Below are 57,341 nucleotides of genomic sequence, written 5' to 3' on the forward strand. Positions count from 1 at the left end.
CTAATTATCTGTTTTTTAGTCAAATGGTTATCAAATATTGCAAACTACATTTACTATGCTAACCAGTCATGCTGTTTAATAAAAATACATGATTTTAAAAACAATAAATTATGAAAACTCTAGTCAAATTATTAATAATAGCATTAATGCCTATTTTGAGTTCATGTGGAGTTAAAAGAGTTTATACAACTGCATCCTATGAATCATTGAAATCTTACACAGAAAAAGCTCATTATAATAATGAAAAATCGTCTTCATTTTATGTTGCTGGAGATATAAACTTTGGGAAACATGAACAAGAAAGTGAAAATTTTAATGATAAAACAACTTTAGCTACTTTTAGTATATACCAAAGTATTACAGATAAGCACTATAATTTTTATTATGGACTAGGATCTGGTTTTGGCACATATAGATTTACAAAAGGATTCGAAAACCTTATTGAGGACAAAGAGAAAAAGAACTTTTACAACCTGAATTTTAAAACAGGAATTAACTATACTATGCCTAGACGGGTTATTGATTACAGATTTATTGGTTTGGAAATAGCCTATCACAATGAGTTTGGGCCATATCAAAATAAATTGTCCGACCTGCTAAAATCCAATAATTCTGAATTGTTGATTGTGAATGATAAATCCTTGCTTTCCTTTAATTTATACTCAGAATATGTATTTAAATTCTCTGAAAAGGATGCTTTTACCATAGGTTTTTATTTTGGAGATTTAATCAATCATAAAAAAGTAGAAGCTTATGATTATTCTACAGGCTTTAGTGGGATTACAACTAGCCTAAGGCTAAATAAATATAGCATTAGTTTTGTGACCGAATCTGTTCAAGGAAAAACAAGATCTTCTAAAATTGGACTAACCTATAAGCTTTAATAAAATTAATTACAATAACTAATCAATTAAATATTATGAAAGTACTAAAAAAACAAATCAGATTAATGTCTTTGGCCATAGCTTTGATATTTAGCATTGCTACTAATGCCCAAAATGAAGAAAAAAAGCATGATATATACCTTAGGGTTTATAATTTGATAGGCAAGAAAATAAACAAGGGATCACTTATTTTTATTAATGACTCACTTCTTGGATTAAAAGACGGTAGTAAACAGGCGAATATAAGTTTGCGAGAAATTGGTTTTATAAAAACAAAACGATCAGTGGGTAATAATATGCTTATTAGTGCTGCATCTGGAGCTGCTTTAGGAGCTATCATAGGGGTGTCAACAGCTGATCCAGATTCCTTTCTTGGATATTCTGCAGGTGAGGGCGCATTAGGATTTGGTGCAATAGGGGCTCTAGGTGGCGCAGCTATAGGAGGAATATCTATAGCCTTTAAAAATTCTGAAACATATATAATTGAAGGAGATTTAGTGAAATGGAAAATATTTAAAGAAATGATAGAAAAGACTAGACTCCATTAATATTTAATTAAAATGTAAATTATGCAATCTAATTAAAGTCAATACTTTATTACAACAAAAAAACCGCTTCAAATTTTGAAGCGGTTAAATATTTTAGAAAAAGAAATTAATCTTCTTTCTTGTCTTCTCTAGGTCTTCTGTCATCACGACGGTCATCTCTGCGATTATCACGCCCACGATTATCTCTACCTCTGTTGTTATCACGTCCACCACGATCATTGTTTTCTCTAGGTGGTCTGGCAACATAACCTTCTGGTTTTTCTAACAATGCTTTACGAGATACTTTTTCTTTGCGAGTTTTTGGGTCAACTCCAAAATACTTAACATTAAAAACATCACCCATATTAACCACATCAGAAACATTTTCAGTACGTTCCCATGCTAATTCGCTTACGTGTAATAAAACCTCATTTCCTGGTGCTTGAGTATATTCAACTACAGCTCCAAAATCTAACATTTTAATTACTTTAACTTCATATGTTCCACCAACTTCTGGTTTAAACATTAATGAATCAATTTTAGCTAATACAGCATCAATACCAGCTTGATCTGTTCCTAAAATTTCAACAATGCCCTCTTCGGTAATTGGATCTTCATTAATTACAATAGTTGTTTTTGTGGCTTTTTGTAATTCTTGAATTACTTTTCCACCTGGACCAATTAAAGCTCCAATAAACGCATTAGGAATTACACGTGTTATCATTTTTGGCGCATGTGGTTTAACACTTGCATTTGGTTGAGCTATTGTGTCGGTTAATTTCTTTAAAATATGTAAACGACCTTCACGAGCTTGTTTTAGTGCATTTACTAAAATTTCATAAGAAAGGCCTTTTATTTTAATATCCATTTGGCAAGCAGTAATTCCATCTGCTGTTCCAGTTACTTTAAAGTCCATATCACCTAAATGATCTTCATCACCAAGGATATCACTTAAAACAGCATAACGTTCACCATCAGAAATTAATCCCATGGCAATACCAGAAACAGGTTTTTTAATAGTTACACCAGCATCCATTAAAGCCATAGTACCAGCACAAACTGTTGCCATTGAAGATGAACCATTACTTTCTAATACTTCAGAAACAACACGAACGGTATATGGCCAATCTTTTGGAACCATATTTTTTAAAGCGCGTTGTGCTAAATTTCCATGACCAACTTCACGACGAGAAGTTCCTCTTAAAGGACGAGCTTCACCAGTTGAAAAAGGAGGGAAGTTATAGTGTAAATAAAATGTTTCTTCACCTTGGTAAGTTGGTAAATCTATTTGGTTAGCTTCACGAGAAGTACCTAATGTTACTGTTGCCAAAGCTTGAGTTTCTCCTCTTGTAAAGATTGAAGAACCATGGGTTGAAGGCAAATAATCTACTTCACACCAAATTGGTCTAATCTCTGTTGTTTTACGTCCGTCTAAGCGCAAACCTTCATTTAAAGTTAAATCTCTAACAGCTTTTTTTTCTGCTTTATAGAAATATTTTGATATTAAACTACCAAAATCAGCTAATTCTTCTTCTGAAAAAGTAGCTTTTACTTCTTCTTTTATGGCTTCAAAAGCAGCTCCACGTTCATGTTTTGCTGATGCTTTTTTTGCCACCGCATATACTTTGTCGTAAGCTAAAGCATGTACTTTTTTCTCTAATTCTTCATCTTTTGGTTCAGGCTCATAAGCACGAGTTTCTTTTTTGCCAAAAGCTTCTGCCAAACGAATTTGAGCATCACATTGAATTTTAATGGCTTCATGAGCAAACTTAATAGCATCTGCCATTTCTTCTTCACTACACTCAAGCATTTCACCTTCAACCATCATTACAGAGTCTGCTGAAGCACCAACCATAATATCAATATCAGCTTCTAAAAGAGCAGATCTACTTGGATTGATAACAAACTCTCCATTAATACGTGCTACACGTACTTCTGAAATAGGAGTTTCAAATGGAATATCACTTAATTGAATAGCAGTAGATGCAGCTAAACCAGTTAAAGCATCAGGCATAACTTCTTCATCATGAGACATTAATTGAATCATAACTTGAGTTTCTGCATGATAATCTTTTGGGAAAAGCGGACGTAAAACCCTATCCACTAAACGCATGGTTAAAACTTCATCATCACTTGGTCTTGCTTCTCTTTTAAAGAAACCACCAGGGTAACGACCTGCAGCAGCAAATTTTTCTCTGTAATCTACTGTAAGAGGTAAAAAGTCAATACCAGGACTTGCGTCATAATTTGAAACAACTGTACAAAGTAACATTGCGTTACCCATTTGTACTACAACCGATCCATGAGCTTGTTTTGCTAATTTTCCGGTTTCAATGGAGATTTCTCTTCCATCACTGAGAGTAATTACCTCCCTAAAAACTTTTGGAATCATAATTTTTTAATTCTAATTAAACAATGGTCGTTGTGTTGTTGCAGTAGTTGTTGTTGTGAGACCAATGAAAAACTATAATAAGCTTCTTATTTCGTGTTATTTATCCTCGAACACAAAGAGTATATTTTAAACAAAAAAGAGGCGTGAAGCCTCTTTTTATTATTTTCTTAATCCTAATTCTTTCACTATGGCACGATATCTTAAGATATCTTTTTTAGTTAAGTAATCAAGCAACGATCTGCGTTTACCAACTAATTTTACTAATGAACGCTCAGTATTATAATCTTTACGATTATTTTTTAAGTGCTCAGTTAAGTGATTGATTCTGTGCGTAAATAACGCAATTTGACCTTCAGCTGTACCAGTATCGTTTGAACTTTTACCGTGTTTTGCGAAGATTTCTTCTTTAACTTCTTTTGTTAAATACATGCTAATATTATTATAAATGATTTTTATGTATACGAAAGATTTTCTTTCGAGCGGCAAATATAGTAATAATTAATGATTTACGAATACCTCATTAAAAATAAATACATATAAATTATGCTCGCAATGGTTGATTGGTGATTAAATCAATATATTGATTTAATTTATTTTTTAAATGTTTTCTTTCTGTTATAAAATCCAAGAACCCGTGTTCTAATAAAAATTCAGATGTTTGAAATCCTTCTGGTAAGTCTTGACCAGTAGTATCTTTTACAACTCTTGGACCAGCAAAACCGATTAATGCTCCAGGTTCTGCAATATTAATATCTCCTAACATGGCAAAAGATGCTGTGGTTCCACCAGTTGTAGGATCTGTACATAATGAAATATATGGGATTCCTGCTTCTGCTAATTGCGCTAACTTCACTGAAGTTTTTGCTAATTGCATTAATGATAAAGCGGCTTCCATCATACGTGCTCCTCCAGATTTTGAGATAATCATGAAAGGAATTTTATGTTTCAATGAATAATCTGCAGCTCTAACAATTTTTTCACCAACAACGCTTCCCATGGAGCCACCAATAAAAGCAAAGTCCATACAAGCAATTACTATATCTTTTCCTTTTGATTTACCTACGGCAGCACGAATGGCGTCTTTAAGATGTGTTTTTTCTTGAGCAGATTTTAAACGATCTGGATATTTTTTTGTGTCTTCAAATTTTAAAGGGTCTTTCGATTCTAAATTAGCATCTAACTCTTTAAATTCGTTATTGTCAAAAAGGATTTCAAAATATTCTTTACTTCCAATACGTACGTGATATCCATCTTCTGGACTTACATAGAAATTTTTTTCCAGTTCGTCAGCATCAACAATTTTACCTGTTGGAGATTTATACCATAATCCTTTGGGAGTGTCTTTTTTATCCTGTGTTGTAGTAGTTATTCCTTTTGTTTTTCTTTTAAACCAAGACATAGTAATTCCAGATTTTAGATTTCCGATTGTAGCTATTATCAATCGTTTACATTAAGAATTTTTGCAATACCCATAAAAAGCTGTTAAAAATCAACAGCTTTTTATGGGTAAATGTGCAAAAGCCCGACTACAAAATTAAACCTTTTTTTAATTTTAGTAGTCAAAGCAAAGAAAATATTATAGAGTATCTACATTATTTAAATCGTGGAAGGCTTGTTTTAATCTTTCAACAAAAGTAACTTCACCTGCACGCAACCAAACGCGTGGATCATAATATTTTTTGTTTGGAGAGTCTTCACCTTCAGGATTTCCTATTTGAGATTGTAAGTAAGCTTCATTTTTCTTCATGTAATCACGAATACCACTCATAAACGCATATTGCATGTCTGTATCTATATTCATTTTTACAACACCATAGCTAATACCTTCACGAATTTCTTCAACAGAAGAACCAGAACCACCATGGAAAACAAAATCAATATGATTGTGACCAACTCCGTATTTTTTAGAGATGAAGTCTTGAGAATTTTTTAAGATTTTTGGTGTTAATTTAACATTGCCTGGTTTGTAAACGCCATGAACATTTCCAAAAGCAGCAGCAATTGTGAATTGGTCACTTACTTTACTTAATTCTTCATAAGCATAAGCAACTTCTTCTGGTTGTGTATATAATTTTGAATCGTCAACATCACTATTATCAACACCATCTTCTTCGCCACCAGTAACACCCAATTCAATTTCTAGTGTCATGCCCATTTTGCTCATACGAGCTAAATATTTCTTACATATTTCGATGTTTTCTTCAAGAGGTTCTTCAGAAAGATCAATCATGTGAGAACTGTAAAGAGGCTTACCTGTTTCAGCAAAATGTTTTTCACTGGCATCAAGTAACCCATCGATCCAAGGTAATAGTTTTTTAGCGCAATGGTCTGTATGTAAAATAACTGGAACACCATAAGCTTCAGATAAAGTGTGAACATGTTTAGCTCCTGCAATAGCTCCTGCGATACATGCCTTTTGGTTATCATTACTTAAACCTTTTCCAGCATTAAACTGAGCTCCACCATTTGAAAATTGAATAATTACCGGAGCATTTAAAGCTTTAGCTGTTTCTAAAACACCATTAATAGTGTCTGAACCAATTACGTTTACAGCTGGTAAAGCAAACCCTTTTTCTTTAGCTAATTTGAAAATAGCTTGAACCTCTTTACCTGTAGCAACTCCAGGTTTTATATTATGTCCCATTTTTATTGAATTAGTTTATAAATATTTTTAAAGTCCAAAAGTAATGAAATTTTAATTATATCAATGTGAATTAGAGGACTGAAACATTTAAAATACCACTAAAACGTTATAGTTTAAGTTGGTGTAAAACAAATTAAAAAGGGTAGTTAATACCTATGTTATACACGGCATTTCCAAAATTATAATCATTAAACCATCTGTTCTGATCTTGATAAAAAGGGTCGTAAGTTTTAAATCCTATATCAAAACGAAATATAAAAAAACTAAAGTCGTAACGCAATCCAAAACCTGATCCTACAGCAATATCCTTTAAGGAGTTAAATCCTGAAAAAATAGCCTTTTCATCACTTACTTCGTCCAGTACATTCCAAATATTTCCAGCATCAATAAAAATAGCACCATTAAGGTTTCCAAATAAATTAAAACGCTGTTCTGCACTAAAGGCTAATTTAAAGTTGGCCTCATTAAATTCATTGGAAGTTTCTGAACTTCCTGGACCTAAACTATAGGCAGTCCAAGCACGATTGTCGTTTGCACCTCCAGCAAAGAAACTTTTTGAGAAAGGAATACTGGTCGAATTACCGTAAGGAATGGCGATACCGGCATAGCTTCTAATTGCGAAAACATTTTTTTTGCCTAAATCCCAATGTTTAATGTAATCTAATTCTGTTTTAGCATATTGTGAATAAGCCACATTAAATAATATGTAGCGGTTGTTGCTGTCTTTATTTAAGCCTAAAAGCTTAGAGGCACTAGAAAGTATGTTTCCTGCTAATTCCAGTTTGACTCTAAAAATTGAAAAATTTTCGTCATATAGATTTTGACGTGTGTCTTGAACCAAACTAAAACTTGATGAAAAAATTAAGTTGTTTTCGGTTAGCCTGTTTTTACGTTCGTTTATACTTTTAACTTCTTTATAAGTATCAGGGCTACTTGTTTTGAAACTATTATCAGCTAACACCAATTTTATAAACTCATCAGACTTTGATTTAATTAAAATTGGATTGCCATTATCATCTAAACCAATAAATTCTTGAGGAGTATTGTAAGTATTAAGCGCTATATTTTCTAAATTTCGAAACGAAGTATCATATATATTAAAATAGTTTCCAATATTTAAATTTCTAACATATTGCACATTAAACACGTCCAATCTATTTGTGATGTATTTTGAAGGGCTCCATTTATAATTAAATGTACCACTAAATGTTTGTTTATCTAAACCAACATTAGTTTGACTGGTTGTTGATAAACTAATTCTTGTGCTAGGTGACATATACTTTGGAACAATTCTTTCAGTATTAAAAGGGGAAAATAATCGTGGGATTGTTAATTTTAAATCGGCACCTATTTCATTAATATCAAAAAATCGATTACTGTTTTTTGAGGCATCTTTTGAAGCACCTATCGAACCTATTGCAGATATTTCCAGGGTTTCAGCGCCTCTAAAAATATTCCTAATAGATAAACTAGGGTTTACAGACAATCCTATTGATTGTATGTTGCTTTGAGATACTTCGGTACTAAATCCTAAATTAAACTTTTTAAGTGGTGTTAAAAAAATATCTGCAGATAATGTGGAATCGTCATTTTCAGTGTATTTAATATCTGGATATTTGAAAGTTCGTAATTCACTTAAATATCTGTAAGTGCGTGTTCTGTCAATATCTTTAAAAAGTGTATTTGGTGTTATAAAAACAGCATCTGTTAAAGCTTTTGGCCTAAACCTCATTTTGCCAATACTATACAGTTTATAGTTATTATATTTTATAGAGTCTGTTCTTGTTTCATATCTGTTTTCATAGGTGCCATCTGTAAAAATATTGATATCTTTTACATAATATATTTTAAATGGCTCTCTTAAAATAGTGTCTTGATTTCTTATAGCTCTATCCTGAATTTGAACTTCAACATTTACTTTCTTGTTGGTGTTAACCGTATCCAGTTCAAAAGTTACGTAGTCCTGATTAAAATGATATACACCCTTATTTCTTAATTCTGATGATATACGTTCACGTTCAAGTTGAAAATTTGTTGTTTTATATTGCTCATTTTGTTTTATAAACGAATTTTTTTTAATCAATTCATATAAAGAATCAACCATTGTAGATCGTTTCTTTTTTGTGATGGAATCTATAATGTAAGGCTCGCCTGTCTCTATATGGTAATCAATTTCGGCTAATTGATTGTCTTTCTTGTTGATTGAATACTTAGATTCAACATTAAACCAGCCATTGTTAATATAATAATCGTTAAGTTTTTTAATTGATTTTTTTGTTCTATCCTCATTTACAATAACTGGAGCTTCTCCTGTATTTTTCAGCCAATTATTAAAATGTTTTCTTGAACTTATGTATTTGTTTAATTGTTTTTTAGAAAGGAATGATTCTAGATTACTTCTTTTTTTAGGTCTTCTATCAAGATTAGCATTTATAATAGAGTCAATATTTGGTCTGGCCAAATTATAAATATGTAAGCGTAATGCTGTTTTTAAAATTTTATTATTGGGTTTTTGGTACAATAAGTTATTTAAAGTTTCCGAATTATCTTTTTTCTCATTAACATACACTGTATTTTTTGTAAGTAAGTAGTCGTTTTCAGGAACTCTTTTTACGGCATCACAAGAAATAATTAAACCTGAGGTTATAATTAAAATGAGTATATTTTTAAGTTTAAGTTTCAAGTAATGTTAAAAATTTATAAGTAATGAGGTTTTGTTAATTCTAAATTTAAAAAAATCATGATTACCTTTTAATTGGTATTCAAAAATACATTATTTCATGTGTTTATTTTAATTTTTTTTAAAGGTTACATGCAACATCATATGTTTATCATTCTACTATTGATTATTCTTTTATTCATTGATGTTTCCGCAGAAAAAATATTTAAATAAATAAGGAAGAGTTTATTAAAACAATATTTTTTCATTTTCTTTATATAATAAAAATTAGAATCAGCAATTTAAGAATGCTCTCAAAAAATCAAATAAAATTAATAACGAGTTTAAAGCAAAAAAAATACAGATTACAACATGGGCTTTTTGTTGTTGAAGGTGTTAAAACAATAAATGAGCTTTTGCAATCAGATTTTGAACTTGACATATTATATACGACTGAACCATTCAATATTGATGCCAAAAAAGAAGAATTAATTTCTGAGGATGATTTAAAGCGAATCAGTTTTTTAACCACGCCTAATAAAGCTTTAGCAATTTTTAAAATTCCACAATCAAAACCAATAGATTTTAGTGAATTGATAGTAGCACTTGACGATGTACGAGATCCTGGAAATTTAGGAACCATTATTAGATTGTGTGATTGGTTTGGGGTGAAAAGTTTAGTTTGCAGCCAAGAAACGGTAGATTGTTTTAATCCAAAAGTTATTCAGGCAACTATGGGTTCAATAACAAGGGTTAACGTTTCTTATTTAGATTTGATAGAGTTTTTAAAGGAAACAGATGTGTTAAGTTATGGTACTTTTATGGAAGGAAAATCTGTATATTCAACTAAACTATCGAATAAAGGAATTTTAGTACTAGGAAATGAAGCCAACGGTATTTCAAAAGAAATAGAATCTTTAATCTCTGAAAAGTTAAGTATTCCAAGATTTGGAAATTTACAAGCAACAGAAAGTCTTAATGTAGCAACTGCTACCGCAATTTTTTTAAGCGAATTTAAACGAAGATAGGTTTATTGAAACGTAAAGTTTATAAACATACCTCTTGTTTTCATACTATTTATATTACTTGTCCAAGGGCTGTTTGGGTCTTTATCTCTTACAAGTTCGTCATTAATGCCAAACACTCCTCTAACCGAAGGCGTAAATTTAAAGTTATGCAAATATAAATCAATACCAAAACCTAGTTCGTAAAACAAGGAGTTTTTAGTTGTCCTAAATTGTCCATTACTATTGTCGTCAGGATTGTTTTCATTACTTGAAAGATTTAAAGATGTAGAAAATCCGCCAACAACAAAAGGTTTGAAATTATTAATCCTTTTTGTTGAGAATTTAACCAATAATGGAATATGAATGTAAGTAGATTTAACTTCTCTTATCAAATCATTGTTGTTATATTGAACACCTTGGAAATATTCTGTACTATAATATAATTCTCGGGTTGTAATTAATAGTCCAGGCTCTAAACGTAAATCAATAAAGTTGTTAACTCGTAAATTTCCTATTAAACCAACATTAAAACCTACACTTTTTTTTACATAAATATCCCTTAAATCTTGATTATAATCAAAATTGAAATCATAACTACTAAAACCTAAAAAATAACCCCAACGCAGTAAATTATTATCTGTTGAACCTCTTCCTTGATTGGCATCATAAGTTACTTTTTCTTTAGTAAAAAGTTGAGCATTACTGGTTTGGAATAGTAATAGAAATGAAATTAGGAAAAAAGCTTTTTTCATATTATTGCTTTGTAGATGTATAGATTGTGGCAACTCCAAAAGTTTGCGGAAAATCTTTAACATTAATAAACCCAATTTTTCTTAAAATATTGTTTAAGGCTTCACCATAAGGAAATGCAGATGCAGATTCGCTTAAATAGCCGTAAGCACTTTGATCTTTCGAGAAGATTTTCCCAATAATAGGTAAAATATATTTTGTGTAAAATTTATACCCTTGCTTATATGGCGTTTTTGTGGGAACAGAAGTTTCTAAAATAACAAATATGCCATTTGGTTTTAAAACCCTTAAAATTTCTGAAAGCCCTTTTTCTAAGGTTTCAAAATTCCTTACTCCAAAAGCAACCGTTATTGCATCGAAAGTATCATCCTCAAAAGGTATATTTTCAGAATCAGCCAAAACCATTTCTATGGTTTTTTCTAAACCTTTTTTTGAGATTTTTTGTTTTCCAATCTCAAGCATGCCACTGCTTAAATCTAAGCCAATAATTTTATCGGCTTTTGTTTTGGTTAAGGCAATGGCTAAATCGCCTGTTCCAGTTGCAATATCAAGAATGGTTTTAGGGTTTGTTTTTTCAACAAGTTCTACAACTTTTTTTCTCCATTTAATATCAATACCAAAGGAGATAACTCTGTTTAACCCATCATAATCTTCAGAAATGGTGTCAAACATTTTTGTGACTTGTTCCTTTTTTCCTAAATCACTATTTTTATAAGGCTTTATTTTCGACAAATCTATTTTTTTGGCAAACCTACATATTTATTTTGAATTTAAAATATTAACTTAAATTCAAAATTGTTAGTACTAGAAATTTTTTAAATATATTAAATAACAATAAGCAGCTTAATAACAATTAATTAAATGGACAGTAATTAATTTGTCCGTGTTTATTTTGTTTTATATTTGCTGCTTTTTAAGATTAATAAATGAAACTTAATTTAAAACTATTTTACGCTGTAGCTTTTTTAATAAGTCTATTTGGTGTTTTAGTTTTTCTTGCCGATTTTGGATTTGTTCAAACCGAGCGATCTCAATATTTATTAAACGGATTTTATTTTATTGTATTAATTGTTGGTATTGTTGCTACAGTTTTAAGATACTTAGAGAATAAAAATCAATACAAAAACAAACAGAAGGTTCTAGTATTTGATATTGTTACCGTTGTTTTAAGTTTTGTAATTATACTTATTCATTTTCTGGAAGTTGATAGTGAAAAAAACGCATCGCTGTTCTATAATGACCTTTGGATAAAATTTGCCATCATTTTAACTTTTATAAGGGAGTTTGCAGAGTTAAGATTTAATTTTAAACGCACTGTATTAAATCCTGCACAGCTTTTTATATTAAGTTTTTTGTTTATTATTTTCTTGGGAACATTGCTGTTAATGTTGCCAAAAGCCACTTATAATGGAATTTCATTTATAAATGCTTTGTTTACTTCAACCAGTGCTGTTTGTGTTACAGGACTTATTGTTGAAGATACTGGCACCTATTTTACTTTATTTGGACAGTCTATTATTTTGGTGCTTATTCAGTTGGGTGGTTTGGGTATTTTAACCTTCACAAGTTATTTTAGTTATTTTTTCAAAGGAGGTTCTACCTACGAAAACCAGCTTGCTTTAAGCGACATGAACAGTTCTCAAAAACTTGGAGAGGTGTTTTCTACTTTAAAATATGTATTACTTATTACGTTTTACATTGAAACGTTTTCGGCTATATCTATTTATTTGAGTTTAAATGATTCTTTGTTTAAATCACACGGAGAACAAATTTATTTTTCTGTTTTTCACTCAATATCTGCTTTTTGTAATGCAGGATTTTCTACACTAACAAATAGTTTGTTTGAAACAGGTTTTAAGTATAATTACTATTTGCAATTAGTAATCATTATAACTTTTGTTTTAGGTGGTTTGGGGTTCCCAATAGTTGTAAATATTTTAAACTATTTAAAATATAAAATCTCATTATTAATTAATTTTTCAAAATTAAAGCAAACATATAAGCCTTGGGTATTAAATCTTAATAGTAGAATAACTCTTATCACAACACTAACTTTATCTCTAGTGGGATTTATAGTTTTTTATATTCTTGAATATAATAATACGCTTGCAGAACACAGTGGTTTTGGTAAAATAGTAACAGCATTGTTTGGAGCTACAACACCAAGAACAGCAGGTTTTAATACTGTTGAAATGACCACATTGGCATTTCCAACGTTGATGATGATTCTTTTATTAATGTGGGTAGGAGCCTCACCATCATCAACAGGTGGTGGTATTAAAACAAGTACTTTTGCTATTGCAACATTAAACATATTAAGTTTAGCAAAAGGAAAATCCAGAATTGAGGTTTACAGAAGAGAAATAGCAGATATTTCGGTAAGAAGAGCATTCGCAATTATATCGCTCTCTTTAATTGTTATAGGCATGGGAATTATGCTAATCTCTGTTTTTGATAATGAAAAAGGACTTATGAATATAGCCTTTGAGTGCTTTTCGGCGTATAGTACGGTTGGTTTAAGTTTAGGTATAACTGGAAGTTTATCGATGGTTAGTAAGTTTATCCTAATAGGCATTATGATTGTTGGTAGAGTAGGAATGTTGTCAATTGTTATTGCTATATTTAATAAAGTAAAACATAAAAACTATCGTTATCCAACAGAAGAGATTACAATAAATTAATATCAAATAAAATCCATAAAATGATTAATAAGGTTGTTACTAATAATCATTTATTAAAAATATAAACACATGAAATATATTATAGTTGGGTTAGGAAATTTCGGTGCATCATTAGCTGAAAAATTAACTTCACAAGGAAATGAGGTTATTGGGATAGATACAAGTATGACTAAAGTAGATTTGTATAAAGAAAAGATTTCCCATACAATTTGTATGGATACTACCGATGAATTTACTGTTTCAGGGCTTCCTTTAAAAGACACAGATATTGTTATTATTGCAATTGGGGAAGATCAAGGATCTAATGTAATGTCAACGGCTCTTTTTAAAAACTTTGAGGTAAAAAGATTAATCAGTAGAGCAATTAATCCGTTACATGAAAAAGTATTACAAGCTATTGGTGTTGATGAAATTGTTCATCCGGAAGAAGAAACAGCAGAGCGTTGGGCAAAAAAACTATGTTTAAAAAATGTTGTAGATTCTTTCGAATTGAGTGATGATTTTAGCATTATTGAAGCTAATGTTACAGCAAAATACGTTGGGAAAACCATTAAAGAAGTTGGATTTAGAAATAATTTCAACCTGTTGGTTTTAACAACAATTAAAAAATCGGAGGTAAAGAGCAGTGTAGGGAAAACCACAACAGAATCAAAAGTTCAAGGTGTTGTAACACCAGATTATGTGCTTCAGGAATCTGATATTTTAGTGCTTTATGGTTCTAATAAAGATTTGCAAACTTTTTTAAATCAAAAGAACAATTAATTTAAATTGCATTTTATATTTATAAAGAAAGCCACTAACATGTTAGTGGCTTTTCTTTATAATAAAATAAACTTTTCTAGATTAAATCTCTGGACAACATTAAAATTTCATTAAAGTTTTGTAATAATCTTAAAAAATTATGTAATAATAAACTATACAGGCAAACTTACCTTTGTTTAAAAAGGAGTATGGTACCCTTGTATAATTAATAATTTATTAGAAAGATTATGAATAAGACTATAAAATCTATTCTGTTGGTAATTGGTTTTGGCTTGTTGGTTTATGGGGTTTATACAATGTTTGCTCCTGAATCTTCATTAAGCATTGGCTCATTAGATATAACAACTCAAGATAACACCAATTCATATATAACTATTGGATTAGGATTAGCATCTATTTTTATAAGTTTTATTGGAGGTAAATCTTTAAACTAATTTGAAAAGGAAATGTTAAACTGCCTAAAGTAAATACAGTTCATGAATTATTGGTTGGTTAGTGAACAATGTATGAAATATTCTTTAGGCAGTTTTTTTATGATTAAATGAAATATGAATTCAAAAAACCAAATCACTCACAGTGCTTTTAGTCTGCTTTCGCTCATTGCAGTGGTTTTTATATTATTTATATTAAAGCCATTGATCATGCCCATATTATATGCGTCAATATTGGCCATCATGATATTCCCTGTTCAAATGTTTCTTGAAAAAAAATTGAGATGCAATCGCTTATTTGCGTCTTTGTTCTCAATAACAATAATATTCTGTGTAACTGCCTTATTAGGTATAATGGTCTATTTTCAGCTTAATTCTCTAATCAATAACAGTGAAATCTATATTGCAAAATTAACAACGTTGTACTATAACTTTATAGAATTTACGTATAACACTTTAGGAATTAATAAAGGAAGCTCATTGTTCACAAAAGATTTACGAATTGAAAGTCTGTTAAAAGGGCGCTTCGATAAAATTGGAGAATTCATCTATCAGTCTGGATCTTTGTTCAGTTACTTTGTTTTAATCCCAATTTATCTGTTTTTCTTTTTGTACTACAGACGATTTTTCAGACTCTTTTATTATAAACTATTTAGGAGTAAGCCAAAAGCATTTTTAAACAGAATGATTAGAAAAGTATATAAAATTCAACAAAATTACTTATTGGGATTAATTAAGGTTATTATCATTGTTGGGTGTTTAAATAGCATTGGATTACTTTTATTAGGTATTGGTAACCCATTCTTTTTTGGTTTTTTTGCAGCCTTTTTATTGCTAATACCTTATGTAGGGATTTTTATTGGATCGATATTGCCTGCAATTATTGCGCTGGCAACTAAAGATTCTGCTTGGTATGCTTTTGGTGTTATTGCTATATTTGGTTTTATACAGTTTTTAGAAGGTAATTTCATAACACCTAAAATTACGGGTTCAAAGGTGAGCATTAATCCTTTTATAGCCATCCTGTCTCTTATAGTTTTTTCAATGCTTTGGGGTATTGCTGGTATGATCGTTGCATTGCCGATTACCGCTACATTAAAAATTATTTTTGACAATACACCAGAATACCACGCCTATGGTTTTTTAATAGGAGAATCATTAGATGAGTATTTACAAAGTAAAGCCACAATTCGTTTGAAAAAATGGAAAAAGATTAGAAAAAGTAAGCATGAATAATTTACTTATGTCTTATTTTATATACTTATTGATAACAAGTTAAATATCAAATAAACAGCAATTTATACAAAATCCTTCACTATCTTTACTTATTAGCCTATTAATGAAGGTTAAAATGTTCTATGAAACTATTCTTGAAATTTGATTTTAATACAATCAGCAAAAAAATATTGGAATCTAAATTCAATGAACTCAACTTGGATCACAAAATTTTAGGTTTTGGTGAAGTTGAACTTCTAAAAAAATTAACACCAGCTCAATATTTAGCGCTAAACGAGTCATTAAATGACTATGGAATAGAAATCATAGAAAGTCAGAAAGGTATTTTGGTTCAAAAAATCAAAGACGTTATAATTGATATGGTTTTTAATGAAGATATCCTTGTAAATGTGAAAAGCTCGGTATATTTATCAAAAGAACTAGGACACAGTTATGGTTATCTTTCCAACTTATTTTCTGAAGTTACGTATTCGTCCATAGAAAACTTTATTATCATTCAAAAAATAGAATATTCAAAACAACTCCTTTTAAATACCGAATTAAATTTAACGGAAATTGCATTTAAACTCAATTATTCCAGCGTTGCGCATTTAAGCACTCAATTTAAAAATACTACTGGTATTACGCCTTCTACTTTTCAGCGCATTATTTTTAAAAGAAGAGATATTGCCCAACAAAAAATCAACGAGTTAAATAAATAGTTTATGCAAACCGATTACATCCATATAATTCTGGCTGATGATGACGAAGATGACATCCTTTTTTTTACTGACGCTTTTGATGAATTAAAAATCAACACAAAAGTCAATACCTTTAAAGATGGTGTGGAGCTTATGAATTATTTAAATCATGTAGATGCGCTAATGCCAAATGTCCTTTTTCTGGATTTAAACATGCCAAAAAAATCGGGGATTGAATGTTTGGCTGAAATTAAAGCTAGCCATAAAATGGCCGGAATTGCCATAGCTATTTATTCCACGTCAGCCTCAGAGGAAGATATAGAAAAAACCTTTGTGTTGGGGGCTAATATCTATATAAAAAAACCAGGTGACTTTAAAAAACTTAAAAAAATCCTTTCAGAAGTTGTATCCATTAATTGGCAATATCATACTAACGGATTAAATAAAGACAACTTTTTATTGCGACTCTAATGGAAAGTAAAAATTTATTTAAGTCGGCGTTATTTTTAAGAATCGTTCTTTTGGTAGGCTTATTTATAATTCTTTTAATAGGAGGCTTTACCTATAAACATATTTCCAATTTGACTGAATCTACAAATTTGGTTGTTGGTACCTACGAAGTAAACGTTGAACTGGAACATATAAATTCCTATTTAAGTGATGCTGAAAGTGGGCATAGAAAATATACATTAACAAAAGACAGCTTGTATTTAGAGCCCTATTTAGATGCTAGAGAAAAAATTAAGAATTCATCTCTGCAACTAAATGAATTAATTAAAGCAAGTGCTAAACAAAAGGAAAATTTAACGCAGTTAAATAATTTAATAGACAAGCTTTTCTCCAACTTTTCTAAAACGGATGCGCTTGTTAATAAAGATGAAATAAATACCGAAACATTTAAGACGTTATTTTTTGAAGAAAAAATAATACTGGATAGTATAAGGCAAAAGGTTAACGAAATTATTGATTTCGAAAATAAATTACTTAATGTTCGGCAAAAAGACTACCAAAGTGATTTGCGGTTTACCCCATTATTTTTTTATTTGGTTTTATTGGTTACCCTTGTTGTAATAATTATAGCATTTACTAAAATTAATACTGATTTAATTAAAATAAAAGCAAAAAACGACCAGTTATTGATCTTTAAAGGATCTACTAATCAATCCGAAATTATTGGTAAACATGGTAATTGGGTTTGGCATGTTGGGTCCAACGTATTTACATATTCAGATAATCTTTATCGCCTTTTAGGAGAAGAGCCGCAATCTTTTGAAGCTACTTTTGATAATTTTTTGAAATTTGTTCATCCAGAAGATGTAGATAAATTAAGGGTGGAATTAGAAAAAATGACTGACGAAGAAGAATTACCCTTTATTAACTATAGAATTGTCCAAAAAAATGGTACAATAAAATATTTAAAAGCTTTTGGAAAGGCTTTTTATGGTGTTAATGGTCAAAAAAGGTTACTTGGTATTACCAGTGATGTTACAGAGGAGGTTGAACATTTTTCAGTGCTCGAAGAACGTAATTTAGAACTGGAACGAAATAACAAAGAGCTTTCAGCTTTTAACTATGCGGCAAGTCATGATCTTCAAGAACCTTTACGAAAAATACAGACTTTTATTTCCAGACTTGAAGAAAAGGAAGCCAATAAATTTTCAGATTCTGGACATCAATATTTAGAACGCATAAAATCGGCCTCTTCAAGAATGCGTTTATTAATAGATGATTTACTTCAGTTTTCAAGGACCAACAAGCCCGATAAGGAGTTTGTTATGGCTGATTTAAATGAGCTTTTTGAAAATGCAAAACAAGATGTTGCTATAACAATTCTAGAAGAAAAGGCGCAGATCACAAGCGATACTTTGCCTAAAGCATTAGTAATAGCATTTCAGATCCAGCAATTATTTTTAAATTTATTAAGCAATTCTTTAAAATATAGTAATAAGGATAAGCCTCTAATTATCAATATAAATTATTCAAAAGTTAAAGTAAGTGATGAACCTCATTTATTAAATGCTTCCAACAGTAATTATCATAAAATTATATTCACGGATAATGGTATTGGATTTGACCAGAAATATGCCAATAAAATATTTGACTTATTTAATAGGTTACACAATAAACAAGAGTATTCTGGAACAGGCATTGGACTCTCTATTTGTAAAAAAATTATCGAAAACCATAAAGGCTTTATTTTTGCCAAAGGTGAAATTAATGTTGGTTCTATTTTTACAATATATCTACCAATAAATTAAAATTTTATACTTCACATAAGTTCGGTAAACACAAAATGTTTAAACCATAGTCTTCTTTAAGAGCTTCTTGGTATTCAAACCTGTTAGAAAATAGTTTTAAAACTAGTGCCATATAGAAATTCTATAACAATCTAACTAAATGCTGTAACATAAAAAGACCAATCAGGTTGCACCTTTGTAATATAAATTAATAATAATTTAAAAATCAAATGTCATGAGAAGTTTATTGTATCTAATTGCGGTTATACTTATAATAGGATGGGCTTTAGGGTTCTTTGTTTACAGTGCCGGAGGCTTGATCCACATTTTGTTGGTCATTGCTGTTATTGCAATATTATTAAGACTTATAGGCGGAAAAGGCATGTAAACTTCTATACAACCTTAATTAAAAGGACAATATCCATCAAACTTATTTGATGGTACAATTAAAAATTTAAAACAAAAATTATGAAATCAAATGTATTAGGGGTAGTAGCTGGATTAGCTGCTGGAGCCTTATTAGGAGTGCTTTTTGCACCAGATAAAGGCTCAAAAACAAGAAAAAAAATTAGCAATAAAACGAGCGAAGCAAAAAAGAATTTAAAGGATGAATTTGATAATTTTTTAGATACGGTATCAACAAAATACAATTCAGTTGTAGATAAAGTAGAGAGCGTAACAGAAAAAGGAAAAGAGGAAGCGAAAGAGAAAGTTAACAGTGCAGTTAATTCTAAAAATTAAAAACAATCCAATGGAAAATACAGCCGCAAGCGTAGAAATGCTTTATGAAAAGGCAAAAAAGTACACCCAAACAAGTTTAGATTTACTTGTGTTAAACACAATAGATAAAACGGCCGATGTACTTTCTTCTTTAACATCAAGGGTATTTATTGCTATGGCTGTTGCCATGTTTACTTTGTTCATTAACGTAGGAATTAGCCTTTTCATTGGTAAACTACTAAATGAATACTATTTAGGATTTTTCATTGTATCTGCCTTTTATTTCATAATAGCGGCCGTATTGTATTTCTTTAAAGATAAACTTATTGAGACCCCAATTGCCAATATGATAATAGACAAGTTATTAAAATCTAAAAGATCTGGAATAACCATTCTAGACCAATTTAAAGAGAATGAAGATGAAACCATCTAAAAATCAAATGCAATCTTTGGATAAAGCCATTGGTTTATTGGAAAATCAAAGAAAGGATGAGTTTGTTGAGCTTAAAGGGCAATTTTTCAAAACGGGCGAACATTTTAGACCAATTAATATATTAAATCAAACCATAAAAGATTTAGGTGAATCACCAGTACTTAAAACGAATCTTTTTGAAACCTTAATAAGTGTGACTGGAGGTTATTTTTCAAAGAAAATGATCATTGGCAAATCCAATTCTGTTATAAAAACATTGATGGGATATGTTTTACAGTATAGCGTAACAAATTTCATTTCAAAAAAAGTCGGCTCTAATGGAAGTGATTAAAATTCAAATAATAATATTTAAAGAACAACAATAATTTAAAACCAAGAAAATGAAAACATTAAAATTAACATTAGCAATTGTTGCCATTGCAACAATATTTTCATCTTGTAAAGATGATAAAAAGGAAATAGCACAAAAACAAGTGGATATTTATAGCACATATATTGATTCTGTTAGCAATGTAACTGCTGTTGAAGCCTCAAAAAACTGGAATGCAATAGAAAGTGGCTTTCAAAAAAACAAAGCAGATGCAGATAACGCTATAGTAACCGTTAAAGATAATTCTGAAATGCAAATGTCTATTGATGCCTCAACAGATCAGTACATGGTTTTTAAAGCAGAGGTTAAAGCTGAAACAGAAGCCATGGAAGCTGCAAACTTAAAGCTGATGATGAGACAATCGTTATTAGGAAATGGCTTTAATGGAGACGACATGAAATTTACTTGGATTAATAAAGATAATATTTTAAGTGTTTATCAAAATTTTGTAGACACGGTTGAGAAAAATAAAGATTCATATTCAAGAGAAGATTGGGATGAAATTAAATTATTGTATGAAGCCATTGATACCAGAAAAAATACTGTAGAAAAAGAAGGCTTAACAAGCTCTGATAATAGAAAAATATCCGGTTTAAAATTAAAATTTGCCCCAATGTATACATTCAATAGAATGGGTGCAAAATCTGATGAAAATGCAGCAGCTAAAGAGTAATAAAAAAAGTAAATAATAATTAAAAATATAAAAATGAATAAATTTTTAATAACAGGTATAATAGCTTTAATTTCTATTGTATCAATGAACGCACAGGATATTTCAAAAAATGCTTTAGGATTACGTTTAGGAGACAGTGGTGGGTTCGGAACTGAAATCACTTACCAAAGAGCTTTGGGAAATAGCACTAGACTTGAACTAGATTTAGGTTGGAGAAACAGAAAAGACTTCAATCATAATGGTTATGATGATGATGCTATCAAGTTAGCTGCTTTATACCAATGGGTAATGAACATCGACGGTGATTTCAACTGGTATGTTGGTGTAGGTGGTGGATTAGGTACTTATGGTTATGATTATAACAATGATCATTATAACGATACATTTGCATTTGCCGCAGGTGATATAGGTATAGAATATAATTTTGATATTCCATTATTAATCTCTTTAGATTTTAGACCTGAATTTGGTGGGAATGGTTATTACAAAAACAATTATGGTTCTGATATTGCATTGAGTTTAAGATATCAGTTATAGTTTTAAAAAAAATAATATTGTAAATTGAAAACAGCCAGAATGTTTAGCGTTCTGGCTGTTTTGTTTTTAAAAAAGAGGTTGAAGTCTAGCTTACAGCTTCTTTTATACGTTTCAGAGCTTCAATAATTTGCTCTTGTGAAGCAGCATATGATATTCTAATACAATCTGGATTACCAAAAGATTCACCATCAACAGTTGCTACTAAAGCTTCTTCCAATAAATACATAGAAAAATCTGAAGCATTATTTATAGTTTTACCGCGTAATGTTTTTCCGAAATAATAAGAGATATTTGGGAATACATAAAAAGCACCTTCAGGTATATTGGTTTTAAAACCTTCAATATTGCTTAATAAACCTAAAATTAAATCACGACGTACTTTAAATTCATCAACCATATATTGAACTCGTGCAGGTGATTCATTTAATGCTGTAATTGTTGCGCGTTGAGCAATACAATTGGCACCACTTGTAATTTGACCTTGCATTTTGTTACAAGCTCTTGCAATTTTTTCAGGAGCACCAATATAACCAATTCTCCAGCCAGTCATAGCAAATGCTTTTGAAACACCATTTACGGTAATTGTACGATCGTACATATCATCAAATTGTGCCATACTAGCATGACCACCAACATAATTTATGTGTTCATAAATCTCATCAGATACCACATAAATGTTTGGGTGTTTTCCTATAACATCGGCTAAAGCTCTTAATTCGGCTTTACTGTAAATAGATCCGCTAGGGTTGCAAGGCGAGCTAAACCAAATCATTTTAGTTTTTGGAGTAATAGCAGCTTCCAGTTGTTCTGGTGTCATTTTGAAATCTGTTGCAATCGTAGTTTTAACTTCAACAGGAATCCCATCATTTAATTTAATAAGGTCTGCATAACTAACCCAATATGGACAAGGTAGTATAACTTCATCTCCTTTATTGGTCATTACAGCAGCAATATTTGCTAAAGACTGTTTTGCACCAGTAGATACCACTATTTGGTTTGGAGTGTAAGTTAACCCATTGTCACGTTTAAATTTAGTAATAATAGCTTGCTTTAAATCTACATAACCATCAACTGGTGAGTAAGAATTGTAGTTGTCATGAATGGCTTGAATTGCTGCTTCTTTAATAAAACCGGGGGTATTAAAATCAGGTTCGCCAAGGCTTAACCCAATAATATCTTTTCCTTCAGTTCTTAATTCTCGTGCCTTAGCAGCCATAGCCAACGTAGCAGACGTAGCCATGTTTAAAATTCTATCAGATAGTAATTGCATTTAAAAAATAATGGATAAATAATGTTAGACTTGTAATGCAGGGTTCATACCCATATCACGTAAGTATTTAAAATGCGCAATAATTGCTTTTCGCGTCGTTTTATATTCGTGGTAAGGTAAATTAAATTCTTTAGCAGTTTCTTTAACTATTTTAGAGATTTTAGTGTAATGTATATGGCTAATATTTGGGAAAATATGGTGTTCAACTTGATGGTTTAAACCACCAGTAAACCAATTTACTATTTTATTTTTTGTACTGAAATTAATAGTTGTATTTAGCTGATGAATGGCCCAAGTATTTTTCATGGTTCCATCTTCTTCTGGTTGAGGCATTTGTGCTTCTTCCATAACATGAGCTAATTGAAATACAACACTTAAAATTAAACCTGCGGTATAATGCATTATGAAAAAGCCTATAAGTATTTTCCACCAAGCAATTTCTAAGAACACCATTGGAATTACTATCCAAATGCCTACATAAATCATTTTTGAGATAACTAGTTTGCTCCAATTCCAAACAGGATTTGGCAGTTTTCCGTAAGATAGTTTGCGTTTCATGTAGCGTTTCATCTGTTGCCAATCGGTAGTTATGGCCCAATTTATTGTTAATAAGCCATAAAGCAATACAGAATAATAGTGTTGAAATTTATGATACCATTTCCATTCAGAATGTTCTGTAAATCGTAAAATTCTACCGGCATCTAAATCTTCATCCATTCCATGAATATTTGTGTATGTATGGTGCAATACATTATGTTGTACTTGCCAATTGTAAACATTACCAGCAAGAATGTAAATGCTACTTCCCATTAAACGGTTAATCCATTCTTTATTTGAAAAAGAACCATGATTACCATCATGCATAACGTTCATTCCTACTCCAGCCATTCCAATACCCATTACAATGCTTAAAAGTAATTGCGCCCAACCAGGAATGTTTAATGTTAAGATTAAAAAATATGGAGTTAAGAATATAGAAAACATCACAATGGTTTTTAGCCAAAGTTTCCAGTTTCCAGTTCGTTTAATATTATTGTCTTTAAAATAATCGTTTACACGTTTATTTAATGTTTTAAAAAACTTTGCAGAATCTGTTCTTGAAAATGAAAGTGTTTGTTTTTTCATGCTATTAATTTAAAATGTGTTACAAAATTTATTCAATTTATTCACACTTTGCAAAGATAGACATAAACAGAATGAACTTATAACGATTTTTCGCAAAAATATGTATGTAAATAGCATATTTTTGCAGAAAAATGTGAGTAATGGAACTTATTTTAAAATATTTCCCAAATCTTACTGAAGATCAGATTTCTAAATTCAAAAAATTAGAATCACTTTACCAAGATTGGAATTTAAAAATCAATGTAGTATCTCGTAAAGATATTGATGAATTATACCTTCGCCATGTATTGCATTCATTGGGTATTGCAAAAATTGTAAATTTTAACGACGGTTCTAAAATCATGGATGTAGGAACCGGAGGAGGATTTCCAGGGATACCATTAGCTATTATGTTTCCAAATTGTTCATTTTATTTAGTTGACAGTATTGCAAAAAAACTAAAAGTTGTTGATGAAGTTGTTGAGGGTTTGGGGTTAACGAATGTTAAAACCAGTCATTGTAGAGTTGAAGAAATTAATGATACCTACGATTTTATAGTAAGTAGAGCTGTAGCAGCAATGCCTACTTTTGTACATTGGACAAAAGGAAAGATTGCTAAAAAGCAAAATAACGAACTGAAAAATGGTATTTTGTATTTAAAAGGAGGAGATTTATCAGAAGAACTTCAAGACTATAAAACAGCCACAATTTATAATTTAAGCGATTTTTATACTGAAGATTTTTTCGAAACCAAAAAGGTTGTTCATTTGCCTATAAAATATAAAGTTTAGTTTTTTATAAAAGCATTTAAATTCTCATAATTTTCCTTGAAAGAATAGAACTGTTTTTGATACCAATAGGTATTACTGAAAAGTTCAAAATCTTCTTTTAAGCTAGAATCTGTTCCAATTAAAATACTTTTGGCTTTTTCAAAATTTAACTTAGTATTTGCAAGGTCATTCAATTTGAAATAGGTAAGTGCTAAGCCAATGGTTGCATCAAAATCAGTGATATCGTTTTGAACAGCTATTGTGAAATCAATTAAAGCTTCTTTGTAGTTCCCTAAAAAGAAAGACGAAATCCCTCTGAAAAAATATGCTGGATAATTGTTTTTATCTAAATAAATGGCCGCATTAAAATCGCTATTTGCTTTTTGATAATAGTTTACGTTCATAAAAAACTCACCACGAGCATAAAAGGTGTTTGTATTTGGTTCTAGTAATACTGCTGTATTATAATTTTGAAGAGCCTTTACATGATCTTTAAGGCCTTCATATGAACGGGCTAATTGAAATAGAATAGGGTAAGATTTATAAACATTTGGTAAATCTAAAACTTTAATAGCGCCTTGATAATCTTCTAAATCATTTTTGGTAACTGCTAAACTATATCTGGCTTCAATAAACTCAGGGTTTATTTCTATTGCTTTAGAATAATCTTCCTGTGCGCCCTCATAATTCATCAAACTATATTTAGAATTTCCTCGGTTAAAATATACATCGGCACTAGGTTCATAAAATATCACTTTAGTATAATCTAAAATTGCCCCATTAAAATCACCCGAATTATATTTAGCTAAACCTCTATAAAAATAGGCATCAAGATTATCAGGTTCTAAGGCAATAGCCTCTGAGAAAATTTGAATTTGCTCATTAGGATCTAATGTTTTGAGTCCTTGTCTTATTAATTTATTGGCTTGACCAATTGTAAACAAAGGCAATAACAAACAAGTGAGAAGAATATATTTTTTCATAGCTATTTTGCAGCAAATTGTGTACCAATCTAATATTAGTATAAATTTAGTATTATTTTAAATTACTCTTAGATATTTTCTATAATTAAACCAAAAACCCATCAAATTTGATGGGTTTTGTTTTTAAAACTATATTGACGTTATCCTAAAAACGGATATCTGTAATCTGTTGGTGGAACAAAAGTTTCTTTGATTGTTCTGTTGCTTACCCAACGTAATAAGTTCCAAACAGAACCTGCTTTATCATTAGTCCCAGATGCTCTGGCGCCACCAAATGGTTGTTGCCCAACAACAGCGCCTGTTGGTTTGTCATTAATGTAAAAGTTTCCGGCTGCATTTTCTAATTTCTTGGTAGCAGTTTCAATAGCGTATCTGTCACCACTAAAAATAGCGCCTGTTAAAGCGTATTCACTTGTGTTGTCTAATACATCTAAGATTGATTCCCATTCAGAATCTTCATAAATAAAAATGGTGATTATAGGCCCAAATAATTCAGTACACATGGTTGTGTAATGTGGATTGGTAGTAACAATCACAGTAGGTTCAATAAAATAACCTTTAGAATCGTCATAACCACCACCAACAATAATATCTGCATCTTTATCTTTTTTAGCTTGATCTAGATATCCGGATAATTTAGTGAATGCTTTTTTATCAATTACAGCATTAATAAAGTTTGAAGGATCTTCAGGTGAACCCATTTTAAATGATTTGATATCTTTTATAACAGCAGCTTTGATATCTTCCCATAAACTTTTTGGAAGGTATGCTCTAGACGCAGCACTACATTTTTGTCCTTGATATTCAAAAGCACCTCTTGAAATAGCTGTTGCTACTTCTTGAGCATTTGATGTTGGATGTGCCCAAATAAAATCTTTTCCACCTGTTTCTCCAACAATTCTCGGATAGGTTTTATAATGGTTTACGTTTTTGCCAATAGTTTCCCAGAAGCTGTTAAATACAGATGTTGAACCTGTAAAATGTACGCCTGAGAAATCTTTACTAGCCAGTAATGTATCTGTAATCATACCAGAATTTCCAGTCACTAAATTTATGACCCCGTCTGGCAAACCAGCGGCTTTAAACAACTCCATAATCACATAAGCTGAATAAATTTGAGTTGCAGCAGGTTTCCAAATCACAACATTACCCATCATTGCAGGAACAGCAGGAAGGTTACCAGCTATAGCAGTAAAGTTAAAAGGTGTTATGGCATACACAAAACCTTCAAGAGGTCTGTATTCTGTACGGTTCCAAATACCTGGAGAAGAAATAGGTTGATTGCTGTAAATCTCGGTCATAAACTGAACGTTGAAACGCAAGAAATCAATCAATTCACATGCTGAATCAATTTCAGCTTGAAACACATTTTTAGATTGAGCAATCATTGTAGCTGCATTCATTCTGTATCTAAATGGACCAGCCAATAATTCAGCAGCTTTTAAGAAAATGGCAGCTCTGTCTTCCCAGTTTGTAGCGGCCCATTTTACGCGAGCTTCTGCAGCTTTTTCAATTGCTAATTCAATATGTTCTTTTTCTGCTATATGGTATTTGCCAACACAATGTTTATTATCATGTGGTGGAAAAATATCAGCTGTATTACCGGTTTTGTATTCTTTTCCGCCTATATAAAAAGGTATATCAACTTGCTCTTTATACATTTTTTTGTAAGTAGTTAATACAGCTTCTCGTTCTGGTGAACCTGGAGCATAACTTTTAACTGGTTCGTTAACAGCAACAGGTACATTGAAAAATCCGTTTCCCATGGGTTTTGGTTTGATTTATTGTTTTTATTTTAAAAAATTCAGAAATAATGGTGCAAATTTACGAATTTTTTAATGATGTCTAAAATGATGAGCTATTAAAACCGAGTTAAAATTTGTTTATTTTTTGTAAGTTGGCAAGCAGTTTAAAGACTACAGTTTTATGTGTACAGTTACTATTATTCCTCAAGGTAAAAACGATTTTGTATTAACTTCAAATCGTGATGAAGCGCCAAATAGAGTGTCATTGGCTCCTAATATTTATACTGTAAAAGGAACGAAACTACTGTTTCCTAAAGACGTGATTTCTGGAGGGACATGGATTGGAGTAAGCGAAAAAAGCAGATTGGTTTGTGTACTTAACGGTGGTTTTGAGTTGCATAAAAGACAATCAAATTACAGATTAAGTAGAGGCGTAGTAGCTAGCAATTTTCTGGTTTCTGAAGATATTGTTACAACTATTGATTCATATAATTTAGACAATGTTGAACCGTTTACAATGGTAATTGCAGATTGGAATATTAATTTAAAGTTTTATGAGTTAGTTTGGGATGGAAATATAAAGCATGTTTCTGAATTACCATTAGAACCTAAAATATGGTCATCATCAACTTTGTATAATTCAGTTATGAAACAAGAAAGATATAGTTGGTTTGATGCTTTTAAATTAAAACAGGAATTAAATGCAGAGTCTGTTTTGAAATTTCATAAAACTGCTGGCAAAAATAATGATGATTATGGAGTGATTATGGATAGAGGATTTGTAAAAACAACCAGTATAACCCAAGTTGAAAAAAAGGCTGATTTTATTGAAATGATTCATGAAAATTTATTAAATAAATCGATAACAAAAAATCAATTTAATTTACCTTCCATTGTAAATGGCTAATACAGGAATTATTTTAACACTGGCATATCCGGAAACTATTGTAATGGTTTCTAAAGAATGGTTTTCACCTTTTTTAAGATTTTTCGGTGTTGGAAAGAAAAATTATTTACGCGCTGGTCATGCTGCATTAGTACTTATCGATAAACAAACGGGTGTTTTAGAATACCATGATTTTGGACGTTATATTACACCCGAACCTTATGGTAGAGTTCGCGGAAGTGAAACAGATAACGAATTGCATTTTCCTATAAAAGCAGAGATTAAAAATGATTCTATAACCAATCTAAATGATATTTTAAAGTTTCTGGCAACCCATCCAAAATTAACCCATGGAGATGGAAAAATGGTGGCTTCGGTTTGTAATGTAATTGATTATAAAAAGGCTAGAATTCATATTACAGAAATGCAGCAAAAACATTTTATCCGTTATGCAGCATTCTTAAACGAAGCTTGTAATTGTGCCAGATTTGTGACCGATGCTTTAATAGCTTCAGTAACCGATTCTAAAATTAAAAAAAGACTTGTAAGGTCTAAATGGTTCACGCCAAGTACGGTTGGAAATGTGTTGATTGGCAGTATGGAAGGCAATGCATTTGAAGTTTCTGAAACTGGAATTATTTCTGAATACAAAGGTTCTCAAACCAGTGAAAATTTAAAATGTTTTTTAGATAAGCTAAAGCATCATGAACCAAGTTTTATAGGAACGTTAAAGCCAAAACCGGTTGATAATTTGCATCATAAAGCGCAATGGTTATCTGGAATAGCAGCTGGTGCTTGGTTTGAACTGCATCATATAGGGCATGAAATTGAATATCAGTTTAGGCGAATTTCACCTTATGGTAATATTGATGTTCATGATACATTTTCTGTAGAAGATGCAACTTTTAATTATAACCTAGCTTTTGAATTTGTCCATTATTCAAATTGTAGTTTTTTCCATATTGAACAAAATGGAAAAGTTTACAAATTCAACAGAAAATAAAGGACTAATTAATGGCGAAAGGAGCGCTTAACTTAAAAGTAGGGATTGTTACTTTAAACTTTTTTGTTGTGGTAAAGTTTACCATGCTAAAATATCCGCGCATAGCGCCAAAGGGTGATGTTAGTAAGCACCCAGAAGTGTAAGTGTGAGATTCGCCTGGTCTTAAAACAGGTTTTTTGCCAATAACACCTTCACCTGAAACGATTTCAATATTATTTAATGCATCATAAATTTTCCAGTGACGTGCATTAAGTTGAACAGAGTCTTTACTTTGATTTTCAATAGTTATATGGTATCCAAAGGCAAACTGTATTTTATAATTTTTATAAAATGAGCCTTCAAAAGTGGTTTCTACTGAAATTTTTATGCCTCTTGTTACTTGTTGAACCATATTATCTACTTATATACAATATGTTTAGTGATGCAAAAATAAGATTTTTTTTGGCTCATATGGAATTAAATGAAATTATTCCGATTAATTCGAGATGTTTATCGAGGAACCTTCGCCAAATCCTATAATTCTATCATAACGTTTGCCTAAATCTCTGTAATAAACAATTACTTTATAATTGTTCTCGGTTTGATAAAAATTTCCGCTTACGGCACCTTCGTTAATCGATCCATTATCATTAACAACAACATATTTATAGTTATAAAACCCTTGTTTTAACAATATCTTAGTTTTATATAATCCAACTATTTTGTCATAAATCAATTTATTGGATTTGTTCAAATCATAATTATTAAAATTACCATACACATAAACATTCTTACTTTCAAAAGAAGGGTCTGAAGGGTCTGGTAATAAAGAAAAATGTATCCATACATAGTCTGCCTCAATATCTGAATTATCGGCATCAATATTTGTGATGAGGTAATTTCCATTAATGTCTGGATTATAGGTATAAGGTCTGTTTACTCTTGAATAGTTTGTAAACAAATAATTGTGATATAAATCTTCTAAATCAATATGTTGAATACCAGTATTAGCAGCTCGAACATCTTTATTTTCAAAAAACAGATATTCGTTTCCTGCCCAAAAACTGGATTCTGAATCATATTTATAGATAAGTTGATTTCCTATGGTATATTGAGGAACAAGATTGGTAATAGCCGTATTTAAATTATTGTTTTGAATAACGGCAATTTTTATGTTTTGTTTTGGGTTATTTAGCTGAATACTGTTTGGAACAATAGTAATTTCAACTCGTTGTTTAGATTCAATATAAGCGATATCCCTAGAACGTTTTAAATTGACGCCTACAACAGCTAAATCTTCATAAACCATAAATTTTCTTGTAAAAACCAGTTCATTGTCACTATTAAAAATGTTCATCATATAGTTTCCAGAAATTTTGAACCTTTTTGTTTGTTCGTTTGGAATGGTGAGTTTGTAATGCGAATAAATCTGATACGTATTAAATGAGTTTTCGTAACTACGAATGCGTTGATTATCAATGCCATCTAAATATTCAGATTTTACTAAAACAGAAGGAGTCCAATCAAAATTATAATGCTCAATAGTGTAATAATAATCGTCTTCATTACCGTTTAAAGCATCAAATTCTAAATCAAGATAAGCACCAAGTTTTAGAACAGGTAATTGACTTTCATTAGTGTTCCCTTTAAAATTTATTGTTTTAATATAATCAGGCGGGTTTATTTCTTCAACTTGGGCAAAAATAGTTGTTGCAATAAAGCCAAAGAATAAAAAGAAATATGATTTATTTTGCATTAATGAACTGTTTTTTTGTAAATATAATCAAATTTTATACCTAAAAATGAACTTGCCAAAAAGGGAATAAATTTCTATGTTAATTATTATGTAATCTGCATTATTAATTTGTAAATTTGCTCCGTTTTTAGACAACTAATCTCAATAAATTAAAATATGTCAAACGACATTCGTATCAAAAAAGGTCTAGACATTAAACTAAAAGGTGAAGCTGAAAAAACCTCTGAACAGGCAGTAATAAGCAACTTTTATACTTTAAGACCTCAAGATTTTCACGGCGTAACACCAAAATTAATTTCTAAAGTTGGAACAAATGTAAAAGCAGGAGAACCTGTTTTTTATGATAAATCCAATGAAAATATAAAATTTGTTTCTCCAGTTTCTGGTGAAATTATAGAAATTGCCCGTGGTGAAAAGCGTAAAATATTATCTATTAAAATTCAAGCAGATAAACAGGATTCTTATTTTGAGAATCCTATTTTAAATTTGGAAACTGCAAAACCAGAAGATGTAAAATCACTTCTTCTTTCATCGGGTTGTTGGCCTTTTATAAAACAACGACCTTATGATGTGATTGCAAACCCAAATAAAGAGCCTAAAGCAATTTTTATTTCTGCTCATGCATCTGCTCCATTGGTAGCTAATTATAACTACACACTACAAGGTAAAGAAAAGGAGTTACAGGCAGCTGTAACTGCATTAGGGAAATTAACTAAAGGAAAAGTACACGTTTCTGTAGGGAAATTTGGTAAATCTCCAATGGCTGATTTGTCTGGTATTACTTTACATAATGTGTCTGGTCCACATCCGTCTGGAAATGTAGGAACACAGATCAATAAAATAGACCCTGTTAACAAAGGAGAAGTAGTTTGGACAGTAAGCCCGCAAGACTTGGTGATTATGGGTGAACTATTATTAACTGGTAAATTTAATCCGGAACGTATTGTAGCTTTGGTTGGTTCTTCTATAGAAAAACCAAGATATTTTATAACAAAATTAGGGTGTGAAGTTGCTACAATGATATATGATAGGGGTATTGAAAAAGATGCTCATGTTCGTATCATTTCTGGCGATATTTTATCTGGCAAGAAAGTGAATCCTGATGGATATCTAGATTACTATAGTAATACCATTACTGTAATTCCAGAAGGTGATGACTACGAGTTTTTTGGATGGACTATGCCAGTATTTAATAAAATTTCTACAACCAGAGCATTAACCTTCTCTTGGATGTTTCCAAATAAAAAATACGATTTAAACACCAATACAAATGGTGAACATCGTGCTTTTGTTACTACAGGAAATTATGAAGAAGTATTTCCATTAGATATATTTCCAATGCAAATATTAAAGGCTTGTATGTATAAAGACCTTGATGAAATGGAAGCATTAGGAATGTATGAAGTAGCTCCGGAAGATTTTGCATTAACAGAATTTGTATGTGTTTCTAAACAACCACATCAAGATATTATTAGAAAAGGATTAGACTTAATGCTTAAAGAAATAGGATAATGAGTTTAAAAAGTAAATTACATAAATTAAAAGAGAAGTATAAAGGAACAAAAATCGCACCTGCTTTTGGTGCTTTCCATACTTTTTTATTCTTACCAAATGATACCACTCATAATGGAACTCATATAAAAGTAGCCGATGATTTAAAGCGTACCATGAATACGGTTATCCTGGCTTTATTGCCATGTTTAATATTCGGTATGTTTAACGCTGGATATCAACATTATTTAGCAGCAGGAGAAATTGATGCTGCAACGGGTGGGTTTTTTAGTAGTCAATTCTGGACACTTGATAATTTTGCTTTAGGATTTTGGAAAATAATTCCTTTGGTGATTGTTTCTTATGGTGTAGGTTTAGGAATAGAATTTTTATTCGCAACTATAAAAAAGCATGAAGTAGAAGAAGGTTACTTGGTAACTGGAATGCTAGTGCCTTTAATTGTGCCAATCGATATTCCACTTTGGATGCTTGCAGTTGCTGTTGCATTTGGAGTTGTAATAGGCAAAGAAGTTTTTGGAGGTACCGGAATGAATATATTAAATCCTGCTTTAACTATTAGAGCTTTCTTATTCTTTGCTTATCCAACTTGGATGAGTGGTGATAAAGTTTGGGTTCAAGGAGCTGTAGAAAGTGTTGGAAAAGTAGATGCTATTACAGGAGAAACTATTCTGGGAGGTTTAGCTCAAGGCAGACATTTAGGATATTCGGTTTGGGATATGTTTTACGGTTTCATTCCAGGTTCAATAGGAGAAACTTCAACGTTATTAATTTTACTGGGAGGTTTGTTTTTAATCTTTACTAAAATTGGAAGCTGGAGAATTATGTTGTCTTCTGTAGTTGGAGCTATCATAATGGGGTTAATTTTTAACGGTCTTGTAGATGCCAATGTAATTGCTCAAGGAAGTAAATTTTACACATTAATGAGTACACCTTATTGGCAACACTTAATTATTGGAGGTTTTGCCTTCGGTGTGGTTTATATGGCTACAGACCCGGTTACTGCATCTCAAACAAATAGAGGAAAATGGGTATATGGATTTTTTGTAGGACTAATGTCTATCTTAATTCGTGTATTCAATCCAGCATATCCAGAAGGTGTAATGTTGGCAATTTTATTAATGAACGTGTTTGCACCTACTATTGACCATTATGTGGTTAAAGGAAATATAAAGCAAAGACTTAAACGTCTAAAAGTTAAAACTGCTTAATGATGGAAAATAGAACAGATAAAAATTCATACACTATATTGTTTGCCATTGGAATGGTAATTATTGTTGGTGCATTATTGGCATTTGCTGCTGAATCATTAAAACCAAAAATCACAGAAAATAAGCGTTTAGAAATTCAACAGAATATTCTATATGCTATGGGAGTTAATGAAAATGATGAAAGCAGTGTAAATTTTGTGCCTACAAATAAAGTCGCTTCAGAATTTGCAAAATATATCAAAAAGCAATTAGTAATTGAAGGAGATAAAGTTACCGAAAATAACGAAGCTTATTTAATAGATATTAAGAAAGAAGAATCAAAAGCATCAAATCAAAATTATACAAGAAAATTACCTTTGTTTGTTGGTGAGAAAGATGGGGAAACTTATTACATCATTCCAATGAGAGGAAAAGGACTTTGGGATGCTATTTGGGGTTATGTTGCGTTAGATAAAAACTTAATAGTTGATGGGATTTATTTTGACCATAAAGGAGAAACTCCTGGTCTTGGAGCTAACATAAACCAACGTTTCTTCATGGACGATTTTAAAGGTGAACAAATTATGGATGGTGATGCATTTAAAGGAATTACTATTGCAAAAGGGAATAACGATCCAACAAATCTAACAAAGGATGATCATGAGATTGATGCCTTAGCAGGTGCTACCATTACTGGAAACGGAGTTACGGCTATGATTAAAAAAGACTTGAATATGTACATTCCATTCCTTAAAACTTTAAAGAATTAGATTATGGGACTTTTATCAAAAAAAGATAGTAAATTAATATTAGATCCATTAGCTGATAATAACCCAATCACTATTCAGGTTTTGGGTATTTGTTCGGCATTGGCAATTACTGCACAATTAAAGGCAGCTATTGTAATGGCTATTTCTGTAACTGCGGTAGTAGCAATTGGGAATGTGGTGATTTCTTTAATGAGGAATATTATTCCACCAAAAATTAGAATCATTGTGCAACTTGTGGTAGTAGCTGTTTTGGTTATTATTGTTGATTTGATTCTAAAAGCTTATTCATACGAATTAAGTAAAACCCTGTCAGTTTTCGTAGGTCTTATTATTACAAACTGTATCATTATGGGACGTTTTGAAGCTTTTGCTTTGGCAAATGGCCCTTGGAGATCGTTTTTAGATGGTATTGGAAACGGAGCTGGTTATGGTTTAATTCTTATCATCGTTGGTTTTTTTAGAGAATTATTAGGCTCTGGAACTTTACTTGGATTTAAAGTATTAGGAGACCCAATCGAGAAAACTGGACTATATGCTTTAGGATACGAGAATAACGGATTTATGTTATTATCTCCTATGGCATTAATTGTTGTTGGAATTATTATTTGGGTACAACGTAGCAGGAATAAAGCATTAATAGAAGATCATTAAAATTAGTTTGAGATAGTTGTTATTTAATGACAATAGTTAGAACTAAAAATTAAAGTATATGGAACATTTAGAGTTATTTTTAAAATCAATCTTTATAGATAACATGGTTTTTGCAACATTCCTTGGAATGTGTTCTTTCCTTGCCGTATCTAAAAAAGTATCAACAGCAGTTGGACTTGGTGCGGCTGTTATATTTGTAATGCTTATTACAGTACCTTTAAACTGGTTATTAGATCATTATCTATTACAACCAGGTGCTTTAGCTTGGTTAGGTGAAGAATATGCAGATTATGATTTAAGTTTCTTATCATTCATCATGTTTATTGCTACCATAGCAACGATGGTACAATTGGTTGAAATTGTGGTTGAGAAATTTTCCCCGGCATTATACAACTCATTAGGTATTTTCTTGCCTCTTATAGCAGTAAACTGCGCCATTTTAGGAGGTTCTTTGTTTATGCAATCAAGAGAGATTCCTACATTAGGATTGGCAACTGTTTATGGAATAGGTTCGGGAATTGGTTGGTTTTTAGCAATTCTATCTATTGCAGCTATTCGTGAAAAAATTAGATATTCAAATGTTCCTGCTCCATTAAGAGGTTTAGGAATCACTTTTATTATCACAGGTTTAATGGCTATTGGTTTTATGAGTTTTGGAGGTATGTTAACTGGTGGAGATGAAAAACCGAAAGAAGAGCATAAAACTGAAATGACAAAACAAGAAAACAACACTATTCCTTCAAATGAAGTTGAAAATTCAGAAGTTAAAAAGAAAGAAAAAGTGTTAGCTAACAACATAAAAGTAAATGAGTAATATGATTTTAGCAGCAGGTACATTAGGAACGATATTAGCAACTGTAACCGTATTTTTAGTTATTACTATTTTATTGGTAGTATTGCTTTTAGTTGTAAAACAAAAACTATCACCTTCAGGTCCGGTAAAAATTACTATCAATGGTGAAAAGGTAATTGAAGTTGCCTCAGGAGGTTCTTTGTTATCAACATTAGGAAATCAAAAAATATTTTTGCCGTCAGCATGTGGTGGTGGTGGAACGTGTCTTCAATGTGAATGTCATGTACTGTCAGGTGGAGGTGAAGCACTCCCAACAGAAACACCTCATTTTACAAGAAAGGAATTACAAGAAGGAGCTCGTTTAGGTTGTCAAGTAAAAGTAAAACAAGACATGAATATTACGATTCCAGAAGAAGTTTTTGGCATTAAAAAATGGGAAGGAACTGTGGTTAGAAATTACAATGTGGCATCATTTATCAAAGAATTTGTTGTAGAAATTCCTGAAGCTATGAACTATAAAGCTGGTGGGTATATTCAAATTGAAATACCACCATGTGAAGTAAAGTTTGTCGACATGGATATTACAGCACATCCAGAAGAACACGAAACCCCAGATAAATTTCAAGCTGAATGGGACAAGTTTAAACTTTGGGACTTGGTAATGAAAAATACTGATACTGTAGAAAGAGCCTATTCAATGGCTTCTTATCCAGCTGAAGGTAGAGAAATTATGTTAAACGTGCGTATAGCAACACCTCCTTTTGATAGAGCTAAAGGCGGGTGGATGGATGTTAATCCTGGAATTGCATCGTCTTATATTTTCTCAAGAAAAAAAGGAGATAAAGTAACTATTTCTGGTCCTTACGGAGAATTTTTCATTAATGAATCTAATGCTGAAATGTTGTATGTTGGTGGTGGAGCAGGTATGGCACCGATGCGTTCTCACTTGTATCATTTATTTAAAACATTGAAAACTGGTAGAAAAGTTACCTATTGGTATGGTGGACGTTCTAAACGTGAATTGTTCTATTTAGATCATTTTAAAGATTTAGAAAAAGACTTTCCAAACTTTAAATTCTATTTGGCTCTTTCTGAGCCAATGCCAGAAGATAACTGGAAAGTAAAAGAAAATATTGATGCTCCTGGTGATGGATTTGTTGGATTTATTCACAATTGTGTTATAGATAATTATTTAAGCAAACATGAGTCGCCAGAAGATATTGAATTGTATTTCTGTGGACCACCATTAATGAACCAAGCCGTTCAAAAGATGGGTGAAGATTTTGGTCTTGCCGAAGAGAATATCAGATTTGATGATTTTGGAGGATAAATAAAATCACAGTAATAAAAAAGCCAACTTTGTGAGTTGGCTTTTTTATTAAATACAAGTTTTATCTAAGTACTGTAATGAAAAGAATTTTTAAAATAAATTATGTATTTATCAATAGATTATGTTATCTAATATTCTATTTAGATTTTGCTCCATCATTCCAAACTTGTTGTCGGCAAGAAAAATTTCATTGATTTCTTTATGAATATTTGAAAGTTCAGTTTGGTTATATTTATGTAAATGTATGTTAGCGTCTATTTTTTCAAAGCTATCTTCTTCAGTGTCTTTAGTAAATTCATTGTATATTTTTCTAAAGGTTTTCTTGTCTACTTTAGATTTTATTAAGTTAATTTCTTCTTTGCTTTCAACCGAATCAGCATTTGCACAAAGAAGTAAAATATAAATTTGAAGTTCTGTTTTTGTCCATGTGTTTGCTTCCGATTTCATAATTTTTTGGTTGGTTTAAATTTATTTTTCATTTTTTTTGCTAGGTTAGTATCTGGTATATCAACTAAGAATACCTAATATCAAGAGCAAATTCTGTTTTCGAGATATTTAAGCTTGATTATATTTCCCCTTTTTTATAAATTTTTAAAAATGATTGTGTAGTTTTATCATGTACTTATTGTTGCTTATAAGTAAATGAAGTTTATAAAGTAGATTGGGTTGGTTTTAATCTGTTTAATTTTAATTGTTACTATAACAGATTGGTTTTAAAGGTAAACAAAATTTTAATTTAATCAATATATGCATTAATTTTGTAATATGCGTAAACCTCTCACTAAGCAAGAATTACATAATTTGGCAATGAACCATGTTGGAAAAGACTTAGAACAACGTGGTTTTGAATTTATAGCTATAAACAGTAAGCTTAAAAAGCATCCGCAGTTTGTTTGTATTGACAAAAATAATCAGTATTTTTTCGTAATAGTAAGAGCTATTTTGTTGCCAGAAAACCCAAATAATTATGATGTGATTTGGATGGAATCCTTTAAAAAGCATGCCAGGGAAAAGCATGCAAAAGTACTATATGCAGGTGTTGGTTTATCAAATATTGAAGATAATTCGTTGCCTATATTTTTAAACGAAGATTACTTGATTGAATATAATGGCATTCAAGTATTAGAAACCAATTTTAATTAATAGCAACATTATGAAAAGATATGTTTTAGGGATTTTATTTTGTTTTTTACTGGTTTCTTGTAAGCAAATAGATAACACCAAAATTAATGGGTTAGTTTTTGGAACATCGTACTCTATTCAATATTACTCAGAACAGCAGCAAGATTTTCAAAATAAAATTGATAGTTTATTCACTGTTATTAATAAATCAATGTCAACCTATATGGAAGATTCAGATATTTCAAAACTTAACAGAAATGAATCAAACATTATAGATAAGCATTTTCAAAAGGTTTTTGAAGCTTCAAAAGATATTTATACAAAAACCGAAGGTGCTTTTGACCCAACAATTGGAAATTTAGTGAATGCATGGGATTTTGGTCCTGAAGGAAATATTGTTAAACTGGATAGCTTGAAAATAGATAGTTTAATGGTTTCCGTTGGACTAAATAAAGTTCATAGAGAAGGCAATAGAATTATAAAAGAAAACCCAAATACGTTTATTGATTTTAATGCCATAGCAAAAGGTTATGGTGTGGATGTAATTTCAGAGTTTTTGGAACAGCAAAATATTGAAAATTATATAGTAGAAATTGGTGGAGAAATAAGAACCAAAGGCATTAATATAGAAAAGAATAAACCTTGGAAAGTAGGTGTTGAAATGCCTCATTTTGATGGCACACAATCAATCATAAGAGCAATTTCTGTAACTGATGAAGCTATGGCAACATCAGGAACATACAGAAAATTTAAGATTGATGCCAACGGAAACAGATATTCGCATATTATAGATACCAAAACAGGTTATCCAAGCAAAACTAATTTATTAAGTATTTCTGTTATGGCTTCAAATTGCATGACTGCCGATGCTTATGCAACTGCTTTTAAAGCCATGGGAATTGAAAAAGTTAAAGCCTTTTTAGAAAACCATAAGGAGCTTAAAGTGTTCTTGATTTTTGAAAATGATAAAAATGAATTGGAAACGATGGGTTTAAATGGTTTTCCTGAGTTTTAAATTTTAAAAACAACAGGAATAATTTCCCCTTTGGCTAAACAATATTTAGTAATTGCTTCATCAGATAAAGTAGTGGTGGTATAATCTACTTCTTCAACTTTAAAACCTATTGAACGAAGCTTGTTAAAATAATCACGGCCATAAACCCGAACATGGTCATATTGTCCAAAAATTTTAGCGCGTTCTTTTTTATCTGTAATGTTGTTGTCTTCAAAAGTAAATGCTCTATTTAAATCCTGAGGAATTTGGAATACCCCAAAACCACCTGGTTTTAATACCCTGTAAAGTTCTTGCATAGCTTTAGTATCGTCTGGAATATGCTCTAAAACATGGTTGCAAAGAATAACATCAAATTCGTTATCCTTAAAAGGTAAATTACAGATATCTGCTTTTACATCGGCTAATGGTGAGTTTAAATCGGTAGTCACATAATCCAGATTTTTCATATTTCTGAATCGTTTGTAAAAAGCTTGTTCTGGCGCAAAATGGAGAACTTTGTGCTTAGCTGTGAAAAAATCAGTTTCATTTTTTAAATACAACCATAATAATCTGTGTCGCTCTAAAGAAAGGGTAGAAGGCGATAATACATTGTCTCGCTGCTTGCCATAGCCATAAGGTAAAAAGCTTTTAAAATTTTTACCATCAATAGGGTCAGTATATGTTTCACCTTTTAAAAAAACCTCTAAAAAAGGCCTAATAGTATAACTTAATCGAATCAAGAAAGGTCTAGGCAGGAAGTTAAGTATGAATTTGAAGAGTTTTTTCAAAAGTGATTATTTATAATCTTCCCTAACAGGGCAGAAAATATCTGTTACTTTACAATCTGTTAAGGCACGAGCACTGTGTACTACGTTTGAAGGAATTAAAGTAATGATTCCTGGTTCTAAAATTTGTGTTACACCATTAATGGTCATTTCAAGTTTACCTTCTGTAACTTGTGTGGTTTGTTCATGAAAATGAGAATGAGCTGGTAAAATGGCTCCTTTTTTAATGTCAACAAAACCTATGGTCATGAAATCTGTATGAAAATAGCGTCCTTTTAACCCGTTTGCAAGTTCAAGTTCTTTAATTTCTGAAATGATTTTTTTCATGGTTTATAAAACTAATGCTTTTTGTCTAAATTCATCTTCTTCGTTGCTTTCTATTCCTAAAGCATCATAAATGTAAGCAAAGGTAGAAAGCAATTCAGGTTTTCCATCAACAATGGCAACATCGTGTTCAAAATGAGCACTTGGTTTATTGTCTAAAGTTGTAATGGTCCATCCATCTCTGTGTTGTTTAATTCGGTGAGTTCCTAAATTTATCATTGGCTCGATGGCAACAACCATCCCTTCTATAAACATTTTTCCTCTACCACGTTTTCCATAGTTTGGCATTTCAGGATCTTCATGCATTTTTTTGCCTAAACCATGTCCAACCAATTCTCTAACAACACCGTAACCATGGTCCTCACAATATTTTTGGATGGCATAACCAACATCTCCTACACGGTTATTGATTTTAAATTCTCTAATGCCTATGTATAATGATTCTTTGGTAACTTGAAGTAATTTTTCGGTTTCAGGAGCAATTTCTCCAATAGCAAATGTATAAGCGTGGTCTCCATAAAAGCCATTTTTAAGAGCGCCACAATCAATTGAAATGATATCGCCTTCAACCAAAGGTTTGTCATTTGGAATGCCATGAACCACTTGTGAATTTGGGCTCATACACAACGTATTTGGGAAATCGTACATTCCTAAAAAACCTGGATAGGCTCCTTCGCTTCTAATATATTCTTCAGCTATTTTATCTAGTTGAAGAGTTGTTACGCCTGGTTTTATCTCTTTGGCAAGAATGCCTAAAGTTTTAGAAACAATTAAAGCACTTTCACGCATCAATTCAATTTCTTTTCTTGTTTTAGTAATAATCATGCTTTATAAAATATTGGCAAAGATACTCAAAATTAATTTTTTATTGTTTTTATACTACTATGACTTTGGACAGTTTTTAGAATTTCTTTTATCTTTAATTTTGTTGCTAAATACCAATAGTAATGTATAAAATCGTTAAAGCAGAAGAGGCTGTAAAAGCTATTAAATCAAATGATAGGGTTTATGTTCAAGCTGCTGCAGCTGCACCTCAACTGTTAATTAATGCTATGACTCAACGACACGAAGAGTTGAGAAATGTTGAGGTTTGTCATTTACATATTGAAGGAAATGCACCTTACGCAAATCCTGAATTGAGAGATAGTTTTCATGTTAATTCTTTTTTTGTAGGCAATAATGTTCGTCATACATTGGCAGCAGGAAACGGTTCGTACACGCCAGTGTTTTTAAGTGAATTGCCCTTATTGTTTAAAAGGAACATTTTACCGCTTGATGTGGCTTTAATTCATGTTTCAGTGCCAGATAAGCATGGGTATTGTTCTTTAGGCGTTTCGATTGAAGCTACTTTGGCAGCTATAGAAAATGCTAAAATTGTTATAGCTCAAATCAATCCTCAAATGCCAAGAACCCATGGCGATGGAATTATTCATTACAAAGAAATAGACTTGTTTGTTGAATGTGATACGCCCATACCAACTCATGATATGCCTGTTTCAACTGAGCTTGAAAATAAAATTGGCGATTATGTTGCCAGTTTAATTGAAGACAGAAGCACACTTCAAATGGGTGTTGGAGTGATTCCTAATGCTGTATTATCTCGTCTTTCAAATCATAAAGATTTAGGGTTGCACACCGAAATGTTTTCTGATGGGGTTATTGATCTTATTTTGAAAAATGTTATTAATGGCAATTATAAAAAAGTGAATCCAGGGCGTGCATTAGCTACATTTTTAATGGGTTCAAAACGTTTGTATGATTATGTAGATGATAACCCTTTTGTTGAGTTAAGAGCATCCGATTATGTGAATGACATATCAATTATTAAACAAAACCCTAGAATGGTTGCCATAAATTCTGCTATAGAAGTAGATTTAACAGGACAAGTCTGTGCCGATTCAATGGGTTCAAAAATATATTCTGGCGTAGGGGGTCAAATGGATTTTATACGAGGAGCCTCTTTAAGTGAAGGAGGAAAAGCAATTATAGCATTGCCATCTATAACCAAATCTGGAATCAGTAGAATTGTACCTTCTTTAAAATCGGGTGCAGGAATTGTTACTACTCGGGCACATGTTCATTATATCATTACAGAATATGGAATTGCTAATTTGTATGGTAAAACTATAAAAGATAGAGTGAAAGCTTTAGTGAACATTGCACACCCAGATCATAGAGAAAGTATTGAAAGAGCTTATTTTGAATTGATTTGATTATTTAAAAAAATTAAAAAAACTTTTCTTTTTGTTTTCTTTTGGAAGATTTTCGGTTGAGCCAATAAGCATTTGATATATTTCTCCCCAACCTATAAAACCTCCAACATTTCTGTCATCGATAAATAAATCTGCATGGATTTTTCTACTCATGTTATGGTCAAATTGTTCTTCAGGAAAACTACTGTTTACTGCATAAAAAAAGACGCCGTTATCATTACAAAATTTAACGGCATCTTCTAGTTTATCTCCATACCTATAGGTCCATAAAATAAGTCTATGGCCATTTTCCTGTAGTTTTTTTAAAGTTTCAAAAGCAAAAATTATTGGCTTTCCAATACTAGGATAAGCATCTTCAACAATGGTTCCATCAAAATCAACAGCAATAATAAGCTTATCGTTTAAATTCATTGAAAATTTACATTTGGTTGATGTAAATGTACAATAATTTTTTTTTGATGTATTTTAAATTAAAGAATGTCTTGTCATAGCTTCAGGTTGTTCTATTCCCATAAGCTTTAGAATTGTTGGTGCGATATCTCCTAAAACACCATCCTCAACATGCTTTAATTCTTTATCAATTAAAATAACTGGTACTGGATTTGTTGTGTGTGCTGTGTTTGGTGAGCCATCTGGATTTATCATGGTTTCACAATTTCCATGATCGGCAATTAAAATGGTTGTGTAATCATTTTCAAGTGCAGTTGTAACCACGTCTTTCACACAAATATCGACAGCTTCACATGCTTTAATGGCAGCTTCCATAACTCCAGTATGTCCAACCATGTCACCATTTGCAAAATTTAAACATACAAAATCAACATCTCCTTTTTGTAATTCTGGTACCAAAGCATCACGTAATTCGTAAGCACTCATCTCTGGTTTTAAATCGTAAGTGGCAACTTTTGGTGAGTTTCTCAAAATTCGAGTTTCTCCTTTGAAAGGAGTTTCTTGACCGCCTGAAAAGAAAAAAGTTACGTGTGGATATTTTTCAGTTTCCGCAATCCTTATTTGTTTTTTATTGTGTTTTTCCAATACTTCACCTAAAGTTTCTGTTAAGTTATCTTTATTGAAAACAACGTTTACGTTTTTAAAACTTTCATCATAATTTGTAAGCGTAACATAATATAAATTCAATTTATGCATGTTTTGCTCATGAAAATCTTTTTGTGATAGTGCTTCTGTTAACTCACGACCACGATCTGTTCTGAAGTTAAAAAATATGACTACATCACCATCTTTAATTTTTGCAACGGGTTCGTTGTTTTCATCAACCATAATAATTGGCTTGATAAATTCATCTGTGATATCGTTTTTGTAATTTGATTCAATAGAATCAGTCACATTTGTTGAGAATTCTCCAATGCCATTCACCATGGCATCATAAGCCAGTTTAACACGTTCCCAACGTTTATCTCTATCCATGGCATAATAACGGCCTGTAACAGTAGCTAGTTTGCTGTTTGTTTTTTCCAACTGCTCTTCTAAAGCTGTTAAAAAGCCATAACCAGATTTTGGGTCAACATCACGACCATCAGTAAAGGCATGAACGTATGTTTTTGTTAAACCAAAATTATTTGCAGCTTCCAACAAACCAAATAAGTGTGTAATGTGTGAATGTACTCCACCATCACTTAAAAGTCCAAGGAAATGAACATCCTTGTTGTTTTCTTTGGCATATTTAAAAGCATCAACCAGTACTTTTTCATTGTTTAGGGTTTTATTTTTAACAGCAAGATTTACTTTAACCAAATCCTGATAAACTATTCTTCCAGCACCAAGGTTCATATGTCCAACTTCACTATTACCCATTTGTCCTTCAGGCAATCCAACATGTAATCCGTCTGTTCTTAAGGAAGCATTTGGGTATTTGGTATAAAGAGAATCTATAAAAGGTGTGTTTGCATTATCGATAGCCGATACTTTAGGGTCGGGAGATTTTCCCCAACCGTCAAGAATCATTAAGATCACTTTTTTATTCATTTTTAAGGTGTTTTTAATACACTTCAAAGATAAAGAAGTTTAATAAGAAAATGCAGAAAAGAGCTTTCCGAATTGCTTATTTATAAAAGCTTTTTTTAATAAAATAATAACAAAAAACACATTTTGTTTGAAGAAACCAAAATGTTAAATAAATGTTATTAATAGTTTTTTTGTGTAACAGATTTTAAAAGGCATCGTCTTTATAATACATCAAAAAACGAATCAATAAACAAATTAAAATCTTTCATCATGAAAAAAACAATCATTATTTCAACAATCGCGTTATGTTTATCAATCGTAACTGTTAGTGCCAAGCCTGTCAGTCCTGTAAGTTATCATACAGAATCTGTATTTAAAGTAAGCCCGTTTTGTCTGTCAATTGTCAAAGGAGATTTTGAAACTGTGAAAAAGCTAATTGATTTAGGAGCAGATATTCATGGAAAGTCTGATGGAATGACTCCTGTTATGTATGCAGCAAGATTTAACAGAGTAGAAATTTTACAGCTTTTAATCTCTAAGGGTGTAAACTTAAAAGCAAAATCAGATCAAGGCCTGACTGCTTTAAAATATGCAGAGTTGTCAAATGCCCTTGAAGCTTTGTCCGTTATTAAAGAAGCTTTAGATAAATAATTAGTGTATTTATATTTATTTGAATTAGTCACTCGAGTAAATGAAACGCCTTGAAATTCAAGGCGTTTTTATTTTTTAAATTTTTCTGTATTTTAGAATTGGAAATGAACAAATAGATTCTTTATATTTGCATTGAAAAGGCGGGAGTAGCTCAGTTGGTAGAGCGTCAGCCTTCCAAGCTGAATGTCGCCGGTTCGAACCCGGTCTCCCGCTCAAAAAAAAGCCTAATCGTTTGATTAGGCTTTTTCTATTTTAGCGTATTAAGTTCTGTTTCGGGCTTTACTTCATATGGAATTTTTTCATGTTCAAAAATACGAGCAGTGAGAGTACCCTTCAAAATGATTGAATCACCTTTAACTAATAACCAAGATCCTTCTCTTAAACCAATTACTGGCTGCGTATTAAAACTGTGAAATTCTTTAATACGAGTTTCCCTGGTTTCTCCCATATGTTTTATAGTTGTATTTGAATCTAAAAAATGTGGGTTCAAATTAAATGGCACCAATCCTAAGGCATTAAAACTTGGCGGATATACAATGGGCATATCGTTAGTGTTTTTTATTGTAAGTCCACAAATATTGCTTCCGGCACTTGTTCCTAAATAGGGAGTTCCATTGGTGACAGCATTTTTTAAGGTAGTAATAAGATTATGTTTGTAAAGCTGATTTAGTAAAACAAATGTATTTCCGCCACCAACAAAAATGCCTTCAGCTTTATTAATGGCTTCAATTGGATCATCAAAAGTATGAATACCAACAACAGTTTTTCTTATTTTAGAAAAGGAATCCTTAACTTTATTGGTGTAATCATCGTGTGAAATGCCACTTGGCCTTGCATAAGGAATAAAAAGAATACTATTGGCATCTTTGAAAAACACCTTTAATTCATCCAATATATATTCTAAATAATCACTTCCATATAGCGTTGAGGTACTGGCAATAAATATGTTTTTCATTGAAATTTTGTTTTTTGTAAATGTAATTAATTGAAATGTTTAACAAAATTTTAAACTCTTATTTCATTTAATTTAAGAAATGATGTTCGTTCTTTATATCTTTAATAGATGTTGATGAAAAAACTTTTACTTTATATAGTATTTATCTCTTCTTTGACTTTTGTCTGGAGTCAAAATAATGAACGCATTAAAATTAATGGGATTATACTTTCAGAAAATCAGGATGTTGAAGGTGTTACCATTTTTAATACATCATCAAACAAAGGAGCAATTAGTAATGAAAAAGGCGAATTTGTTATTGAAGTTTCCCTAAACGATCGCATTGAAATTTCAGCACTTCAATTTAAACCAACCATAGTTACTGTTGATAAATTTGTAATTGCTGCAAAACAATTGAAAATTTACTTAATAGAACAGGTTAACCAACTAGGAGCGGTTTTATTATCCTATGGACTTTCTGGAAACTTAGATACAGATATAGACAAAGTTGTAAATATGCCTTTAATTACAATTGATGTTGGTAATATGGGAGCTTTAGAATATGTAGATAAAGCTTTCGATAACACTGTTGTTGAAGATGCTTTAAACAAAACCGTGAACAAAGGGCAAATATACAATGGAGTCAATTTTGTTGAAATATCTAAGTTGATATTTAAACCCAAAAAGAAGGCGAGAAATTCAAATGAAAAGTTGAAGGACGAAAAGCAAAAAGAATTGTTGGATGTTTATTCACCTTCAAAGATTAGTCGGATATTTAATTTGCCTGAAAGTGAAGTCCCATCTTTTATCGCCTTTTTAGAATCAAAAGAAATCAATCAAGAGTTGTTTAAACCTGAAAACGAACTAAAACTTATCGAGTATTTAATTGAACAGCGTAAATTGTTTTTAGAATCTAATAATGACAAAAATTAAATATTTATTAATTCTTTTATTTTTAGTTTATTGTCAATCATTGGTTTCTCAAACTGTTGAAATTCAAGGTAAAATTAAAAGTAGCGTCGACGTCGAAAATATTCATGTAATCAATAAAACAGCAAAAGCTTATACAATTACAAGTAAGATTGGAGATTTTGTAATTAAAGCAAAACTCAATGATACCATTGTTTTTAGCTCTATTCAAACCCAATTAAAAGCAATTGTTGTTGATGAAGAAATAATTAATAAAAAAACAATCGAAGTCAATTTAGAAGAACAGGTTAATCAATTGGACGAAGTTACAGTTGGTAAAATTTTAACCGGTGATTTACTTTCAGACATTAATAATACAGAAGGAGAACCTCCAATAAATTTTTTTGATGTTGGAATTCCGGGTTATACAGGCAAGCCTGCAACTCAAAGCGAAAGAAGGTTAAGTGAGGCAGGAGAATTTAAACCAAAAATGCTTTTGGGTCTTTTAGGCGGCGGCTTGCCATTAAATCCAATATTGAATGGGATTTCAGGAAGAACAAAAATGCTAAAGCAGCGCGTTGAAATTGAAGCTAAAGAAGAACTCATGTATAGCATTAAATCACGTTTATCAAAAGATTTTTTAATGTCAAACCCTTTAGAAGATGATATGGTAATGGATTTTTTCTATTTCTGTGCAGATGATGAAAATTTTGTAAAACATTGTAAAAACCAAACCGATTTTAATATATTAATCTTCTTAAGAATGAAGTATAGACAGTATTTGGAAAATTTAAAAACAACTAAAGATTAATTTTTTGGAATACTTTTTGACCAGTTAAAATAAATTACTTTTGAAAAACCATTTAGTTAACTAAGAAAAATGAAAAAAATACAAATTGTTCTATTAATAGCTTTAATACCTTTATTAGCATTTACAAGCTTTCATAAATATTATATAAGTGTTACAGAAGTAGATTTTATTGAGAAAAAACAATCTGTACAGTTAACAACTCGCATATTTATTGATGATTTTGAAAAAGTATTGCGTGAGCGATATGATGAAAATTTAGTTTTAGGAGGAAAAAATGAATCACAAAGTGTTGACAAATACATAGAAGCCTATTTAAAAGATAAGATTAAGGTCAATATTAATGGTAAAGACATGAACTTAATTTTTATTGGAAAGGAATATGATATGGATATTATGCAATGTTACATTGAGATTGATAAGGTGAAAAAAATAAATTCCATAGAAATTACCAATCAAGTTTTGTTCGATTTATATGATGAACAACAAAATATGGTTAAGACAAAAATTAACGCTAAACAAAAAAGTTTTTTACTTAATCAAGGTAATAAAAAAGCTTTGTTAAATTTTAATTAAAAAAACGTAAATAGATATATTATTTCATTATTTTCGAACGCTTTTCAATAAATAATTCAAAAATTGTTTGTTAAAAGGTGAAATCGATGCATTAACTTTAAAGTCAATAATGAAAAAATCTATTTTTTACTTTCTATCCTTCATCTTAATTTCTGGAGGGATATTTGCTCAAGAACAAAGTCAAGACCAAACAAAGCCTAAAACAGGTCACACCAACAACAACAAATTCAAACAGTTATACGATGAGTTTTCGACTCCAAATATGTTTAGAACTGCCTCTGGAGCACCTGGACCTGCATACTATCAGCAACAAGCAGATTACAAAATGGATGTTGTATTAGATGATGAAAACACAAAATTATCAGGCAATGAAACAATCACTTATACAAATAAATCTCCTGATGTACTTACATATCTTTGGGTTCAACTTGACCAAAATAAGAGAGCTAAAGATTCAAAATCACCACTAATAGAAGGAGAAGGTTACAGGCCAGCAACATCAGCCTCAAATTTTGTAAGCACTTACATGAAAGAACCTTTTGATGGTGGATTCAATATTTTAGAAGTAAAAGATACAAAGGGAAGTGATTTAGCACATACTATTAACAGAACAATGATGCGTGTTGAATTGCCTGTGCCATTAAAAAGTGGAGAACAATTTTCGTTTTCAATTAAATGGTGGTACAAAATAAATGACCATTTAGTTGATAGAGCACGTTCTGGGTATGAATATTTTCCTGAGGATGGAAATAGAGCTTATGTTATTGCTCAGTTTTATCCAAGAATGGCCGTATATAATGATGTTGAAGGATGGCAAAACTCTCAGTTTTGGGGTAGAGATGAATTTGCCTTACCGTTTGGAAATTTTGAAGTAAATATTACAGTTCCTGCAGACCATATTTTAGATGGAACAGGCAAATTAATGAATAGAAAAGAGGTTTTTTCTAAAACCATGCTTCAACGTTATGAAGAAGCAAAAAAATCATATGATAAACCTGTTATAATTGTTACTCAAGCTGAAGCAGAAGCTGCTGAAAAAGGATTTTCAAAAGAGACAAAAACATGGAAAATGTATGCCGAAAATGTTCGCGATTTTGGATTTACAACTTCAAGAAAATTTATTTGGGACATGATGGCAGTTAAAATAGGAGGTAAAGATATTATGGCTGTCTCGTTATATCCAAAAGAAGGAAATCCGCTTTGGGAACAATGGTCAACAAGAACGGTTGCCAATACTTTAGAATCATACTCTAGAATGACTTTTGATTATCCATACCACAAAGCAATTTCTGTACATGCTAAACAGCAAGGTATGGAATATCCAATGATTTGCTGGAATTATGGAAGACCAGAAAAAGATGGTACTTACAGCGATCGTGTAAAATATGGAATGATAGGAGTTATTACCCATGAAGTAGGTCATAACTTTTTCCCAATGATTATAAATAGTGATGAGCGTCAATGGACATGGATGGATGAAGGGTTAAATACTTTTGTTCAGTATGTTGCAGAGCAAGATTTTGGAAAAAAATATCCAGAAGCTTTGTCTCCAGGGCATAAAAATTACCCTTCTGATCGCGGACCTGCTCGTATGATTGTGCCTTATATGGGAGGAAATCAGGATTTTATTGCCCCAATTATGACCAAAGGTTTAAATGCCTATCAATTTGGAAATAATGCCTATGGAAAACCTGCTACGGCTTTAAATATTTTAAGAGAAACAATCATGGGACATGATTTGTTTGATTATTCTTTTAGAGAATATGCACACAGATGGATGTTTAAACACCCTACGCCTGAAGATTTCTTTAGGACTATGGAAGATGCTTCAGCTGTAGATTTAGATTGGTTTTGGAGAGGATGGTTTTATACAACAGATTGGGTTGACATAGGGATTAAGGAAGTAAAAAAATATTATGTATCTTCTAAACCTAATGCTGAAGGTGAAAGATTGTTAGAAAGATATAAAAGGTTCAATGTAAATACTCAAGATTTTGTGTATTTGGTTGAAGAAGGAAGCGAAGATTTTGATGAAAGTATGCGTAATTCAGATCCTGTTGAGGCTTCAAAGAGTTTGAAAGAATATTTAATGGATAACTTTACAGAGGCTGAACGCAAAAATATTAAGAGTCCAAAATATTTCTATAGTGTTACTTTTAATAAGCCAGGTGGATTAGTGATGCCTATTATTGCAGAATACACATATGCAGATGGAACAACTAAAAGAGAAACGTATCCAGCACAAATTTGGAGATTAAATGATAATGAAGTGAGTAGAACCATAGCTTCTGAAAAAGAGATAGTTAGTATTGTTGTGGATCCAGATTTAGAAACTGCAGATGTTGATACCTCTAATAATTCTTGGCCAAAAGAAATTAAGCAGAGTGATTTTGATAAGTTTAAAGACAAAGTTAAAAATTAACTAAAAAATTAACAATTAAAGCCGATTTTTTATAGTCGGCTTTTTTTATTCTAGTCAAACACTTACTATATTTGTATCATGATACATCATTCTACATTTTTATTTATAAGTGGTGCAGAAATAGCATTCATACTATTTATTGTAGTTATGGTTTTTGGTGCAGATAAAATTCCTGAGATTGCTCGTGGCCTTGGAAAAGGTATGCGAACTCTTAAAGATGCAACAAACGACATAAAAAGCGAAATCACAAAAAGTGCTGAAAAAAACGGAATTGATACCAGTGTAGTTGACGACGTTAAAAAGCAACTCGATAGGGTTAAGGACGATATTGGCGATTTTACAGGTTCTGTAAAAAGAAAATTATAGAATTATTTTTTTCTGCTTATTGTCAAACCATCTCTTATTGGTAATACAACGGTTTCCACTCTTTTATCTTCTTTTAGCAAAATATTGTATTCTAATAATGCTTTTGTAGACGTATCATCAGGATTTAAAGGTTCTATAACTTTTCCACTCCACAACACATTATCAGATAAAATAATGCCACCAGTATTTAATTTGTCTATTATAATTTTAAAATAAGCTGGATAATTATCTTTATCGGCATCAATGAAAATTAGGTCAAAAGTTTTATCAAGTTTCGGAATTATTTCTAATGCATTCCCTAAATGCTGGATTATTTGTTTTCCAAATAATGATTTGTCAAAATATTTACGCTGAAAATCTTCTAGTTCTTCGTTGATATCAATAGTGTGAAGTTCACCATCTTTTTGCATGCCTTCTGCCAGACATAGTGCCGAATAACCTGTATAAGTTCCAATTTCCAAAATATTTTTTGGATGCACTAATTTAGAAATCATGCTTAAAACCCTGCCTTGATAATGGCCACTTAACATGCGTGGTTGTAATATCTTCTGGAAGGTTTCCCTGGTTAATTCTTGAAGTAATTCTGGTTCATCTTCAGAATGGGCCACAACATAGTTATCTAATTCTTCAGGTATAAAATGCATTAGGATAGTATTCTGTTAAGTAACTTTTGTTTTGCTGTTTCATCATCTCCACAAAGCCATTGTATTACATTGTCCTGCCAGATAGCATCACGCTCATCTTCTGAAATGATATGACGTTCCATGGCAAGATCTAATATTTTTCCTGGGTACGATGATTGTTTAATGCTTTCCATTTCGCCCAAAGGATAAGGGTCATCTAATCCCATAATAACCTGTTTTGACCCTTGGTTTTTTATCAATAATTCCAATGAACCAGTATCGTGTACTAACGTGTCAAAAAATATATTTTTATGCCCTACCGCTTTTCTTGGGTGATGTTTGCCTTCGAACAAATCGGGTCTGCCATCAAAACCTTGAATACGTCTTCCTAAATTAATTTGAGCCAGTTGTCCGCCATGAGCAAAACAAGTACGCATGTTAGGATATTTTTCCTGATACCCATTTAAGGTTAAAAAATGATAGGCATCAGCACATTGTGCCAACATCCAAATCAAATGAAAACGCCAAGAGGTGTTCTCCAGTTTTATAAACTTTTCACCATCATAAGGATGAATTTCTACAGCAAGATTAAACTTGTTTGCCAATTCAAAAATAGGTTCATTTTCTTCATCAAAAATACAACGCCATGTTCCAATGGTATCCATATAATGTGTGGGTAAACACAATAGCTGCAAGCCATGTGTTTCCACGCAACGCTCAATTTCCCAGCAAGCACTTCTAACAAATCCAGGATGAACAACAAAACCACAAGTAAATTTATTTGGATTATCATGCTGAATACGAGCGTTGAAATCATTTTGAAAACGAAGCGCTTGTTTCATTTCTTCAACACGTAAGCCATTGCCATATAGTTGGGATAAGTTTAAAACTACGGCATGATCAATTTTAAAGCGCTCCATCCACTCTAATTTTTCGTGTAAGAAGAAACTTGAGTCGGTTACAGGACGACTCCAATCCTTTTGAAGCATGAATTTCCTGTCTTTATCAACCCAAAAAATTCCTTTTTCCCGCATGAAATCTGGAATCTCTTCTGGATAAGGTAATAAATGTGAATGCCCGTTTATTCTAAGTTTTTGTGTCATAAAAATTTACTCAATTTTTACTTTTTTGGGTGGTTCCATGGTTTTACCACAATTAGGGCAAGTTCTTTTATCTAAATCACCATAATATTTGTCAAAAATTTTAGGCATGTCCGTTTCAATATTCTTAACCGTAAAATCTTCTTCATATAGTTTTGTAACACAATTTTCACAAAACCAAAGAAGCGCATCACGCATGCCTTCAGGACGTTTGTATTCAATAACCAATCCAACAGTATTCGCCCCACGTTGTGGCGAATGCGGTACCTTTGGTGGCAATAAATAAATATCACCTTCCTTAATATGCACATCTTTAGGAGTGCCCTTATCAATAATTTTTAAAACAATATCACCTTCTACCTGATAGAAAAATTCAGGTGTTTCATTGTAGTGATAGTCCTTTCTGTTATTGGGTCCACCAACAACCATCACAATAAAATCACCATCTTTCCAAACCACTTTATTGCCAACGGGCGGTTTAAGTAAATGACGGTTTTCTTCAATCCAAGCTTTAAAATTTAAAGGCGAAACTAAATGACTCATGGCTAAATATTTTGGGCGTGCCGTTTTTTGCTTGATGCTTCAAAACGTTGGGCTTTTCGCGCTACATGGTAGCTAGCTTCAATCCCTCACGCGATTTTTAAAATCTAAAGTTACAAACTTTTTGTTCGTCCACCATCAACTGGAACATTAATTCCATTTACATAACTAGCTGCTTCGCTAGCTAGAAACGTAATAACATTAGCTGTTTCATCTGGTGTTGCAAACCGTTTTGCAGGACTATAATTTTTCATTATTTCAGCCATCTCTTCCACCGATGTGCCTTCTGTGTTAGCTTTAATTCTAATGATTTCGGTGAGTCTTTCAGTCTCTGTAAAACCTGGCAACACGTTGTTTACGGTGATTCCAAATGAGCCTAATTCAATTGAAAGGGTTTTACTCCAGTTTCCAACGGCTCCACGAATGGTATTGCTAACTCCTAGTCCTGGAATTGGCTCTTTAACTGATGTGGAGATAATATTTACAATTCTACCAAAACCTTCTTTTTTCATAAAAGGAATAACTGCCTGTGCCAGCACATGATTGCATTTTAAATGCTGTGTAAAGGCATTGTCAAATTCTTCTAAACTGGCATTTAAAATGTCCCCACTTCTTGGTCCGCCAGTGTTGTTTATAAGAATATGAAACCCATGATTTTCATCAATAAACTTAATTATTTTTTCTTGTAAATCTCTTGGGTTTGAAAAATCGGCTACAATAAACCCATGGTTTTCATTATTTGGTAATTCTGCCAATACCTCTTTTAATTTGTCTCTGTTTCTGGCAACTAAGGTTACTTTTGCTCCTTCATTCGCTAACGCTATAGCTGTTGCTTTGCCAATACCTTGAGTGCTTCCGCAGACTAATGCGTATTTGTTATTTAAGTTTAAGTTCATTTATTTTAAATGTTTTATTAATCGAAAGACAATCACAACTATTAATAGTATAAAAATTATAATGGTTAAAGGTTGAATCATTAATTTTCTTGGTAGATTGTTTTCTTTTTCAAAATCTCTTCTTTTTTTCTTCTTTTTCCAGAATTTTAGTTGTTCTATTAAATCTAAAATATTAACAATTAAGCTCTCCATTTTTAATATTTTATACAAACATTTTTTGCTTCTGTAAAAAAGCGTAAGGCTTCAAAACCTCCTTCACGTCCAACGCCACTTGCCTTTACACCTCCAAAGGGGGTTCTTAAATCCCTTAGCATCCAAGTATTTACCCAAACAATACCTGCTTGTATTTGATTGCTCATACGCATAGTGCATTTTAAATCATTGGTCCATAACGTTGCCGATAAGCCATATTTTACTTTATTAGCCATTTGTAAAACTTCGTCTTCACTGTTAAAAGGCATAATAGTAACTACTGGACCAAAAACTTCTTCTTGGTTTATTATACACTCATCTGTTGCGACTTCAATGACTGTTGGTTCTAAATAATAGCCGTTTTCAAAACCTTTAATGATGATTTTATTTCCACCACATAAAACAATTCCGTTTTCAATTTTAGCAATTTCAATATAGTTTAGTACTTTTTCTAAATGAGCTTTAGAAACTAAAGCACCTATATTAGTTGTTTCTTCTGACGGATGTCCAACTTTGAGTTGTTTAACTTTTGCAATAAAATCTATTTTAAATTTATCATAAATAGAAGTTTCAACAAAAATTCGACTTCCACATAAACAAATCTGTCCTTGATTAGAAAACGATGAACGTACGGTGGTTTCTAACATGTCATCATAATCACAATCTGCAAAAATGATATTTGGGTTTTTTCCACCAAGTTCTAATGATAGTTTTTTAAACATTGGTGCAGCCACTTTTGCAATGTGAGCGCCTGTTGCAGTGCCACCAGTAAACGAAATCGCTTTAATTTCTGGATGTTCTATTATTGCTTGTCCGGTAGTTGTTCCCAATCCGTGAACAATATTTAAAACGCCTTTTGGTAATCCAGCTTTATTACAAATATCTCCCAGTAAATAAGCCGTCATTGGCGTGACTTCACTAGGTTTGGCGACGACACAATTTCCTGCTGCAATAGCTGGAGCAATTTTCCAGGTGAATAAATAGAGTGGGAGGTTCCAAGGTGAAATGCAGCCTACCACACCAATGGGTTGACGTAAGGTATAATTGATAGCTTGTTGCCCAATACTTTCATGGCTCTCACTAGCAAATTGAGTAATAGCATTTCCAAAAAAGCGAAAATTACTTGCTGCTCTTGGTATATCAATAGACTTTGCTAAATTAATGGGCTTGCCATTGTCTTTGCTTTCGGCTTCAGCAAAACGTTGTAAGTTGGCTTCTAATAATTCTGAAATCTTTATCAGGATTCTACTGCGTTCTTCAATGGTTGTTTGCGACCAAACAGGAAAAGCTGATTGCGCTGCAATATAGGCGTTTTCTACATCTTCTTTAGATGAATTAGGTATTTGTCCATAAACGTCTCCATTAGAAGGGCAATAATTATCTAACCATTCATTATTGATAGGATTTTCAAATTGACCGTTGATGTAGTTTTGAATGTTCATTGGTTTTTTAATCTTCCTCTGTTGAATGTATTAACTCTAATTCTGTCCTCCTTTAAAATTGTTTTATATATAAGAGCTGGAATTAACATAAAACTTCCAATAATCAAAGTTAATTTTAATGTTCCCATCTTAATAAGAATTGTTTTTGCATAAAATAACAAAAATGGAGTGCCAATAAAGAATATTAGTCCTGCAATTATTTGAGCAATTTTTGATTCTTTAGCATACAATTCATTAATTTTAAAAGTGTTTTTATATTCACATATTTTACAATTTAATGTTTTTGTTTCTCCATCATTCATTGCAAATTCAACTCTAGTTTTGTGAATAGAATTAAAACTTATTTCATTTTTACATTTCGGACAAACAGCAAATAATTTCATTAATTATTTTTTTAAATAAGCCATTACTTTAATTTCCACCACTAAATCTGGATGAGGTAATTGATGAACAGCGACTGTGGTTCTTGCTGGTCCAGTTTCTTTGTTGAAAAATTCTGCGTAGGCTTTATTATAACCAGCAAAATCGTTCATGTTCACTAAAAAGGATGTAACATCAACCACGTCTTTTAAAGTAGCGCCTTCTTTAGCAAGATTCTTTTCAATATTTAATAGCACTTCACGCGTTTGAACTTCAATATTTAAGCGTTTTGTTCCCATCTCATCAATAATATCTACACCAGCAATCGTGTTATCTGCGCGACGAGAACTAGTTCCTGATACAAATATGAAATCGCCCACGCGTTTAGTATGAGGATAGGCCCCTCTTGGTGTTACTGTTTTGTCGTCACTCATAATTATTTATTTAATCCAGCTATATTGTCTTCATCAAGAATGTCTTGAGTTTCAGAGATTATTTTATCTAAAATATGTCTTAAATCACCATTTAAATCTATTTCTTTATCTGCTAACATATTTAAAATGGCCTTGTCTTGTGCTCTTCCTTTTAACATGGCATCTCTATATCCTATATGTTCATTGAAAGTTACTAAAGAATATTTAGATGAATATTCCTCTGGAAAATTCTTTTCTAAAGCCATTTCTAAATGACGCTTTTCCCTGAATAAATCATGGTTGACATGTTCTTTCATTTCATGGAAATTATCAATGGCTAAATCGGC

63 protein-coding genes and 1 tRNA gene (1 of these 64 cut by a window edge) are annotated in these 57,341 nt (G+C 31.4%); 35 read left to right on the forward strand and 29 right to left on the reverse strand.

From position 1 onward, the window contains the following. Window positions 1-110 precede the first annotated feature (110 nt). Both V8G69_RS07895 and V8G69_RS07900 read left to right on the forward strand, forming a co-directional pair. Entirely contained in the window at window positions 111-884 is a 774-nt protein-coding gene (locus V8G69_RS07895; RefSeq protein ID WP_394881293.1) for a hypothetical protein, read from the forward strand. Between the two features lie 65 nt (window positions 885-949). After that, window positions 950-1,432: a hypothetical protein gene (locus tag V8G69_RS07900; protein WP_394881294.1), complete on the forward strand. Its 483-nt coding sequence runs from the start codon at window positions 950-952 to the stop codon at window positions 1,430-1,432. 106 nt (window positions 1,433-1,538) lie between these two features. Here V8G69_RS07900 and V8G69_RS07905 read toward each other — a convergent pair whose 3' ends face one another. The 5 genes from V8G69_RS07905 to V8G69_RS07925 form a co-directional block, all read right to left on the reverse strand. Next, entirely contained in the window at window positions 1,539-3,803 is a 2,265-nt protein-coding gene (locus tag V8G69_RS07905) for a polyribonucleotide nucleotidyltransferase (RefSeq protein ID WP_394881295.1), read from the reverse strand. A gap of 159 nt (window positions 3,804-3,962) precedes the next feature. Further along, the gene (gene rpsO, locus V8G69_RS07910; protein ID WP_394881296.1) at window positions 3,963-4,232 is read right to left on the reverse strand and encodes a 30S ribosomal protein S15; all 270 of its coding nucleotides are present in this window, start codon (window positions 4,230-4,232) and stop codon (window positions 3,963-3,965) included. A 112-nt stretch (window positions 4,233-4,344) separates the two neighbouring features. Then, the gene (gene accD / locus V8G69_RS07915; protein ID WP_394881543.1) at window positions 4,345-5,202 is read right to left on the reverse strand and encodes an acetyl-CoA carboxylase, carboxyltransferase subunit beta; all 858 of its coding nucleotides are present in this window, start codon (window positions 5,200-5,202) and stop codon (window positions 4,345-4,347) included. 177 nt (window positions 5,203-5,379) lie between these two features. After that, on the reverse strand, window positions 5,380-6,447 hold the full coding sequence (gene fbaA, locus V8G69_RS07920) for a class II fructose-bisphosphate aldolase (protein WP_394881297.1): 1,068 nt from the start codon (window positions 6,445-6,447) through the stop codon (window positions 5,380-5,382). 133 nt (window positions 6,448-6,580) lie between these two features. Next, a complete protein-coding gene (locus V8G69_RS07925) occupies window positions 6,581-9,130 on the reverse strand; it encodes a BamA/TamA family outer membrane protein (RefSeq protein ID WP_394881298.1) in 2,550 nt (849 codons plus the stop codon). A gap of 284 nt (window positions 9,131-9,414) precedes the next feature. Between V8G69_RS07925 and V8G69_RS07930 the strand changes: the two genes are divergently transcribed. Next, complete coding sequence (locus tag V8G69_RS07930) at window positions 9,415-10,134, forward strand: TrmH family RNA methyltransferase (protein WP_394881299.1); 720 nt, start codon at window positions 9,415-9,417, stop codon at window positions 10,132-10,134. A 2-nt stretch (window positions 10,135-10,136) separates the two neighbouring features. On the opposite strand, the gene V8G69_RS07935 is transcribed toward V8G69_RS07930, so the two are convergent. Next, window positions 10,137-10,865, reverse strand: a complete 729-nt coding sequence (locus V8G69_RS07935; protein ID WP_394881300.1) for a porin family protein — start codon at window positions 10,863-10,865, stop codon at window positions 10,137-10,139. A 1-nt stretch (window position 10,866) separates the two neighbouring features. Then, complete coding sequence (ubiE, locus tag V8G69_RS07940; protein ID WP_394881301.1) at window positions 10,867-11,595, reverse strand: bifunctional demethylmenaquinone methyltransferase/2-methoxy-6-polyprenyl-1,4-benzoquinol methylase UbiE; 729 nt, start codon at window positions 11,593-11,595, stop codon at window positions 10,867-10,869. A gap of 194 nt (window positions 11,596-11,789) precedes the next feature. Between ubiE and V8G69_RS07945 the strand changes: the two genes are divergently transcribed. The 13 genes from V8G69_RS07945 to V8G69_RS08005 all read left to right on the forward strand — a co-directional run bounded on the left by V8G69_RS07945 (window position 11,790) and on the right by V8G69_RS08005 (window position 21,623). Beyond that, window positions 11,790-13,544 carry a TrkH family potassium uptake protein gene (locus V8G69_RS07945; protein ID WP_394881302.1) on the forward strand — a complete coding sequence of 585 codons (1,755 nt, stop codon included), beginning with the start codon at window positions 11,790-11,792 and terminating at the stop codon, window positions 13,542-13,544. Between the two features lie 69 nt (window positions 13,545-13,613). After that, a complete protein-coding gene (locus V8G69_RS07950) occupies window positions 13,614-14,306 on the forward strand; it encodes a potassium channel family protein (protein ID WP_394881303.1) in 693 nt (230 codons plus the stop codon). A 227-nt stretch (window positions 14,307-14,533) separates the two neighbouring features. Further along, window positions 14,534-14,740, forward strand: a complete 207-nt coding sequence (locus tag V8G69_RS07955; protein ID WP_394881304.1) for a hypothetical protein — start codon at window positions 14,534-14,536, stop codon at window positions 14,738-14,740. Between the two features lie 114 nt (window positions 14,741-14,854). Further along, on the forward strand, window positions 14,855-15,973 hold the full coding sequence (locus V8G69_RS07960; RefSeq protein WP_394881305.1) for an AI-2E family transporter: 1,119 nt from the start codon (window positions 14,855-14,857) through the stop codon (window positions 15,971-15,973). Window positions 15,974-16,095: 122 nt separating this feature from the next. Then, a complete protein-coding gene (locus tag V8G69_RS07965; RefSeq protein ID WP_394881306.1) occupies window positions 16,096-16,674 on the forward strand; it encodes a helix-turn-helix domain-containing protein in 579 nt (192 codons plus the stop codon). Between the two features lie 3 nt (window positions 16,675-16,677). After that, window positions 16,678-17,124 carry a response regulator gene (locus V8G69_RS07970; protein ID WP_394881307.1) on the forward strand — a complete coding sequence of 149 codons (447 nt, stop codon included), beginning with the start codon at window positions 16,678-16,680 and terminating at the stop codon, window positions 17,122-17,124. Next, on the forward strand, window positions 17,124-18,911 hold the full coding sequence (locus V8G69_RS07975; RefSeq protein ID WP_394881308.1) for a CHASE3 domain-containing protein: 1,788 nt from the start codon (window positions 17,124-17,126) through the stop codon (window positions 18,909-18,911). Before V8G69_RS07970 ends, V8G69_RS07975 begins: the two co-directional genes overlap by 1 nt. Before the next feature lie 214 nt (window positions 18,912-19,125). Next, entirely contained in the window at window positions 19,126-19,278 is a 153-nt protein-coding gene (locus tag V8G69_RS07980) for a lmo0937 family membrane protein (protein WP_394881309.1), read from the forward strand. A gap of 80 nt (window positions 19,279-19,358) precedes the next feature. Beyond that, the gene (locus tag V8G69_RS07985; RefSeq protein ID WP_394881310.1) at window positions 19,359-19,631 is read left to right on the forward strand and encodes a YtxH domain-containing protein; all 273 of its coding nucleotides are present in this window, start codon (window positions 19,359-19,361) and stop codon (window positions 19,629-19,631) included. Between the two features lie 10 nt (window positions 19,632-19,641). Next, window positions 19,642-20,043 carry a hypothetical protein gene (locus V8G69_RS07990; protein WP_394881311.1) on the forward strand — a complete coding sequence of 134 codons (402 nt, stop codon included), beginning with the start codon at window positions 19,642-19,644 and terminating at the stop codon, window positions 20,041-20,043. Beyond that, window positions 20,030-20,374 carry a hypothetical protein gene (locus V8G69_RS07995; RefSeq protein WP_394881312.1) on the forward strand — a complete coding sequence of 115 codons (345 nt, stop codon included), beginning with the start codon at window positions 20,030-20,032 and terminating at the stop codon, window positions 20,372-20,374. The genes V8G69_RS07990 and V8G69_RS07995 overlap by 14 nt, the downstream gene beginning before the upstream one ends. Window positions 20,375-20,423: 49 nt before the next feature. Further along, window positions 20,424-21,086: a DUF6565 domain-containing protein gene (locus V8G69_RS08000; protein ID WP_394881313.1), complete on the forward strand. Its 663-nt coding sequence runs from the start codon at window positions 20,424-20,426 to the stop codon at window positions 21,084-21,086. 33 nt (window positions 21,087-21,119) lie between these two features. Further along, window positions 21,120-21,623 (forward strand): hypothetical protein, encoded by a 504-nt coding sequence (locus V8G69_RS08005; protein ID WP_394881314.1) that lies wholly within the window; start codon window positions 21,120-21,122, stop codon window positions 21,621-21,623. Window positions 21,624-21,708: 85 nt separating this feature from the next. On the opposite strand, the gene V8G69_RS08010 is transcribed toward V8G69_RS08005, so the two are convergent. Both V8G69_RS08010 and V8G69_RS08015 read right to left on the reverse strand, forming a co-directional pair. Then, window positions 21,709-22,893: a pyridoxal phosphate-dependent aminotransferase gene (locus tag V8G69_RS08010; RefSeq protein WP_394881315.1), complete on the reverse strand. Its 1,185-nt coding sequence runs from the start codon at window positions 22,891-22,893 to the stop codon at window positions 21,709-21,711. A gap of 24 nt (window positions 22,894-22,917) precedes the next feature. Beyond that, window positions 22,918-24,018, reverse strand: a complete 1,101-nt coding sequence (locus tag V8G69_RS08015; RefSeq protein WP_394881316.1) for a fatty acid desaturase family protein — start codon at window positions 24,016-24,018, stop codon at window positions 22,918-22,920. Between the two features lie 140 nt (window positions 24,019-24,158). On the opposite strand from V8G69_RS08015, the gene rsmG reads away from it, so the two are divergent. Beyond that, entirely contained in the window at window positions 24,159-24,788 is a 630-nt protein-coding gene (gene rsmG, locus V8G69_RS08020) for a 16S rRNA (guanine(527)-N(7))-methyltransferase RsmG (RefSeq protein ID WP_394881317.1), read from the forward strand. Here the strand turns inward: rsmG and V8G69_RS08025 are convergent. Beyond that, window positions 24,785-25,750: a tetratricopeptide repeat protein gene (locus tag V8G69_RS08025; RefSeq protein WP_394881318.1), complete on the reverse strand. Its 966-nt coding sequence runs from the start codon at window positions 25,748-25,750 to the stop codon at window positions 24,785-24,787. The two genes, rsmG and V8G69_RS08025, sit on opposite strands and share 4 nt — an antisense overlap. A gap of 140 nt (window positions 25,751-25,890) precedes the next feature. After that, window positions 25,891-27,516, reverse strand: a complete 1,626-nt coding sequence (pruA, locus tag V8G69_RS08030; protein ID WP_394881319.1) for an L-glutamate gamma-semialdehyde dehydrogenase — start codon at window positions 27,514-27,516, stop codon at window positions 25,891-25,893. Between the two features lie 160 nt (window positions 27,517-27,676). Between pruA and V8G69_RS08035 the strand changes: the two genes are divergently transcribed. Next, window positions 27,677-28,402: an NRDE family protein gene (locus V8G69_RS08035; RefSeq protein WP_394881320.1), complete on the forward strand. Its 726-nt coding sequence runs from the start codon at window positions 27,677-27,679 to the stop codon at window positions 28,400-28,402. Continuing rightward, window positions 28,395-29,384, forward strand: a complete 990-nt coding sequence (locus V8G69_RS08040) for a DUF6695 family protein (RefSeq protein WP_394881321.1) — start codon at window positions 28,395-28,397, stop codon at window positions 29,382-29,384. The genes V8G69_RS08035 and V8G69_RS08040 overlap by 8 nt, the downstream gene beginning before the upstream one ends. 4 nt (window positions 29,385-29,388) lie before the next feature. Here the strand turns inward: V8G69_RS08040 and apaG are convergent, their stop codons facing one another. Both apaG and V8G69_RS08050 read right to left on the reverse strand, forming a co-directional pair. Then, window positions 29,389-29,775 carry a Co2+/Mg2+ efflux protein ApaG gene (gene apaG, locus V8G69_RS08045; protein ID WP_394881322.1) on the reverse strand — a complete coding sequence of 129 codons (387 nt, stop codon included), beginning with the start codon at window positions 29,773-29,775 and terminating at the stop codon, window positions 29,389-29,391. Between the two features lie 84 nt (window positions 29,776-29,859). Next, a complete protein-coding gene (locus V8G69_RS08050; protein WP_394881323.1) occupies window positions 29,860-31,119 on the reverse strand; it encodes a DUF5103 domain-containing protein in 1,260 nt (419 codons plus the stop codon). Window positions 31,120-31,275: 156 nt separating this feature from the next. On the opposite strand from V8G69_RS08050, the gene V8G69_RS08055 reads away from it, so the two are divergent. From V8G69_RS08055 to nqrF, 6 genes are read left to right on the forward strand one after another with little or no spacing between them, the layout of a single operon-like run. Then, window positions 31,276-32,631: a Na(+)-translocating NADH-quinone reductase subunit A gene (locus V8G69_RS08055; RefSeq protein WP_394881324.1), complete on the forward strand. Its 1,356-nt coding sequence runs from the start codon at window positions 31,276-31,278 to the stop codon at window positions 32,629-32,631. Continuing rightward, window positions 32,631-33,839: an NADH:ubiquinone reductase (Na(+)-transporting) subunit B gene (locus V8G69_RS08060; protein ID WP_394881325.1), complete on the forward strand. Its 1,209-nt coding sequence runs from the start codon at window positions 32,631-32,633 to the stop codon at window positions 33,837-33,839. The genes V8G69_RS08055 and V8G69_RS08060 overlap by 1 nt, the downstream gene beginning before the upstream one ends. Before the next feature lie 2 nt (window positions 33,840-33,841). Further along, window positions 33,842-34,588 carry a Na(+)-translocating NADH-quinone reductase subunit C gene (locus V8G69_RS08065; protein ID WP_394881544.1) on the forward strand — a complete coding sequence of 249 codons (747 nt, stop codon included), beginning with the start codon at window positions 33,842-33,844 and terminating at the stop codon, window positions 34,586-34,588. A 3-nt stretch (window positions 34,589-34,591) separates the two neighbouring features. After that, complete coding sequence (locus V8G69_RS08070; RefSeq protein WP_394881326.1) at window positions 34,592-35,239, forward strand: NADH:ubiquinone reductase (Na(+)-transporting) subunit D; 648 nt, start codon at window positions 34,592-34,594, stop codon at window positions 35,237-35,239. 58 nt (window positions 35,240-35,297) lie between these two features. After that, window positions 35,298-36,053 carry an NADH:ubiquinone reductase (Na(+)-transporting) subunit E gene (gene nqrE / locus V8G69_RS08075; protein ID WP_394881327.1) on the forward strand — a complete coding sequence of 252 codons (756 nt, stop codon included), beginning with the start codon at window positions 35,298-35,300 and terminating at the stop codon, window positions 36,051-36,053. Between the two features lies 1 nt (window position 36,054). After that, window positions 36,055-37,362, forward strand: coding sequence for an NADH:ubiquinone reductase (Na(+)-transporting) subunit F (gene nqrF, locus V8G69_RS08080; RefSeq protein WP_394881545.1), 1,308 nt, complete (start codon window positions 36,055-36,057; stop codon window positions 37,360-37,362). 111 nt (window positions 37,363-37,473) lie between these two features. Here the strand turns inward: nqrF and V8G69_RS08085 are convergent, their stop codons facing one another. Next, on the reverse strand, window positions 37,474-37,809 hold the full coding sequence (locus V8G69_RS08085; RefSeq protein WP_394881328.1) for a hypothetical protein: 336 nt from the start codon (window positions 37,807-37,809) through the stop codon (window positions 37,474-37,476). Window positions 37,810-38,127: 318 nt separating this feature from the next. On the opposite strand from V8G69_RS08085, the gene V8G69_RS08090 reads away from it, so the two are divergent. Beyond that, the gene (locus tag V8G69_RS08090) at window positions 38,128-38,505 is read left to right on the forward strand and encodes a Na(+)-translocating NADH-quinone reductase subunit F (RefSeq protein ID WP_394881329.1); all 378 of its coding nucleotides are present in this window, start codon (window positions 38,128-38,130) and stop codon (window positions 38,503-38,505) included. Between the two features lie 10 nt (window positions 38,506-38,515). Further along, window positions 38,516-39,499 (forward strand): FAD:protein FMN transferase, encoded by a 984-nt coding sequence (locus V8G69_RS08095; protein ID WP_394881330.1) that lies wholly within the window; start codon window positions 38,516-38,518, stop codon window positions 39,497-39,499. Here the strand turns inward: V8G69_RS08095 and V8G69_RS08100 are convergent. From V8G69_RS08100 to map, 3 genes are read right to left on the reverse strand one after another with little or no spacing between them, the layout of a single operon-like run. Then, the gene (locus V8G69_RS08100) at window positions 39,496-40,266 is read right to left on the reverse strand and encodes a class I SAM-dependent methyltransferase (RefSeq protein ID WP_394881331.1); all 771 of its coding nucleotides are present in this window, start codon (window positions 40,264-40,266) and stop codon (window positions 39,496-39,498) included. The two genes, V8G69_RS08095 and V8G69_RS08100, sit on opposite strands and share 4 nt — an antisense overlap. Before the next feature lie 6 nt (window positions 40,267-40,272). Beyond that, window positions 40,273-40,590: a cupin domain-containing protein gene (locus V8G69_RS08105; RefSeq protein WP_394881332.1), complete on the reverse strand. Its 318-nt coding sequence runs from the start codon at window positions 40,588-40,590 to the stop codon at window positions 40,273-40,275. Window positions 40,591-40,593: 3 nt separating this feature from the next. Further along, window positions 40,594-41,412 (reverse strand): type I methionyl aminopeptidase, encoded by an 819-nt coding sequence (gene map / locus V8G69_RS08110; protein ID WP_394881333.1) that lies wholly within the window; start codon window positions 41,410-41,412, stop codon window positions 40,594-40,596. Between the two features lie 122 nt (window positions 41,413-41,534). On the opposite strand from map, the gene V8G69_RS08115 reads away from it, so the two are divergent. Further along, window positions 41,535-42,800 (forward strand): acetyl-CoA hydrolase/transferase family protein, encoded by a 1,266-nt coding sequence (locus V8G69_RS08115; RefSeq protein WP_394881334.1) that lies wholly within the window; start codon window positions 41,535-41,537, stop codon window positions 42,798-42,800. Here the strand turns inward: V8G69_RS08115 and V8G69_RS08120 are convergent, their stop codons facing one another. Both V8G69_RS08120 and gpmI read right to left on the reverse strand, forming a co-directional pair. Beyond that, entirely contained in the window at window positions 42,801-43,211 is a 411-nt protein-coding gene (locus V8G69_RS08120; protein WP_394881335.1) for a BT0820 family HAD-type phosphatase, read from the reverse strand. Window positions 43,212-43,265: 54 nt separating this feature from the next. Further along, window positions 43,266-44,783: a 2,3-bisphosphoglycerate-independent phosphoglycerate mutase gene (gene gpmI, locus V8G69_RS08125; protein WP_394881336.1), complete on the reverse strand. Its 1,518-nt coding sequence runs from the start codon at window positions 44,781-44,783 to the stop codon at window positions 43,266-43,268. Between the two features lie 249 nt (window positions 44,784-45,032). Between gpmI and V8G69_RS08130 the strand changes: the two genes are divergently transcribed. Both V8G69_RS08130 and V8G69_RS08135 read left to right on the forward strand, forming a co-directional pair. Further along, the gene (locus V8G69_RS08130) at window positions 45,033-45,413 is read left to right on the forward strand and encodes an ankyrin repeat domain-containing protein (RefSeq protein ID WP_394881337.1); all 381 of its coding nucleotides are present in this window, start codon (window positions 45,033-45,035) and stop codon (window positions 45,411-45,413) included. 140 nt (window positions 45,414-45,553) lie between these two features. Next, a tRNA-Gly gene (locus V8G69_RS08135) sits at window positions 45,554-45,626 on the forward strand. Window positions 45,627-45,660: 34 nt separating this feature from the next. Here V8G69_RS08135 and pepE read toward each other — a convergent pair. Next, complete coding sequence (gene pepE / locus V8G69_RS08140) at window positions 45,661-46,368, reverse strand: dipeptidase PepE (RefSeq protein ID WP_394881338.1); 708 nt, start codon at window positions 46,366-46,368, stop codon at window positions 45,661-45,663. Between the two features lie 114 nt (window positions 46,369-46,482). Here pepE and V8G69_RS08145 point away from each other — a divergent pair, with 114 nt between their 5' ends. The 5 genes from V8G69_RS08145 (at window position 46,483) to V8G69_RS08165 (ending at window position 51,428) form a co-directional block, all read left to right on the forward strand. After that, window positions 46,483-47,280, forward strand: a complete 798-nt coding sequence (locus V8G69_RS08145; protein WP_394881339.1) for a hypothetical protein — start codon at window positions 46,483-46,485, stop codon at window positions 47,278-47,280. After that, window positions 47,267-48,067, forward strand: coding sequence for a hypothetical protein (locus tag V8G69_RS08150; protein ID WP_394881340.1), 801 nt, complete (start codon window positions 47,267-47,269; stop codon window positions 48,065-48,067). Before V8G69_RS08145 ends, V8G69_RS08150 begins: the two co-directional genes overlap by 14 nt. Window positions 48,068-48,136: 69 nt before the next feature. Beyond that, complete coding sequence (locus V8G69_RS08155) at window positions 48,137-48,640, forward strand: DUF6702 family protein (RefSeq protein WP_394881341.1); 504 nt, start codon at window positions 48,137-48,139, stop codon at window positions 48,638-48,640. Between the two features lie 109 nt (window positions 48,641-48,749). Next, window positions 48,750-51,062, forward strand: a complete 2,313-nt coding sequence (locus tag V8G69_RS08160) for a M1 family metallopeptidase (protein WP_394881342.1) — start codon at window positions 48,750-48,752, stop codon at window positions 51,060-51,062. A 78-nt stretch (window positions 51,063-51,140) separates the two neighbouring features. Then, entirely contained in the window at window positions 51,141-51,428 is a 288-nt protein-coding gene (locus tag V8G69_RS08165; RefSeq protein ID WP_394881343.1) for a twin-arginine translocase TatA/TatE family subunit, read from the forward strand. A 2-nt stretch (window positions 51,429-51,430) separates the two neighbouring features. Here V8G69_RS08165 and V8G69_RS08170 read toward each other — a convergent pair whose 3' ends face one another. The 9 genes from V8G69_RS08170 to V8G69_RS08210 form a co-directional block, all read right to left on the reverse strand. Then, window positions 51,431-52,072 (reverse strand): O-methyltransferase, encoded by a 642-nt coding sequence (locus tag V8G69_RS08170; protein ID WP_394881344.1) that lies wholly within the window; start codon window positions 52,070-52,072, stop codon window positions 51,431-51,433. Then, entirely contained in the window at window positions 52,072-53,154 is a 1,083-nt protein-coding gene (locus V8G69_RS08175; protein ID WP_394881345.1) for an amidohydrolase family protein, read from the reverse strand. Before V8G69_RS08175 ends, V8G69_RS08170 begins: the two co-directional genes overlap by 1 nt. A 6-nt stretch (window positions 53,155-53,160) precedes the next feature. Next, window positions 53,161-53,694, reverse strand: coding sequence for a 3-hydroxyanthranilate 3,4-dioxygenase (locus tag V8G69_RS08180; RefSeq protein ID WP_394881346.1), 534 nt, complete (start codon window positions 53,692-53,694; stop codon window positions 53,161-53,163). 110 nt (window positions 53,695-53,804) lie between these two features. Then, the gene (locus tag V8G69_RS08185) at window positions 53,805-54,587 is read right to left on the reverse strand and encodes an SDR family oxidoreductase (RefSeq protein ID WP_394881347.1); all 783 of its coding nucleotides are present in this window, start codon (window positions 54,585-54,587) and stop codon (window positions 53,805-53,807) included. After that, window positions 54,588-54,779 carry a hypothetical protein gene (locus V8G69_RS08190; protein ID WP_394881348.1) on the reverse strand — a complete coding sequence of 64 codons (192 nt, stop codon included), beginning with the start codon at window positions 54,777-54,779 and terminating at the stop codon, window positions 54,588-54,590. A gap of 2 nt (window positions 54,780-54,781) precedes the next feature. After that, complete coding sequence (locus V8G69_RS08195) at window positions 54,782-56,221, reverse strand: aldehyde dehydrogenase (protein ID WP_394881349.1); 1,440 nt, start codon at window positions 56,219-56,221, stop codon at window positions 54,782-54,784. After that, entirely contained in the window at window positions 56,218-56,604 is a 387-nt protein-coding gene (locus tag V8G69_RS08200) for a hypothetical protein (RefSeq protein WP_394881350.1), read from the reverse strand. Before V8G69_RS08200 ends, V8G69_RS08195 begins: the two co-directional genes overlap by 4 nt. A 3-nt stretch (window positions 56,605-56,607) precedes the next feature. Then, a complete protein-coding gene (locus tag V8G69_RS08205) occupies window positions 56,608-57,015 on the reverse strand; it encodes a RidA family protein (RefSeq protein ID WP_394881351.1) in 408 nt (135 codons plus the stop codon). Window positions 57,016-57,017: 2 nt separating this feature from the next. Next, a protein-coding gene (locus V8G69_RS08210; protein WP_394881352.1) for an FAD-dependent oxidoreductase crosses the window boundary here: on the reverse strand, window positions 57,018-57,341 show its end. Its footprint extends 1,092 nt past the window's final position; 324 of the gene's 1,416 nt are visible here — the last part of the coding sequence; the start codon falls outside the window, past its right edge; its stop codon occupies window positions 57,018-57,020.

The organism is Gaetbulibacter sp. M235 (assembly GCF_043876835.1).
Classification (GTDB): Bacteria; Bacteroidota; Bacteroidia; order Flavobacteriales; family Flavobacteriaceae; genus Yeosuana.

Bases quoted from the DNA above. Each gene is read 5' to 3' on its own strand.
- V8G69_RS07895 (WP_394881293.1), top strand. From the start codon at position 111: ATGAAAACTCTAGTCAAATTATTAATAATAGCATTAATGCCTATTTTG.
- V8G69_RS07900 (WP_394881294.1), top strand. From the start codon at position 950: ATGTCTTTGGCCATAGCTTTGATATTTAGCATTGCTACTAATGCCCAA.
- V8G69_RS07905 (WP_394881295.1), bottom strand. From the start codon at position 3,803: ATGATTCCAAAAGTTTTTAGGGAGGTAATTACTCTCAGTGATGGAAGA.
- rpsO (WP_394881296.1), bottom strand. From the start codon at position 4,232: ATGTATTTAACAAAAGAAGTTAAAGAAGAAATCTTCGCAAAACACGGT.
- accD (WP_394881543.1), bottom strand. From the start codon at position 5,202: ATGTCTTGGTTTAAAAGAAAAACAAAAGGAATAACTACTACAACACAG.
- fbaA (WP_394881297.1), bottom strand. From the start codon at position 6,447: ATGGGACATAATATAAAACCTGGAGTTGCTACAGGTAAAGAGGTTCAA.
- V8G69_RS07930 (WP_394881299.1), top strand. From the start codon at position 9,415: ATGCTCTCAAAAAATCAAATAAAATTAATAACGAGTTTAAAGCAAAAA.
- V8G69_RS07935 (WP_394881300.1), bottom strand. From the start codon at position 10,865: ATGAAAAAAGCTTTTTTCCTAATTTCATTTCTATTACTATTCCAAACC.
- V8G69_RS07945 (WP_394881302.1), top strand. From the start codon at position 11,790: ATGAAACTTAATTTAAAACTATTTTACGCTGTAGCTTTTTTAATAAGT.
- V8G69_RS07950 (WP_394881303.1), top strand. From the start codon at position 13,614: ATGAAATATATTATAGTTGGGTTAGGAAATTTCGGTGCATCATTAGCT.
- V8G69_RS07955 (WP_394881304.1), top strand. From the start codon at position 14,534: ATGAATAAGACTATAAAATCTATTCTGTTGGTAATTGGTTTTGGCTTG.
- V8G69_RS07960 (WP_394881305.1), top strand. From the start codon at position 14,855: ATGAATTCAAAAAACCAAATCACTCACAGTGCTTTTAGTCTGCTTTCG.
- V8G69_RS07965 (WP_394881306.1), top strand. From the start codon at position 16,096: ATGAAACTATTCTTGAAATTTGATTTTAATACAATCAGCAAAAAAATA.
- V8G69_RS07970 (WP_394881307.1), top strand. From the start codon at position 16,678: ATGCAAACCGATTACATCCATATAATTCTGGCTGATGATGACGAAGAT.
- V8G69_RS07975 (WP_394881308.1), top strand. From the start codon at position 17,124: ATGGAAAGTAAAAATTTATTTAAGTCGGCGTTATTTTTAAGAATCGTT.
- V8G69_RS07980 (WP_394881309.1), top strand. From the start codon at position 19,126: ATGAGAAGTTTATTGTATCTAATTGCGGTTATACTTATAATAGGATGG.
- V8G69_RS07985 (WP_394881310.1), top strand. From the start codon at position 19,359: ATGAAATCAAATGTATTAGGGGTAGTAGCTGGATTAGCTGCTGGAGCC.
- V8G69_RS07990 (WP_394881311.1), top strand. From the start codon at position 19,642: ATGGAAAATACAGCCGCAAGCGTAGAAATGCTTTATGAAAAGGCAAAA.
- V8G69_RS07995 (WP_394881312.1), top strand. From the start codon at position 20,030: ATGAAACCATCTAAAAATCAAATGCAATCTTTGGATAAAGCCATTGGT.
- V8G69_RS08000 (WP_394881313.1), top strand. From the start codon at position 20,424: ATGAAAACATTAAAATTAACATTAGCAATTGTTGCCATTGCAACAATA.
- V8G69_RS08005 (WP_394881314.1), top strand. From the start codon at position 21,120: ATGAATAAATTTTTAATAACAGGTATAATAGCTTTAATTTCTATTGTA.
- V8G69_RS08010 (WP_394881315.1), bottom strand. From the start codon at position 22,893: ATGCAATTACTATCTGATAGAATTTTAAACATGGCTACGTCTGCTACG.
- V8G69_RS08015 (WP_394881316.1), bottom strand. From the start codon at position 24,018: ATGAAAAAACAAACACTTTCATTTTCAAGAACAGATTCTGCAAAGTTT.
- rsmG (WP_394881317.1), top strand. From the start codon at position 24,159: ATGGAACTTATTTTAAAATATTTCCCAAATCTTACTGAAGATCAGATT.
- V8G69_RS08025 (WP_394881318.1), bottom strand. From the start codon at position 25,750: ATGAAAAAATATATTCTTCTCACTTGTTTGTTATTGCCTTTGTTTACA.
- pruA (WP_394881319.1), bottom strand. From the start codon at position 27,516: ATGGGAAACGGATTTTTCAATGTACCTGTTGCTGTTAACGAACCAGTT.
- V8G69_RS08035 (WP_394881320.1), top strand. From the start codon at position 27,677: ATGTGTACAGTTACTATTATTCCTCAAGGTAAAAACGATTTTGTATTA.
- V8G69_RS08040 (WP_394881321.1), top strand. From the start codon at position 28,395: ATGGCTAATACAGGAATTATTTTAACACTGGCATATCCGGAAACTATT.
- apaG (WP_394881322.1), bottom strand. From the start codon at position 29,775: ATGGTTCAACAAGTAACAAGAGGCATAAAAATTTCAGTAGAAACCACT.
- V8G69_RS08050 (WP_394881323.1), bottom strand. From the start codon at position 31,119: ATGCAAAATAAATCATATTTCTTTTTATTCTTTGGCTTTATTGCAACA.
- V8G69_RS08055 (WP_394881324.1), top strand. From the start codon at position 31,276: ATGTCAAACGACATTCGTATCAAAAAAGGTCTAGACATTAAACTAAAA.
- V8G69_RS08060 (WP_394881325.1), top strand. From the start codon at position 32,631: ATGAGTTTAAAAAGTAAATTACATAAATTAAAAGAGAAGTATAAAGGA.
- V8G69_RS08065 (WP_394881544.1), top strand. From the start codon at position 33,842: ATGGAAAATAGAACAGATAAAAATTCATACACTATATTGTTTGCCATT.
- V8G69_RS08070 (WP_394881326.1), top strand. From the start codon at position 34,592: ATGGGACTTTTATCAAAAAAAGATAGTAAATTAATATTAGATCCATTA.
- nqrE (WP_394881327.1), top strand. From the start codon at position 35,298: ATGGAACATTTAGAGTTATTTTTAAAATCAATCTTTATAGATAACATG.
- nqrF (WP_394881545.1), top strand. From the start codon at position 36,055: ATGATTTTAGCAGCAGGTACATTAGGAACGATATTAGCAACTGTAACC.
- V8G69_RS08085 (WP_394881328.1), bottom strand. From the start codon at position 37,809: ATGAAATCGGAAGCAAACACATGGACAAAAACAGAACTTCAAATTTAT.
- V8G69_RS08090 (WP_394881329.1), top strand. From the start codon at position 38,128: ATGCGTAAACCTCTCACTAAGCAAGAATTACATAATTTGGCAATGAAC.
- V8G69_RS08095 (WP_394881330.1), top strand. From the start codon at position 38,516: ATGAAAAGATATGTTTTAGGGATTTTATTTTGTTTTTTACTGGTTTCT.
- V8G69_RS08105 (WP_394881332.1), bottom strand. From the start codon at position 40,590: ATGAAAAAAATCATTTCAGAAATTAAAGAACTTGAACTTGCAAACGGG.
- map (WP_394881333.1), bottom strand. From the start codon at position 41,412: ATGATTATTACTAAAACAAGAAAAGAAATTGAATTGATGCGTGAAAGT.
- V8G69_RS08115 (WP_394881334.1), top strand. From the start codon at position 41,535: ATGTATAAAATCGTTAAAGCAGAAGAGGCTGTAAAAGCTATTAAATCA.
- V8G69_RS08120 (WP_394881335.1), bottom strand. From the start codon at position 43,211: ATGAATTTAAACGATAAGCTTATTATTGCTGTTGATTTTGATGGAACC.
- gpmI (WP_394881336.1), bottom strand. From the start codon at position 44,783: ATGAATAAAAAAGTGATCTTAATGATTCTTGACGGTTGGGGAAAATCT.
- V8G69_RS08130 (WP_394881337.1), top strand. From the start codon at position 45,033: ATGAAAAAAACAATCATTATTTCAACAATCGCGTTATGTTTATCAATC.
- pepE (WP_394881338.1), bottom strand. From the start codon at position 46,368: ATGAAAAACATATTTATTGCCAGTACCTCAACGCTATATGGAAGTGAT.
- V8G69_RS08145 (WP_394881339.1), top strand. From the start codon at position 46,483: ATGAAAAAACTTTTACTTTATATAGTATTTATCTCTTCTTTGACTTTT.
- V8G69_RS08150 (WP_394881340.1), top strand. From the start codon at position 47,267: ATGACAAAAATTAAATATTTATTAATTCTTTTATTTTTAGTTTATTGT.
- V8G69_RS08155 (WP_394881341.1), top strand. From the start codon at position 48,137: ATGAAAAAAATACAAATTGTTCTATTAATAGCTTTAATACCTTTATTA.
- V8G69_RS08160 (WP_394881342.1), top strand. From the start codon at position 48,750: ATGAAAAAATCTATTTTTTACTTTCTATCCTTCATCTTAATTTCTGGA.
- V8G69_RS08165 (WP_394881343.1), top strand. From the start codon at position 51,141: ATGATACATCATTCTACATTTTTATTTATAAGTGGTGCAGAAATAGCA.
- V8G69_RS08170 (WP_394881344.1), bottom strand. From the start codon at position 52,072: ATGCATTTTATACCTGAAGAATTAGATAACTATGTTGTGGCCCATTCT.
- V8G69_RS08175 (WP_394881345.1), bottom strand. From the start codon at position 53,154: ATGACACAAAAACTTAGAATAAACGGGCATTCACATTTATTACCTTAT.
- V8G69_RS08180 (WP_394881346.1), bottom strand. From the start codon at position 53,694: ATGAGTCATTTAGTTTCGCCTTTAAATTTTAAAGCTTGGATTGAAGAA.
- V8G69_RS08185 (WP_394881347.1), bottom strand. From the start codon at position 54,587: ATGAACTTAAACTTAAATAACAAATACGCATTAGTCTGCGGAAGCACT.
- V8G69_RS08190 (WP_394881348.1), bottom strand. From the start codon at position 54,779: ATGGAGAGCTTAATTGTTAATATTTTAGATTTAATAGAACAACTAAAA.
- V8G69_RS08195 (WP_394881349.1), bottom strand. From the start codon at position 56,221: ATGAACATTCAAAACTACATCAACGGTCAATTTGAAAATCCTATCAAT.
- V8G69_RS08200 (WP_394881350.1), bottom strand. From the start codon at position 56,604: ATGAAATTATTTGCTGTTTGTCCGAAATGTAAAAATGAAATAAGTTTT.
- V8G69_RS08205 (WP_394881351.1), bottom strand. From the start codon at position 57,015: ATGAGTGACGACAAAACAGTAACACCAAGAGGGGCCTATCCTCATACT.